Below are 44,329 nucleotides of genomic sequence, written 5' to 3'. Positions count from 1 at the left end.
CAGCAATCGTTGGTTACATCTTTGATTTCTCGCGGAGTAACTTGTGATGCTGATAATCTTGTTGACTATCAGTCTGACTCCACAAGCACCCACACGAATTGCTTGATTCAGTTGTTAAAGAGCGGTTGGTTAAGATCTTTCGTCTCAACCGAGGCGCGCATTCTACAGCAGCCTCTGTTGCTGTCAAGCGGTTATTTTCAGAAGTTTTCGAAGAATTCTTCAACAACTTCAACCACTTGCGCTTCCGATCTCTCGTTAGCGGGAGGCGAATTCTACAGCGTTACACGCTGCTGTCAACACCTCTTTTTCTCCGCTTTCGACCGAGATGATCGAACCGTCAATAAGGCGAAAACACACTGCCTTACCAACTCCTTCTGGCTTCGATGAACTGAAGCGTAACCGCTGCCGAAAACTGCGTAACTCTTTGTTTACCAAGGAGTTTTCCGTTTCGACTGCGCCGGAAGTGGGGCGAATTATAGACTTCCAGAATCTGCCGTCAACCCCTGATTTCAGCTTTATTCGGATTTGAGCGTAATACGCGCAAATGCCTTCTTCCCGGCCTGGCAAACATGGGTCGCGCCCAGTACGTATATAAAGGTGCGATCGACAACCTCACCATCTATACGCACACCACCAGAACCCAGAAGGTCGCGCGCCACGGCAGAGTTCTTCACCAGCCCCGCTTTATTAAGGACGGCAGCGATCGGCATGTCCTCGGCGGCGGTCAACTGGATCTCTGGCAGATCATCCGGCAGCTCACCGTCTTTCATACGGTTACCCGCCGCACGGTGAGCGTTGGCCGCAGCCTCTTCACCATGGAAGCGCGCAACGATCTCTTCGGCCAGCTTGATCTTGATGTCACGCGGATTCGCACCCGCCTCGACGTCAGCCCGGAAAGCATTGATCTCTTCCATGGAGCGAAAGCTGAGCAATTCGAAGTAACGCCACATCAGCACATCCGGAATAGAGACCAGCTTGCCGTACATGACACCCGGAGCCTCCTGGATACCGACGTAGTTGCCCAACGACTTGGACATCTTCTTCACGCCATCCAGACCTTCGAGCAATGGCATGGTCAGAATGCATTGAGCCTCCTGACCATAACTACGCTGCAGCTCGCGCCCCATCAGCAGATTGAACTTCTGATCGGTACCACCCAGCTCGACATCCGCGCGCAACGCGACCGAGTCATAACCCTGAACCAGCGGATAGAGGAACTCGTGAATGGCGATGGGTTGATTGGTCGTGTAGCGCTTGTCGAAATCGTCGCGCTCGAGCATGCGAGCCACGGTGTATTGCGAAGTCAGGCGAATGAAGTCGGCCGGCCCCATCTGATCCATCCAGGTGGAGTTAAACGCCACTTCGGTCTTGGCCGGATCAAGAATCTTGAAGACCTGGGTCTTGTAGGTCTCGGCATTCTCGAGAACCTGCTCACGAGTGAGCGGAGGACGTGTCGCGCTCTTGCCGCTTGGATCACCGATCATCCCGGTGAAGTCACCTATAAGGAAGATCACCTGGTGACCCAGCTCCTGGAACTGGCGCAGCTTATTAATAAGCACGGTGTGACCCAGGTGCAAATCCGGCGCGGTCGGATCGAAGCCTGCCTTAATACGCAGCGGCTGGCCACGCTTGAGTTTCCCGATCAGCTCGGACTCGACCAACAGTTCTTCTGCACCACGTTTGATCAGCGCTAGCTGCTCTTCAACCGACTTCATAACAGACCCGCAAGGCTCAGATTCAAAGGGGAACAACCATACAAGATCGCGCACCAAATACAAGTTTTGCCCGGCGCACGGACACCAATCCACGGACAGAGCGTTCGCAGACTTGCTTCAGAGATGATTTGGTTATATTTTATACAGTTATTTCGTCTTCATCATGTCATTCATCTTTTCCAATTCATCTTTTCAAAGTCAAAATTACCTATGACCACAGAACCGTCTAAAGCGCCACCGCTTTACCCGAAGACCCACCTGCTCGCAGCAAGTGGCATCGCCGCCCTTCTCAGCCTGGCGCTTCTGGTATTCCCTTCCAGTGATGTTGAAGCAAAAAAGACGACCCTGAGTCTTGAACTGGAAAGCCCTGCAGAACAACTGACACAAGATCAAGACGCCGCCGACGCTGTCCAAGCCACAAATGAGCCGGCAGCCTCCCCCTTCGCCCAGATCGAAAACAGCGCCGAAGACACCCAGGAAACCGCCCAGGTCGCCCCCGCGCCTGCTCCCGCGCCAGTCGTCGAAGAGAAGAAGGCGCCAGGCCATAAGGAAGTGATCGTTAGCAAAGGCGACACTCTCTCGACGCTGTTCGAGAAAGTCGGCCTTCCGGCGACTTCGGTGCATGAAGTACTGGCCAGCGACAAGCAGGCCAAGCAGTTCAGCCAACTCAAACATGGCCAGAAGCTTGAGTTCGAACTGAGCCCGGATGGCCAGCTGACCAATCTGCACAGCAAAGTCAGCGACACGGAAAGCATCAGCCTGACCAAGAACGACAAGGGTTATACGTTCAATCGCATCACCGCCAAGCCCACCGTTCGCTCCGCCTATGTGCATGGCGTGATCAACAGTTCACTGTCGCAATCTGCCGCCCGAGCCGGTTTGTCCCACAGCCTGACCATGGATATGGCCAGTGTGTTTGGCTATGACGTCGACTTCGCCCAGGATATTCGCCAGGGTGACGAGTTCGATGTGATCTATGAACAGAAGGTCGTCAACGGCAAAGCAATCGGCAACGGCCCGATCCTCTCCGCACGCTTCACCAACCGCGGCAAGACTTACACCGCGGTGCGCTACACCAACAAACAAGGCAACAGCAGCTACTACACGGCTGACGGCAACAGCATGCGCAAGGCGTTTATCCGTACCCCGGTAGACTTCGCCCGCATCAGTTCGAAATTCTCCATGGGCCGCAAGCACCCGATCCTGAACAAGATCCGCGCCCACAAGGGTGTCGATTACGCGGCACCACGCGGTACGCCGATCAAGGCTGCCGGTGACGGCAAAGTATTGTTGGCAGGTCGTCGCGGCGGTTACGGCAACACTGTGATCATCCAGCACGGTAATACCTACCGCACGCTGTACGGCCATATGCAGGGCTTCGCCAAAGGCATCAAGACTGGCGGCAGCGTCAAGCAAGGTCAGGTGATTGGTTACATCGGTACCACCGGTCTCTCCACCGGCCCACACTTGCACTACGAATTCCAGGTCAATGGCGTGCACGTCGATCCGCTGGGCCAGAAAGTAGCGATGGCCGATCCGATCTCCAAAGCTGAACGCTCACGCTTCCTCGCGCAAAGCCAACCGCTGATGGCGCGCATGGATCAAGAGAAAACCACCCAGCTGGCTTCGAGTAAACGCTAAGCCATGGCGCTCTATATAGGTGTGATGTCCGGGACCAGCCTTGATGGCCTGGACATTGCGTTGATCGAGCAAACCCCGGCGATCAAGCTGATCGCCACCCATTACATCCCTATGCCTGACTCCCTGCGCGCCGAGCTGCTTGGCTTGTGCGCCAGCGGCCCGGACGAGATTGCCCGCTCCGCCATTGCCCAGCAGAACTGGGTGAAGCTGGCCGCACAGGGCATTCACACCCTCCTCGACCAACAAAATCTGAAACCCGCCGACATTCGCGCGATTGGCAGCCACGGCCAGACCATTCGCCACGAACCGGCGCGCGGGTTCACGGTGCAAATCGGCAACCCTGCCTTGCTCACCGAGCTGACCGGCATCACCGTGGTCAGCGATTTCCGCAGCCGCGATGTAGCCGCTGGCGGACAAGGCGCGCCACTGGTTCCAGCCTTTCACGAAGCCCTGTTTGAAGAACGGCCTGGCAACCGCGCGGTATTGAACGTCGGTGGGTTCAGCAATCTCAGCCTGATCGAACCCGGCAAGCCTGTTGCCGGGTTTGACTGCGGCCCCGGGAATGTCCTGCTGGATGCCTGGATTCACCAGCAACGCGGCGACAACTTTGATCGTGACGGTCAATGGGCCGCCAGCGGCAAGGTTGAACCGGCTCTGTTGAACGAGCTGCTCAGTGATCCATTCTTTGTGACTCAGGGCCCGAAGAGCACCGGCCGCGAAGTATTCAATCTGCCATGGCTGATGCAGCATCTGTCGCAGCTACCGACCTTCGCTGCCGAAGACGTACAGGCCACGCTGCTTGAGCTGACCGCGCTGACCATTGTCGAGTCTTTGCAATGCGCCCAATCGGATACCCGGGAGCTGCTGGTTTGTGGCGGCGGCGCGCACAACGCCACGCTGATGAAGCGCTTGGCCAGTCTGTTGCCGAATGCGAAAGTCAGCAGCACTGCTGCTTACGGCGTAGACCCGGACTGGGTGGAAGCCATGGCCTTCGCCTGGCTGGCTCATTGCTGCATGGAAGGTATCGCGGCCAACCGCCCGAGTGTCACCGGTGCTCGCGGCCTACGCGTACTCGGCGCCATATACCCCGCCTGAGCCTGAACCCCAGACAGCAAAACGCCGCAGAGTCCTGAGATTCTACGGCGCATGGTAATGCGGTGAGGTGCGATCAGATCGAGAACGAAGAGCCGCAGCCACACGTGGTGGTAGCGTTCGGGTTCTTGATCACGAAACGCGAACCTTCCAGACCTTCCTGGTAATCCACTTCGGCACCTGCCAGGTACTGAAAGCTCATTGGATCGACCACCAGGCTGACGCCTTCGCGCTCGACGATGGTGTCGTCATCGGCCACTTCTTCATCGAAGGTGAAGCCGTATTGAAACCCTGAACAACCGCCGCCCGTAACGAATACGCGCAGCTTCAAGCGATCATTCCCCTCTTCATCGACCAGGCTCTTCACCTTGTGCGCGGCACCGTGGGTGAATTGCAAAGCCGTGGGGGTGAAGGATTCGACGCTCATGCTGACTATCTCCCGGCGTTACGCCGCCATAATGCGTGATGACGCGCATTATCCGCTTCTCCCAGAAAATCGGTCAACTATTGTTACGGTATATCAATCAACCCAATCGCCAGACCAAAATGCAAAAAGGCCCGTTCAACGGGCCTTTTTGCTGAGCGGGATAAAGCCTTACGGCAGCATGCCGGCATGGGACAGGCCCAGGCGCTCATCCAGGCCGAACAGGATATTCAGGTTCTGCACCGCCTGACCGGACGCGCCTTTGACCAGGTTGTCGATCACCGACAATACCACCACCAGATCACCATCCTGCGGACGGTGCACGGCAATACGGCAAACGTTGGCTCCGCGCACGCTGCGGGTTTCCGGATGGCTGCCGGCAGGCATCACATCGACGAACGGTTCGTTGGCATAGCGCTTTTCGAACAACGCTTGCAGATCCACCGAGCGATCCACGACAGTCGCGTAGAGCGTCGAGTGAATGCCGCGAATCATTGGCGTCAGGTGCGGAACGAAGGTCAGCCCCACGTCCTTGCCCGCGGCACGACGCAGGCCCTGGCGGATTTCCGGCAAATGACGGTGCCCTTTGACGGCGTAAGCCTTCATGCTTTCCGACGTCTCGGCGTACAGCGAGCCTACAGAAGCGCCACGACCGGCGCCGCTGACGCCGGATTTGCAGTCTGCGATCAAACGAGTGGTATCTGCCAGACCGGCTTCGAGCAATGGCAGGAAACCCAATTGCGTGGCAGTCGGGTAGCAACCCGGCACAGCAATCAGCCGCGCCTGCTTGATTTGCTCACGATTGACTTCCGGCAAGCCGTAGACCGCCTCCTCCAACAGTTCCGGCGCGCCGTGCGGCTGACCGTACCATTTGGCCCACTCATCGGCGTCTTGCAGACGGAAGTCTGCCGACAGGTCGATGACCTTGGTCCCGGCCGCCAGCAGTTCACCGGCCAGCGCATGCGCAACACCGTGCGGCGTGGCGAAGAACACCACGTCGCAAGCCCCGAGGGTCTTGATGTCCGGAACGCTGAAAGCCAGGCCGTCGTAATGGCCTCGCAGGTTCGGGTACATGTCGGCCACGGCCAGGCCGGCCTCGGATCGGGAAGTGATCACTACCACTTCAGCTTGCGGATGCTGTGCCAACAGACGCAGCAGTTCGACACCGGTGTAACCCGTGCCGCCGACGATACCGACCTTGACCATAAACCTGCCCTCAACGAACCCACTGGAAAGCCGTCGATAATAGGGGCCGCGCGGCCCTGCGACAACCGTCAAGGTGACGTGCGGCGGCTCAAGCCTCTACTATTCCCGCTACCGTGAACCTGGGAATAACTAAAAATGCTTTATCTGTGGCTCAAAGCGCTTCATATCGTCAGCATGGTCTGCTGGTTTGCCGGCCTGTTTTACCTGCCGCGCCTGTTCGTCTATCACGCCCAAAGCGAAGACACCGTCAGCAAGGAACGCTTCAGTATCATGGAGCGCAAGCTGTACCGGGGCATCATGGGCCCGGCGATGATCGCCACCCTGGTGTTCGGCATCTGGCTGATCAGCCTCAACCCAAGCGCCTACTTCACCCAAGGTGCATGGATGCATGCCAAATTGACCCTGGTGGTGATCCTGATCGGCTATCACCACATGTGCGGCGCACAGGTAAAACGTTTTGCCCGTGGCGAAAACACCCGCAGCCATGTCTTTTATCGCTGGTTCAATGAAGTGCCGGTTCTGATATTGCTGGCTATCGTAATTCTGGTCGTCGTTCGACCGTTTTAATCCAACAAGCATCATTCACCCGGGGTACTTCCAATGTCGCTGCCCGCTTTGCTCGAACAACGCTTGCGTCTGCCCGTGGTGGCGGCGCCGATGTTCCTGATCTCCAACCCTGAGCTGGTTCTCGCCTGCTGTCGTAATGGCGTAGTCGGCAGTTTTCCCGCGCTGAACCAGCGTGAGAGCAGCGGTTTCAAGGCTTGGGTGGAAGAAATCGAAGCAGGACTGGCAATACTGGAAAACCCCGCGCCTTACGCGGTGAACCTGATCGTCCACAACAGCAACCCGCGATTGCAGGCGGATCTGGCAATCTGCATCGAGCACAAAGTACCAATCGTGATCACTAGCCTCGGTGCCGTGAAAGAACTGGTCGACGCCGTGCACAGCTATGGAGGCCTGGTGTTTCATGACGTGACGACGCGTCGCCACGCGGAAAAAGCCGCCGAGGCCGGTGTGGACGGTTTGATCGCCGTGGCTGCGGGCGCCGGTGGTCACGCCGGGACCTGGAGCCCGTTTTCGCTGATCGCCGAGATTCGCCAGTTTTTCGACAAGACCCTGCTGCTGGCCGGCTGCCTGAACCATGGCCATGAAATTCTTGCCGCGCAGTTGCTCGGTGCGGATTTGGCCTACTTCGGTACGCGATTTATCGGTACCACTGAAAGTCATGCGCCTGACGCGTATAAGGAGATGCTCCTGACTTCCAGAGCTGCAGACATCGTCCATACTCCAGCGGTGTCGGGAGTACCGGCAAGCTTCATGCGTCGGAGCCTGGAGGCCGCCGGTTTCGACATGGCAGCCCTGCAAGGCAAGGGTGAAGTGAACTTCGGCTCCAAGCTCAAACCGTTGAGCGATGAAGCCAAAGCCTGGAAAACCGTGTGGTCCGCAGGCCAGGGCGTCGGAGAAATCGATGACCTGCCGAGTGTCGATCAACTGGTCGCACGTCTCGATGCCGAATACCGCAAGGCGCTGGAACTGGCGGCGGCGTTGCCCAAACGCTGGCCGCGCTGACAGAAAAACTTGGCCAGCCCAATCCGGCTGGCCCTACACTCCATAATTGCCACACTGTCTATTACGAACCCTCGCGACAAGGATGCCTCGGCCATGAGCGAAAACCGTTTCAAGATCGTCTTCGATGGCGCTCTGCAGCCAGGTGTTGACGCCACCACCGCGAAGCTCAATCTCGCCGATCTGTTCAAAAGCGATGTCGCGGCCATTGAGCGACTGTTCAGCGGCCGGGCGGTTGCACTCAAGCGCGACCTGTCACACGCCGATGCACAGACTTACCTTCAGGCACTGACGAAAACCGGCATCGATGCCCGAATCGAAACAGAACCCTCGATCGAGCTGAACCTGTCCGACGTTCACGAACACGCCCCTGCCAACAACCAACCTCGCACGGCAGATCCCGACTCTCCCTATGCGCCGCCCCGAGCCTCTGTCGGCGAAGCACTGCCGGAGTTTTCTGCACTCAAGGCATTCAGTTTCGTTGGCCGCATCGGTCGCTTGCGCTTTCTGGCCTGGACGATGGCTCTTACGCTGGTGACGCTTGGCGTTGGCTCCGTGCTGGCTATTTTCGGCTTCGCGCTCATCAGCACGGACTCGACTGTTGGCTTGATTCTCGCGGGTCTGCTGGCCTTTATCCTGGTCGTGGTGCTCGCCTTCATCAGCATCCAGTTCAGTGTGCAGCGCCTGCACGATATCGGCTGGTCTGGCTGGCTCTGGCTACTGAACCTTGTACCGGTCGTGGGCAGCGTTTTTCCGTTTGTAATAATGATCGTGCCGGGTAACAACACTGCCAACCGATATGGCGCACCACCACCGCCCAACAGCAACGCGGTCAGAGTGCTGGCTTCGCTGTGGCTGGTGTTTATCGCGATCATGTTCGTCGGCGGGCTGACTGGTGGCCTCACCGCGATCCAGGATGAGTACGAAAGCGCAACCGAGAGCACCTATCAAAGCAGCGCGGTGATCACCGACGAAGTTGAAGTGGAGCCGGCCGAAGAGGCCGAGCAAGCACCAAATTCATTCGATGATGCAGCCGAAGCAGCCGAGCCCCCTGTAGACTCTGCGAAAGAATGAACAGCGCTCCCCGCCCGTGACACCTGCGTCGCCGGCGCGGAGCTGTTGCGATGGAGAACTGCATGACCCGTTACGCTCTGATCACTGGCGCTTCCAGCGGCATCGGCCTGGCGATGGCCGAAGCGCTGGCCCGGCGCGGCCGCAGCCTGATTCTGGTGGCCCGACAGCGTGATCAGCTGGAAAGCATTGCGATCGAACTGACTCAACGTTTTGGTGTGGAGGTGCTGTTTCGCGCCTGTGATCTGGGTGAGCCGCTGAGGCTGTCCGGATTTTTGCTGGAGCTGGAGGAAGGCGATCGGCAAATCGATTTGCTGGTCAACTGTGCCGGCATCGGTACCTGCGGTCCGTTCCTGGCCCAGGACTGGATGACCGAGCAGGACTTGATCGAAGTGAACATCCTGGCCCTCACTCGCTTGTGCCATGCCATCGGCAACAGCATGGCCCTGCAGGGCGGCGGGCAGATTCTGAACGTCGCCTCGATGGCGGCGTTCCATCCCGGCCCCTGGATGAGCACTTACTACGCCAGCAAGGCTTACGTACTGCATTTTTCCGAAGGTTTACGCGTCGAACTGAAGAAATGTGCGGTCAAGGTATCGGTGCTCTGCCCCGGCCCGACCCGCACGGCGTTTTTCCGCACCGCGCAACTGGACACCGACAAACTGGTCGAGAGCAAACTGCTGATGAGTCCGGAAGAAGTCGCGCTCTATACCGTGCGCGCGCTGGCGAAAAATCGCGCCATTATTATTCCCGGCCGCCTGAATCGCTGGTTCGCGTTCCTGCCGCGACTCGGCTCACGCTGGCTGACCCGGACAATCGCGGGCATGGTCAACAAAGCCTATTGCCCGCGCTGATCAATCCTCAAGGCAAAAGACTGGGCTCTGACCTAACCCATGGTTACACTCAGGCCAGCCCAAACAACGGAGAAAACAGCTGTGGATACTCTGTTCACCAAGATCATCAACCGGGAAATCCCGGCGAAGATCATTTACGAGGACGACCAGGTACTGGCCTTCCACGACATCGCGCCACAGGCACCCGTGCATTTCCTGGTAGTCCCGAAGAAACCGGTGCGCACCCTTAACGACCTCACCGAGGACGACAAGGCTTTGGCCGGGCATATTCTGTTCACGGCCCAGCGTCTGGCTCTGGAATTGGGCTGTGAAGAAGGTTTCCGGGTGGTCATGAACTGCAATGAATTGGGCGGGCAGACCGTCTATCACATTCATATGCACGTGCTGGGTCAGCGCCAGATGCACTGGCCGCCGGGCTGATCCATCGCCCTTTCTCTGTAGCGAGGCTTGCCCGCGAAGCTTTTGGCGCACTTGAGGACGCCTTCGCGGGCAAGCCTCGCTCCTACAGATCGTTTTTACCCGGGTCAGATGAATCCATTACCAGCCATGACCCAACGCAAACCCTCCCCGGCCGATTGGGTTAAACTGGCCGCCGAGATTCTTCCCGGAGGTCAGCATGACTACCCAACGTCACTACTCGCCAATTGACCGTCTTCTGCTGCAAGCCGATGCCGCGATGCGTACTTTGCTGCCCTTCAGTGGTCAGCCCTACCGTCCGTCGCCGGCCATCGTGCAGCCGGATACGCAGATGAGCGACGAGGACACCCGACACGTCGCCGGTTTGATGCGCATCAACCATACCGGCGAAGTCTGCGCCCAGGCGCTGTATCAAGGTCAGGCCCTGACCGCCAAGCTGCCGAAAGTGCGCGCCGCCATGGAGCACGCCGCCGAAGAAGAAATCGACCATCTGGTCTGGTGCGAACAACGCATTCATCAGTTGGGTAGCCATACCAGCATCCTCAATCCGCTGTTCTACGGCATGTCGTTCGGGATTGGAGCGGTCGCCGGATTGATCAGCGATAAAGTCAGCCTGGGTTTCGTTGCTGCCACTGAGCATCAGGTCTGCAAACACCTGAACGAACACCTTGAGCAACTGCCTGCCGAGGACGAAAAATCCCGAGCGATCCTGGAGCAGATGCGTATCGATGAAGAGCATCATGCTGAAAGTGCGCTGGATGCGGGTGGATTTCGTTTTCCGGCGCCGGTGAAGTTCGGGATGAGTTTGTTGGCTAAGGTGATGACCAAGAGTACTTATCGGATCTGAGGATCAGGTTGTTACATAAGGCCTCTTCGCGGGCAAGCCACGCTCCCACAAGGGTTCTGTATTCCAACAAATAAAAAGGCGATTACCGCAAGGTAGTCGCCTTTTTTGTACTCTGAAATCTTAGTTTGGTATGTTGCGCGCGTAGTCGATTCAACCGAGCTCGATGATCTCGTAGTCGTGGGTAATCGCCACGCCGGCCGCGCCGAGCATGATCGAGGCCGAGCAATACTTCTCGGCCGACAGCTCGATGGCGCGCTTGACCTGGGCTTCTTTCAGCCCACGGCCCTTGACCACGAAGTGCATGTGGATCTTGGTGAAAACCTTCGGATCCTCGGTCGCACGCTCGGCTTCGAGAAAGGCTTCGCAGCTTTCGACGGCCTGACGGGACTTCTTGAGGATGCTGACCACATCGAAATTGCTGCAACCGCCAACACCCAGCAGGAGCATTTCCATCGGCCGGACACCGAGGTTACGACCGCCGGCTTCGGGCGGGCCGTCCATGACCACGACATGACCGCTGCCGGATTCACCGAGGAACATGGCTTCGCCAGCCCATTGGATGCGTGCCTTCATCGCCAAGACTCCACTGTCTAAAAAAGGGTCGCCAGCTTAGCACAGGGCCCTTGATTGGCAGCGCTTCGCCTTCCTAGGACATAACCATCTATGTCGTAGGCAAATTCTCGAATCTTGCAGGAATGTGTCTGTTAAGCTGGCGCCAAATCAATGGCGAATAGCCAGCTTTTCAGCGAATAAAAAGGATTGCAGGCTTCGCCAGCGCCTACAAAAAACAAACACACCGTGCAGTCTTTTCGGGATACAACCATGGTTGCTATTACCCCCACACCCAAAATCAAGAACCTCGACAAACTGTTGATGCACTGCCAGCGCCGTCGCTATGCCGCCAAGAGCAACATCATTTGTGCCGGTGACCGCTCGGACACGCTGTTTTTCATCATCAAAGGTTCGGTGACCATCCTGATTGAGGATGACGACGGCCGTGAAATGATCATTGCCTACCTCAACTCCGGCGACTTTTTCGGCGAGCTGGGTCTGTTTGAGCAAGCCGGCCTGGAACAGGAACGCAGCGCTTGGGTGCGCGCCAAGGTCGAATGCGAAGTCGCGGAAATCAGCTACGCAAAATTCCGCGAGCTGTCCCAACAAGATCCAGACATTCTTTACGTGCTCAGCGGACAAATCGCACAGCGCCTGCGCAATACCACGCGCAAGGTCGGCGACCTGGCGTTCTTCGACGTAACCGGTCGCGTTGCGCGCTGCCTGCTGGAGCTGTGCAAGCAACCAGACGCCATGACCCACCCGGACGGCATGCAGATCAAGGTGACCCGTCAGGAAATCGGCCGGATTGTCGGTTGTTCCCGTGAGATGGTCGGCCGCGTGCTCAAGGATCTGGAAGAGCGCAACCTGGTCGACGTCAAAGGCAAGACCATGGTGGTCTTCGGTACGCGCTAAGCTCGAAAACTTAAGCTCGATAACTTAAGTTCCTAAACTTAAGCCCCGAGCATTTCAACCAGCAACTGTCGGTACAGCGCATCGAGCCGTTCCAGTGCCTCAGGAGCGGCAAACTTTTCATGCAGCGCGATGTGGCTTTCAGCGCGAACCCGCTGTTCCAGATCGCAGGCTTCATTGAAGCGATTGACCGCCGCGACCATCGACTCTCGCTCGTCATCGATCAACATCGCCCCGTGCACCAGGCCGACCGGACGCAGACCACCCTTGCTCTGGCGCCAACGCTGGGCGGTGCCCACCATCTTTCGACCATCGAGGTTGACGTTGAAACGACCGTCGCAGAACGCGCCCTCGATTTCACCCAATGACGAAGTGCCGCCCAGCTCATCCAGTAACTGACAGATCGGATCGCACAGACGCCGGTAGCCGGTTTCGATGCGGTTCAGATCGCCTTCGCTGCGCGGAGGGGCATAAACCAGTGCGATGTTGATGGTCGATGCCGATTGCGGCACCGGCTCACCGCCGGTTTCACGCAGCAGCACCGGCCAGCCGGCCGCGGCAGAAACTTCACAGGCATGTTCAAACCCGGGCAGACGATTCAAGCGACGGGGCATGACCAACGCGCGATCAGTGGGTTGCCAGAACAGCAGACCGAATTCCGACTCACCGGTGCACACATGGGCCAACAGGTCCTGCTCGGCGAGCAGGCCGGCTTCGATGGCCAGAGGGGTTGGTGAGGTCATAAGATATTCCATAGGACGGTCAGTCTGTGGTGCATCTTCTGCCGCCTTCGCGAGCAAGCCCGCTCCCACAGTTGACCCGCGTTGTCTGGCTGAACGCGGGCTAATGTGGGAGCGGGCTTGCTCGCGAAGGGAGCGCCCCGATTTTCAATCAGTCGAGCGTCGAACCGCTCACTGGAATACCACGCTCGGGAAAGAACAGGCGCTGCAGTTCGCTACCCGGGCTTTCGGCGCGCATGAACGCTTCGCCGACCAGGAACGCGTACACGTCGCTGATTTCCATCAACTCGACATCGGCCCGGTTCAGAATGCCACTTTCAGTAATCACCAGACGATCGCGCGGAATACGCGGCAACAGGTCGAGGGTGGTTTCCAGATTGACGTCAAAGGTGTGCAGGTTGCGGTTGTTCACGCCCACCAGCGGCGTGTCGAGCGTTTTCAAGGCCCGCTCCAGCTCGTCGCCATCGTGGACTTCCACCAGCACATCAAGACCGACACTTTTGGCCACGGCCGCCAGCTCGGCCATTTTCACGTCGTCCAGTGCGGAGACGATCAACAGCACGCAGTCAGCGCCCAAAGCACGAGACTCGACGATCTGGTAAGGATCGATCATGAAGTCCTTGCGGATCACCGGCAGCTTGCACGCCGCCCGGGCCTGTTGCAGATACGCATCGGCACCCTGGAAGTAATCGATGTCGGTGAGCACCGACAGGCAAGTGGCCCCGCCCTTTTCGTAACTTCTGGCGATGTCGGCGGGAACGAAGTTCTCGCGAATCACGCCTTTGCTTGGCGAAGCCTTCTTGATTTCAGCAATGACCGCCGGCTGTTTTGTCTTGGCCTGATCGATCAATGCCTTGGCAAAACCACGGGGGGCATCGGCCGCCTTGGCCAGATTTTCCAGCTCCGCCAGACTCACACGAGCGCTACGCTCGGCGACTTCCTGAACTTTGCGGGCCAGAATATTTTCCAGAACCGTCGGTAAACTCATCCCTCATTCTCCACTTTGAATACCGCGGTAAATGCACCCAATTCCTCAAGTTTCTCCCGAGCGAGGCCTGTGTGCAGCGCATCGTGCGCCAGGGCAACGCCTTCTTTCAAACTGCTGGCATGGTCGGCGGCGTACAGCGCGGCACCGGCATTAAGCACAATCATCTCGGCTGCTTTCTGACCGTTCTCGGTCTTGCGCTTGCCCAAGGCATCGCGAATCAGCTCAAGGGAGGCCGCCGGGCTTTCCACCGCCAGACCGTGCAGGCTCTGGCTCTTCATCCCCAAGTCTTCGGGTTCGACCCAATACTCGGTGATCTGGTCATTCTTCAATTCCGCCACAAAGGTCGGTGCCGCCAGACTGAACTCGTCCAGGCCATCTTTAGAGTGCACCACCAGCACGTGTTTGCTGCCCAGACGCTGCAAAACTTCGGCCAATGGCCGGCACAACGCCTGACTGAACACACCCACCACCTGATGTTTCACACCGGCCGGATTCGTAAGCGGGCCGAGCATGTTGAACAGCGTGCGCAAGCCCAGCTCGCGGCGCGGGCCGGCGGCGTGCTTCATGGCGCTATGGTGGGTCTGGGCAAACATGAAACCGATGCCAACGTTGTCGATGCAGCGCGCCACCTGAACCGGCGTCAGGTTCAGGTAGATACCCGCGGCTTCCAGCAAGTCGGCGCTGCCGCTTTTGCCCGACACCGCACGGTTACCGTGCTTGGCCACGGTGCAACCGGCCGCGGCGACCACGAACGAGGAAGCGGTGGAGACGTTGAAAATGTTCGCACCGTCGCCGCCGGTACCGACCACATCGACCACGCCGTCGAGGGTGTTGAGTTCAACCTTGTCCGCCAACTCGCGCATCGCCGTCACGGCGCCGACGATCTCATCGATGCTTTCGCTCTTCATGCGCATGGCCATCATGAACGCGCCGATCTGCGCATCCGTGCATTGCCCGGTCATGATTTCGCGCATGACATCGCGCATCTCATCGGTACTGAGGTCGAGATGGCCGACGATACGGCTCAGGGCTGTCTTGATATCCATGGAAAGTCCTTAGCGCATGCCGCCGGTTTGTTTGAGGAAGTTGGCGAACAGCTCGTGGCCCTGTTCAGTGAGGATAGACTCAGGGTGAAATTGCACACCCTCGATGTTCAGCGTCTTGTGACGCAGCCCCATGATCTCGTCGACCGAGCCGTCTTCAAGCTGGGTCCAGGCGGTCAATTCCAGGCAATCGGGCAGGGTTTCGCGCTTGACGATCAGCGAGTGATAGCGGGTGACCGTCAGCGGGCGATTCAGGCCTTCGAATACGCCCTTGTCCTCGTGGAATACCGGGCTGGTTTTGCCGTGCATGACCTGACGGGCACGGACCACATCGCCACCAAAGGCTTGGCCAATGGACTGGTGACCCAGGCAAACACCGAGAATCGGCAGCTTGCCGGCGAAATGCTTGATCGCTTCGATGGAAATACCGGCTTCGGTCGGGGTGCAAGGACCGGGCGACACGACAATGCGCTCAGGCTTGAGAGCTTCGATTTCGGCAATGGTGAGTTCATCGTTGCGCACGACTTTGACCTCGGAGCCCAGCTCGCCAAGGTATTGCACAACGTTGTAAGTAAAAGAGTCGTAGTTATCGATCATCAGCAACATGGCGTTAAGAACCTCTTGAATTTACTGACTTTGAATACAGCCTTCGAATGATTTACCCGCAGCGCCCTGCACTTTGTCAGTCGCTGGAGTCGCGCTGTAAAGCGGTTTGTCTTGCGGGTAAAGAAGGCAAAGCGGTAAAGATCCGGCCGGGCCGGCAGAAGGATTCAGGCGCGCCAACGCCAACGGGCGTGTGCCTTGATGACTTGATCCAGAAGTTTGCTGACGATCAACACGGGGAAGGTCTCATTTATACGTCTTGGCACAGTAACTTAGCTGGGCAGAGCGTGCAATATGGGCCGATCGAAGCGCGTAAAACAATCGACGGGTTCGCGCCGAACGGCAACAGGCTCTATAGTTTTTGGCACTATCGTTTTGCTCATTACAACAATAACAAACGGACTTGCTCATGATCAGACAGACGTTGGCTGTACCGCTTGCCGGCTGCTTGCTCGCTATGGCCTGCACCCAGGCGATTGCGGCGCCCAACCCTTATTCGAATTTCATCGTCTTCGGCGATAGTCTCAACGATGCCGGGCAGTTTACCGACACGGGCGGCCCTCCCGGTTCGACCCTGCGCTTCACCAACCGGACAGGACCGGTTTACCAGAACGGCAGCGGCGAAGTCTATTCCGCCAACTCGACCCAACTGCTGGGTGAAAGGCTCGGGTTTTCGCCGGACCAGACGGCCGCTTCAACCTCGGCAGCGCGTGCGAACCAGGGCCTGCCGGATGGCAATAACTGGGCCGTTGGAGGTTACCGCACCGACCAGATCCTCACCTCGATCACCAGTGTATCCGCCACGGGTGAACGCACGCGTTCGGGCTATCTGCCGACAAACAACTTCAGCGCCGATCCGAATGCGCTGTATTACATTTCCGGGGGTGGTAACGATTTTCTTCAGGGACGTGTACAAAGTGGCGCTCAGGCGAATGCCGCTGCGGATCGCCTCGCCGACAGCGTCCAGGTTTTGCAGGCCGCCGGCGCCCGGTACATCGTGGTATGGCTGCTGCCCGACCTGGGTTTGACGCCCGCCATCAATGGCACGCCCCAGCAGACACCCACCTCACTACTGAGCTCCGCCTTCAACCGGCAACTGGTCACTCGACTGGCAGGGATCGATGCCGAAATCATCCCATTGAACATTCCGTTGCTGCTGCAGGAAACCTTCGCCGACCCGGCGCGATTCGGTTTTGCTACAGGCCAGAACCTGACGGCGACCTGTTTCAGCGGTAACAGCTGCACCGAAAACCCTACGTATGGCATTAACAGTGCCACGCCGGATCCCAGCAAGCTGATTTACAACGATGGAGTCCATCCGACTGAAGCCGGGCAAAAACTGATTTCCGACTACGCCTACTCCCTACTGGCTGCGCCGTGGGAACTGACACTGCTGCCGGAAATGGCCCACGCCACCTTACGCGCGCACCAGGACGAACTGCGTAGCCAGTGGCAATCGGATTGGGAGAGCTGGCAAGCCGTCGGCCAATGGCGCGCGATTGTTGCCGGCGGTGGTCAGCATCTGGATGTCGATAGCCAAAACAGCGGCGCCAGCGCCGACGGCAGCGGCTACAACCTGAATATCGGCGGCAGCTATCGCCTTAATGAAGCTTGGCGCGTCGGTGTGGCAGCAGGCTTCTATCGTCAGGACCTGGAAGCAGGTACTAACGATTCGGACTACAAACTCAATAGCTATCTGGCGACCGCCTTCGCCCAGTTCCAACAGAATCGCTGGTGGGCCGATGCCGCGCTGACCGGTGGCAAGCTGGATTACGACAATCTCGAACGCAAATTCGACTTGGGTGCCAGCGAAGGCGCGGAAAAGGGTGATACCGATGGCCATCTCTGGGCCTTCAGCACTCGCCTTGGCTATGACATTGCCCAACCGAGCAGCGAATGGCACCTGTCACCGTTCATCAGCGCCGATTACGCCAAAGTGGAAGTCGACGGCTACTCGGAAAACAGCAACCGCTCCACGGCACTGACTTTTGATGATCAGACCCGAGACTCGAAACGCCTGGGTGTCGGCTTGCAAGGCAAATACAACTTCACCCGTCAGACCCAGGTGTTTGGTGAATACGCCCACGAGCGTGAATACGAAGATGACGTTCAGAAGGTAAATATCGCCCTCAACAGCCTGCCAGCGAACGACTTTACGCTGGAAGGTTATACGCCGCAGAGTCACTTGAACCGAGTGAGCCTGGGGGTCAGCCACAAGCTGACCGCCGACCTGGCATTGCGTGGTGGTTACACGTTCCGCAAGGATGATGACTTTACCCAGCAGGGCATCAACGTTGGGGTGACGCTGGACTTCTGACCCTGCGCAGGTGGCCTTCGGCAGCTTCACACGAAAAGGGCAGGCACAAAAAACGCGGCGCCCTTAGAGGCGCCGCGTTTTTTTATGGTGAGCACTTATTGTGGCGAGGGGGCTTGTCGGAACGCCGCATCGCCCCGTTCGGCTGCGCAGCAGTCGCAAATCCAGGCGACTTGATCAGCCTGAAAGGAAAGAATGCAGGGGCCGCTTCGCGACCCAACGGGGGCAAGCCCCCTCGCCACAAAAGCCCGCTCCTACGGGTTTTGCGTACTTAGTTGTCCGGCGTCTGCTCGGCCAGGGCCACCGCGCGGAACATGGCGCGGCGCTTGTTCAGGGTTTCTTCCCATTCCAGTGCCGGCACCGAGTCGGCGACAATGCCACCACCCGCCTGTACGTGCAGTTCGCCGTTCTTGATCACGGCGGTGCGGATCGCAATCGCCGTGTCCATGTTGCCGTTCCAGGCGAAGTAACCGACCGCGCCGCCGTAGACGCCACGCTTGACCGGCTCCAGCTCGTCGATGATTTCCATCGCACGAATCTTCGGCGCGCCAGACAAGGTGCCGGCCGGCAGGATCGCCCGCAGTGCGTCCATCGCCGTCAGCCCGGCCTTCAACTGGCCAGTAACGTTGGACACGATGTGCATCACGTTGGAGTAACGCTCGATCACCATCTTCTCGGTGAGTTTCACCGAACCGATTTCCGAAACGCGACCGGTGTCATTGCGGCCCAGATCGATCAGCATCAAGTGCTCGGCGATTTCCTTGTCGTCCGACAGCAGGTCTTTTTCCAGCGCTACGTCAGCCTCTTCGTTGGCGCCTCGCGGACGAGTGCCGGCAATCGGGCGCACGGTGATCAGGTTGTCTTCGACCCGCACCAGTACTTCCGGCGAACTGCCGACGACGTGGAAGTCGCCGAAATTGAAGAAGTACATGTAAGGCGTCGGGTTGAAGCAGCGCAACGCCCGGTACAGATCGATTGGCGCAGCCTTGAAGTCGATCGACATGCGCTGGGACGGCACAACCTGCATGCAGTCACCAGCCAGGATGTATTCCTTGATGGTGTCGACGGCTTTTTCGTAATCGTTCTGGGTGAAGCTCGAACGGAACACTGGATCAGCCGATTGCTGTTTGCTGAAGTCCAGGCCACGGCGCGGAGTGATCGGCTGACGAAGTTGTTCCAGCAGTGCTTGCAGGCGCGCCTGACCTTGCTCGAAGGCATCTTCCTGCGCCGGATCGGCCAGGACGATCGCGTGCATTTTGCCCGCGAGGTTGTCGAACACCACCACTGCATCGGAGACCATCAGCAAAATGTCTGGCACGCCCAATGGATCCGGGTTCGGGCATTTGCCCAGACGCTTCTCCACATAGCGCACGCAGTCATAACCGAAGTAGCCCACCAGACCGCCATTGAAGCGCGGCAGACCGGTGATGGTCGGCACGTTGTAGCGCGCCTTGAAGGCTTCGACGAAGGCCAATGGGTCTTCAACGTCGTGGCTTTCGATCTCGACGCCGTCGTGGGTCACGCTGACGTGGTGATCATGAACCCGCAGCACGGTGCGGCACGGCAGGCCAATGATCGAATAACGGCCCCATTTCTCGCCGCCCTGCACCGACTCCAGCAGGTAGGAGTTCGGCTCGTCGGCCAGTTTCAGGTAGATCGACAATGGCGTGTCGAAGTCGGCCAGGGTTTCGCAGGCAAGCGGGATGCGGTTGTAGCCGGCAGCGGCCAAACGCAGGAATTCTTCGCGGATCATGAGGTGCCTCGTGGCTTGAGGGTCTAACGGTCAGGTGTGCAAACGCGCCGGTATGCCGGCCAGGAACAAGTCAGGCGCGCCAACGCCAGCGGGCCAGGGCCTTGATGACTTTCATCCAGAGTTTGCGAGTGACCACCACGATGGCGTTTCCAGGAGGGGATTGAACAGCGTTGGGCAACGTTATCTCAGCGGCCGGATCCAGGCAACCGGGAATTAGTTTGCGCAGATCATCGATCACCAGCGCCGGCAATTCTTCGGCAATCGGTCGACCATGGTTATAGCCGTAACTGAGGGCCACGCATTTGACCCCCGCCGCTTTCGCCGCCAGCACATCGCTGCGCGAGTCGCCGACGAACAACGATTGCGACGCCGGAATGTTGGCCATTTTCATCACGAAAAACAGCGCGGCCGGGTCAGGTTTCTTATTCGGCAGGGTATCGCCACCGATGATCCATTTGAAGTAACGGCCGATCTTCATCTGATCCAGCAGCGGCGCGACGAAGCGCTCCGGCTTGTTGGTGATCAGCGCCATTTCGATGCCTTGTTTATTCAGCCACTTGAGGGTGTCACGCACGCCGGGGTAAACCACCGTCAGATCGTGACCGTCCTCATAAAAGCCGTTGAACAATTCCAGGGCATGCTCGGCCTCGACCTCATCGACACCCTCGGCGTCGATGTGGTTGGCCAAGGCCCGGCGTACCAGCATGTGTACGCCGTTGCCAACCCACTCGCGCACCGGTTCGATACCGGCAGGTTGACGCCCGAGTTTGAGCAGCATGTTATCCACGGCCGCCGCGAGATCAGGGACCGAATCGACCAGCGTGCCATCCAGATCGAACATCACCAGCCGCGGCAGACGCCCGGGGAACAGCTGCTCAAAACCACTCATGGGCGAGCCAGCGCCAGTTCGGAGCGCATTTTTTCAATCACTTCCTGGTAGTTCGGCGCATTGAAGATTGCCGAGCCGGCCACGAAGGTGTCGGCGCCTGCAGCAGCGATTTCGCGAATATTGTTCACGTTGACCCCACCGTCGATTTCCAGACGAATATCACGACCGGAGGCATCGATCAGCGCCCGCGCTTCACGCAGCTTGTCGAGAGTGCCGGGAATGAACTTCTGCCCGCCGAAACCCGGGTTGACGCTCATCAGGAGGATCATGTCGACCTTGTCCATCACGTACTTGAGCACGTCCAGCGGGGTCGCCGGGTTGAACACCAGGCCCGCCTTGCAGCCGCCTTCGCGGATCAATTGCAGGGAACGGTCGACGTGCTGCGTGGCTTCCGGGTGGAAGGTAATGTAGGTCGCACCGGCTTCGATGAAGTCACCGACGATGCGGTCCACCGGGCTGACCATCAGGTGCGCATCAATCGGCGCGGTCACGCCGTACTTGCGCAGCGCGGCGCAGACCATCGGGCCGATGGTCAGGTTGGGTACGTAGTGATTGTCCATGACATCGAAGTGCACGAAGTCGGCGCCGGCGGCCAGGACGTTGTCCACTTCCTCGCCCAGGCGGGCGAAGTCGGCGGAGAGAATCGACGGAGCAATGACGAAGGGCTGCATGACGCACCTTTTTTGAGCAGAATCACGATGGCGCGCATTGTATACCTCATGCTTTGACGCGCGCACCGTGCTGCGATGATTGGGTACTAATAGGCCGCTCGGTAGATCTTCTCGATATCGACAGCACTCAACTTGCGCGGATTGTTGCGCATCAGGCGCTCGATGCCGGCGGCTTCCACGGCCATGGCCGGGATCGCGTCCTCGGGCACCCCGAAACTGCGCAGCCCCAGCGGGATTTCCACCGCTGCGCACAGCTCGGTCATCGCCTCCACGGCTTTGTCCGCCGCTTCGTTGGCGCTCAGATGAGCGGTCTTCACCCCCATGGCCTCGGCAATATCCTGCATGCGTTCCACGCAAGCCATCTTGTTCCAGGTCATGACATACGGCAGCAACAAGGCATTGCTGACGCCATGGGCAATGTTGAAACGCCCACCCAGCGGATACGCCAACGCATGCACCGCGCCGACCCCGGCATTGCCGAATGCCATGCCGGCCATCAGGCTGGCGGTGGCCATGTCTTCGCGGGCTTGCAGATGGGATGGATTGGCGTAGGCCTTGGGCAGCGCCTGGGTAATCAGCTTGATCGCGCCAATGGCCAGGGCATCAGTGATTGGCGAGGCATTGAGCGACAGGTACGACTCGATGGCATGCACCAGCGCATCGACGCCACTGGCAGCGGTGACACTGCGCGGGCAGGTCAGGGTCATTTGTGGGCTGACCAGTGCCACGTCCGGCAACAGGTAATCACTGATAATGCCCTTCTTCAGCTGCGCGACCTTGTCGGAGAGGATGGCCACGTTGGTCACTTCCGAACCGGTGCCGGCGGTGGTCGGGATGGCGATCAGCGGCGGGCCTTTGCGCGGCACCTGATCGACGCCGAACAAATCCTCCAGGGCGCCGTGGTAACCGGCATAGGCTGCAACACTCTTGGCGATGTCGATGGCACTGCCGCCACCGAGGCCGATCAACCCGTCATGCCCGCCTTCACGGTAAACCCGCATGCAATCTTCGACGATGGCGATTTCCGGGTCCGGCAACACCCGGTCGAAAATCTCGTAACTGCGCTCGCCCAGCTGCGCCAGCGCCAGCTCCACCGTGCCCGACTTGAGCAGTGCGGCGTCGGTAACGATCAGCGGGTTGTCGACATCCAGGCGTGTGAGCTCAGCCGCCAGTTGCTCGATGGCACCTGCGCCGGTGATCAGTTTGTGAGCGATTTTGAAAGAGGAAAGACTCATGTGCGCAGCCTCTTATAGATAGGGGAGCTGGGCACAATAGTAGCTGGGGATTGGGGTTTGTCTGCTATTGAATTGGTGAATGAATGTAAATCCCGAAAACCACACAAAACAACTGTAGGAGCTGCCGAAGGCTGCGATCTTTTGATCTTAAAAATCAAAGTCAAAAGATCGCAACCTTCGGCAGCTCCTGCAGGGGACCGCGTCAGACCTGGGCGGTGCGCAGTTTTTCGCTGCGCCCGCGCAGCCATTCCAGCGTCAGCAACAGGATCACCGAGAACGCAATCAACAGCGTCGCGGCAGCGGCGATCGTCGGGCTGAGGTTTTCGCGGATACCGCTGAACATCTGCCGAGGCAAGGTCGCTTGTTCGGGACCGGCGAGGAACAACGTCACCACCACTTCATCGAACGAAGTGGCAAAGGCAAACAGCGCACCGGAAATCACGCCCGGCGCAATCAACGGCAAGGTCACCCGACGAAACGCGGTCAGCGGCGAAGCCCCAAGGCTTGCAGCGGCCCGCACCAGGTTCTGGTTAAACCCCTGCAACGTCGCCGACACCGTAATGATCACAAACGGCACGCCCAACACCGCATGCACCACGATCAGTGAGAAAAAGCTGTTGCCCAACCCCAGCGGCGCAAAGAACAGATAGCTCGCCACACCAATGATCACCACCGGCACCACCATCGGCGAAATTACCAGCGCCATCACCAGCGCCTTGCCGGGAAAGTCACCCCGGGTCAGGCCGATTGCCGCCAGCGTGCCGAAGATCATCGCCAGTACCGTCGCTGCCGGGGCCACGATCATGCTGTTCTTCAACGAACGCATCCATTCCGCCGAAGCAAAGAAGTCCTGGTACCAGTGCAGCGAGAAGCCTTGCAGCGGATAGACCAGAAAACTCCCCGAGTTGAACGACAGCGGAATGATCACCAGCACCGGCAGGATCAGGAACAACAAAATCAAGCCACAGAGAATCCGCAAACCGTAGAACCACACCCGTTCGATGGGCGACATATAAGGACTCAGCATTTCATTCTCCCCTTAGCTCAGGCGCAGGCGACTGGCGCCCACCAGCCAGCTGTAAATCAGATAAAGCACCACGGTCGCCAGCAGCAACAGCCCACCGAGTGCGGTCGCCATGCCCCAGTTGATGCTGGTGTTGGTGTAGAAGGCGACGAAATAACTGACCATCTGATCGTTCGGGCTGCCCAGCAACGCCGGGGTGATGTAGTAGCCGATGGCGAGGATGAACACCAACAGGCAACCGGCACCGACACCGGCATAGGTCTGCGGGAAATACACCCGCCAGAAACTGGCGAACGGGTGGCAGCCGAGGGAAATCGCTGCACGCATGTACGTCGGTGAGATGCCTTTCATCACGCTGTAGATCGGCAAAATCATGAACGGCAGCAGGATGTGCACCATCGAGATGTAGACCCCGGTGCGATTGAACACCAGCTCCAACGGCTTATCGATAATGCCCATGGCCATCAGGCCGCTGTTGATCAAGCCGCCCGATTGCAGCAACACGATCCACGCAGCGACCCGCACCAGAATCGAGGTCCAGAACGGCAACAGCACCAGAATCATCAGCAGGTTGCTTTGCCGCGATGGCAAGTTCGCCAGCAGGTAGGCCAACGGATAGGCCAGCACCAGGCAGATCACGGTGATGATCAGGCCCATCCAGAAGGTCCGGGCAAAGATGTCGAGGTAGATCGCCTGGTCGGGGGTGGCCTGGGCCACTTCGCCGAGGTCGTCGATACGATGATCGACGGCGGCCAGCAAGTAATAAGGTGTCACATTACTGGTGTTGCGGCGCACAACCTGCCAATAGGCCGGATCGCCCCAGCGCTCGTCGAGGCCTTCCAATGCTTCCTTATAAGAAGCCGGCTCCGTGGCGAACGGCAAGGCGCGTGCGGTTTTGGTCAGCAGGCTGCGGTAGCCGGCCAACTCCATGTTCAAGCGCTTGGACAAGTCGCCCAAGGTCTGATTCTTGCGGGCTTCGGCGAGGTCTTCGCTGGCGGCCTTGTACACAGGCTCTGCCGGCAGGCCTCGGCCATCCCAACTGGCGATGGCGGCCACGGTGCGCGGCATGGCGCCGACCACCTCCGGGTTACCGACGCTTTTGTAGAGCAGCGCCACGATCGGCACCAGGAACACCAGCAACAGAAACAGCACCAACGGCGCGATCAAGGCTTGTGCTTTCCAGCGGTTGATCCGCTCGGCGTGCTTGAGCCGCTGCTTCAAGGTGGGGTCAGTGCCCGCGTTCAGGGGAATGGCGGTGGCCATGGCGTACTCCGGAAATCTTTGATCGTTACAGAGGGTGGCATTCCACATCCGGGATGCCACCTCTGTTCTTGTTAGCTACACATCACCCCTGTAGGAGCGAGGCTTGCCCGCGAAAGCTGCGTGTCAGTCAACATTGATGTTGAATGTGCTGACGTCTTCGCGGGCAAGCCTCGCTCCTACAAGAGTGGATAAGCCCACGGGGTGGTCTTATTTTGCAGCCCAGGAATTGAAGCGCTGCTCCAGTTGCTCGCCGTTGTCAGCCCAGAAACTGACGTCGATCTGCACCTGGTTGGCGATGTTTTCCGGGGTGGTCGGCATGTCTTTCAGGACATCCTTGGACAGCAAAGGCACGGCTTGGGTGTTGGCCGGACCGTAGGCGATGTTTTCCGAGTAGGTCTTCTGCTGCTGCGGAGCCACCGAGAACGCGATGAATTTCTTCGCCGCTTCAGCACGGGTTTTATCCAGGCCTTTTGGAATCGCCCATGCGTCGAAGTCGTAGATACCGCCGTTCCACACCACCTTCAGGTTGCTTTCTTTCTGTACCGCCGCGATCCGGCCGTTGTAGGCCGAGCTCATGACCACGTCACCGGAGGCGAGGTATTGCGGCGGTTGTGCACCGGCTTCCCACCACTGAATGCTTGGCTTGAGCTCATCAAGTTTCTTGAACGCACGGTCCTGACCATCCTTGCCAGCCAGTACTTTGTAGACGTCTTTCGGCGCAACGCCGTCAGCCATCAGTGCGAATTCCAGGGTGTACTTGGCGCCTTTACGCAAGCCGCGCTTGCCCGGGAATTTCTTGGTGTCCCAGAAATCCACCCAACTGGTCGGTGCGGAAGCCAGTTTGTCGGCGTTGTAAGCCAACACGGTCGACCACACGAAGAAGCCCACGCCGCACGGCTGGATAGCACCTTTGACGTAGTCTTCGGTCTTGCCGAACAACTTCGGATCAAGCTGCTCGAACATGTCCTCGTCGCAACCACGGGACAGTTCTGGCGATTCAACTTCCACCAGGTCCCAGGACACGCTCTTGGTGTCGACCATGGCTTTGACCTTGGCCATCTCACCGTTGTATTCGCCAGCGATGATTTTGCCGTTGCCCGCCGCTTCCCACGGTGCGTAGAAGGCCTTGACCTGCGCGGCCTTGTTCGCCCCGCCAAAGGACACCACGGTCAGATCAGGGCCGGCGGCCATTGCGTGTGCCGCACCCATCAGGCCCAGTGTCAGGGCTGTGAACTTCAGGGATCTCAACATTTATTGTTCTCCAACTGCAGGGTTAGTGTTGGTGAAGCAGGGGGGCGATCAATGCGCCTCTAAAAGTGGGTCGAGCGCGCGAACGTGTTCGACCTGCCAGCCAAGCGGTACCACATCGCCGACAGCGAGCGCGGGATCGAGCTCGGCAATCGGTTGTTTCACAAAGAAGTCGGTCTTGCCGCAGACTTCCAGGCGAACCCGGACGTGGTCGCCCAGATAGATGAATTCCGCCACCCTCCCTGAGAAGCGGTTGACGCAGGACTCGCTCGAACCATTGAGGCTCACGCGCTCCGGGCGAATCGACAACGTGACGGGCTCGCCGGTCTTGCCAACATTGACCGCCAGGGCTTCAACCTTTTCGCCGCGACCGAGCTCAACCACGCAGCGGTCGCCGGTGTGGCTGTGCAAGCGGCCATTGAGACGGTTGTTCTCGCCGATGAAGTTGGCGACGAAGGTGTTTTTCGGTTCTTCATAGAGGGAGCGCGGTGGCGCGATCTGCTGAATCTCGCCCTGGTGGAACACCGCTACACGGTCGGACATGGTCAGGGCTTCGCCCTGGTCGTGGGTCACGTAGACCACGGTCACACCGAGGCGCTGGTGCAGGTGTTTGATTTCCATCTGCATGTGTTCGCGCAGTTGTTTGTCCAGTGCGCCGAGAGGTTCGTCCATCAGCACCAGTTGCGGTTCGAACACCAGGGCGCGAGCCAGGGCCACACGCTGCTGCTGACCGCCGGACAGTTGCGCCGGATAACGCTGGGCGAAGGTGTCGAGCTGAACCATGCTCAAAACACGCTTGACCCGGTCACTGACGTCGCTTTTGTTCAAGCCGCGCACGGTCAGCGGGAACGCCAGGTTCTCGGCGACCGTCATGTGCGGGAACAACGCGTAGTTCTGGAACACCATGCCGATGTCGCGTTTATGTGGCGGCACGTTGTTGATGGAACGCCCGGCCAGTTGAATCTCCCCGGCGGTCGGTGTTTCGAAACCGGCGAGCATCATCAGACTGGTGGTCTTGCCGGAGCCGGACGGCCCGAGCAAGGTGAGGAATTCGCCTTTGCGAATATCCAGGTTGAGGTCTTTGACGATCAGGTTCTCGCCGTCGTAGCTCTTTTGCACTCCACGAAAGCTGACCAGAATATCGCTGGCCCCTGCGCTTGAATCAACCTGGCTCATACCCACACCTTTGTTATTGATGACTGCTGTGGACTAAGCCTAGTGGACGCTGGGAGCGGCGCAAATCGGGGCGCAGGAGAGAATCGCCTCAGCCGGATGGAAGATTGGGGGTAGGGATTGCCCTACAAGGATGGCGGGGATGGATATGTCGATTCGGGATCGCGACAGGCGGTGAGCTGCAAGCCGCAAAAACAGGCAAAAGCGGCTTTGTGTGCATGTCGCAAATGGACATGCCACCGCCTTCCTGTGGGAGCGGGCTTGCCCGCGATGACGGTGGAACATTCAGAATCTTATCGACGGACAAATCGCAATCGCGGGCAAGCCCGCTCCCACAGGGATTTGCAGTGAACCCGTGGAAGGGGCGTGTCAGAGGAGTTTGTGCTCCATCGCGTACTTCACCAGTTCGGCCAGGGAGGTGATATTGAGTTTCTGCATCAGCCGCGCCTTGTGGGTGCTGATGGTTTTGCTGCTCAGGGCCAGTTGCTGGGCGATGTCGTTGACGTTGGCGCCTTGGGCCAGGCGTTCAAATACCGAGAACTCACGCTCCGACAGCAACGAGTGCAACGGCCGTGAATCCGTCAGGCCGACTTCAAAGACCATGCGGTCGGCCAGGTCCGGGTCGATGTATCGCCCGCCCGCCGCCACTTTGCGGATTGCCGTCAGCAGCAATGCCGGATCGCTGTCCTTGGTCGCATAGCCTGCGGCGCCGACCTTTAACGCTCGTGCGGCCATTTGCGCTTCGTCGTGCATCGACAACACCAGAATCGCCGGGGGATTGTTCAGTGCGCGAATCCGTGGAATCGCTTCCAGGCCGTTGACCCCTGGCATGGAGATATCCAGCAACACCACTTCGCAGGGAACATGGCGCAAGGTCTCGAGCAACTGCTCGCCATTGCTCGCCTCCCCTACCACCAGCAAGTCCTTGGCCAGGCCGATCAATTGCTTGATGCCTTCGCGAACGATGGTGTGGTCTTCGGCTACCAGTACACGGATCACGTTCTTCTCCATTCTTGTTATGTCAGAGCCAAGATCTATCGCGGGCAAGCCCGCTCCCACATTTGGAATGCGTTCCCCCTGTGGGAGCGGGCTTGCCCGCGAAGGCGCCAGTCCAAGCAACTTAAAACCATCAGGCTTCATCCAGTGGCACTCGCACACTCAGGGTCGTGCCCTCCCCCGGTTCACTCTCAAGCGACAACTGCCCGCCCATGATCAACACCCGCTCACGCATGCCGACCACACCGAAGGATGTCGGCCTGCCAGTGGCGGCGACAAATCCTACGCCATCATCGCTGACAGTCAGACAGAGTTCATTGCCCTCAAGGGTCAGCGTCAGTTCAACAGTATGCGCCTGGGCGTGGCGCATGACATTGGTCAGCGCTTCCTGAAGGATGCGGAACAGCCCGATGGCCTTGGCGTCGCTGAGCACCGGCAAGTTATCCGGCACTTGCACCAGACACGGGATCTGCGTGCGCGCCTCGAACCGCCGCGCCTGCCACTCGATGGCCGAGGCGATCCCGGCATCGAGAATCGGCGGCCGTAGCGCCGTGGCCACATCCCGCACCAGTTGAAACAGTTGAGCGATCAAGCGCTTCATGCTGTTCAAGCGCTCGTGCAGGCCCGGGTCGAGCTGGGCGTAGGCCAGTTCGCACATGGATGTTTCCAGCTTTAGCACGGTCAACATCTGACCCAACTCGTCGTGAACTTCCCGGGCGATGCGCGCCTTTTCCTCTTCCCGGACGCTCTCCAGGTGGGCGGACAACTCGCGCAATTGCTCGCGGGAGCTGGCCAGTTCCAGTTCGATGCGCTTGCTCTCGGTGATGTCCCAGACGATTCCGTCCCAGACATAGGCGCCATCTTCGAGCCGGCGGGTGATGGCCTTGATCTCGGCCCAGCGCTGCTCGCCCTGACGGGTCAGAATCCGTCCCTGCCACGACCAGTCGCTGTCGGTGTCCAGCGCATGGTCCTGAGTCTGATGGTAACTGGCCTTGTCGTCCGGATGCACCAGACTGCGCAGGCCTTTGTCCCGATGGGCCAGAGTGGCCGGCGAGTACCCCACCAGACTCTCGCTGCCTTCACTGATGTAGGCAAAGTCGATCTGCCCGGTCACCGGCGCGCGTTCCAGACGAAAGACCAGGCCGGGCACGTTGGCGGCGATCCCTTGCAGCCTCGCCTCGCTCTCCTGCAATGCGGCCAGGGCGCGACGACGCTCGGTGACGTCATTGAGGTAAACCACCAGGTATTCGCCGTCGCGAAAGCGCAAGAAGCTCAACGAAACATCCGCCGGCAGAATACTGCCGTCCGCTCGCACGCAATTGGTTTCGAAACTTTGCGGCCCTTCTTCACTGGCCCGGGCGCGTTTCCACAGGCTCAGCCAGCGGTCCATGTGCAAACCGGGCTCGAAGTCGATCAATGGCCGATCAATGATCCCGCCCGCCGGGTAGCCGAGCATGGTTTCGGCCGCCCGGTTGGCGTAACGCACATGGCTGTCCCAGTTGACCCAGAGGATGCCGACAGTGCTCTGATCGATGGAAAACTGCGTGAGGCGCAAGGCCTCTTCGCTGGCCTCGCGCAGGGCAATGTCTTCGCGCGCCGCCAGCAAGCGTTGCTCCAGGCTGTGTTGCTGACGACGTTGCCAGAACACAATGGCCATGCTGCTCAGCAATAACATCACCAAGAGCAGGCTGAGGTTTTGCCAGAAACCCGGCGACTCGGACAGCCGCGGATACTTGGGTTGCAGCCATTGATTGTGCAGTTGCTCCAGGTCCTTGGCCGGGATCGCTCGCAGCGCGCTTTCGACGATGCCGGCCAACTCCGGCCAGTCCCGGCGCGTGGCCACGCGCAGCAGTTGCGGGAAACCGATATCGCCCACCACCGCCAGCCCGGAGAATTCAGGCTCGACAGACAGACGCCCGAACTGCGCTTCATCGACCACGGCGTAACCAGCCTGCTGACTCAACAACAGTTGCAGCGCCTGGCGCTCCAGAGGCACGCCTTGCAGGTTCAGATGGGGATAATTGCTGCGCAGATAATCGGCGGTGACGCTGGGCATGCGCACCGCGACGCGGGTCTGGCTGTCGAGTTTTTCCAGCTCTACCGCACCGGTGCTTTTCTGGGCGCTGACCACCAGTTGCGGCACCCGCATGTAAGGGTCGGAAAATTGCCAGAGTCGCAATGCCGCGGGGGTTTGCGTCAGCCCTGGCGCGATATCGATATCGCCTTCACGCGCTGCGGCTTCCAGTTGCGCAAGATCAGGATAATTACGCCAGCTCAGTTCGATCTTGAGTGCCTTGGCCAGCCACTTCATCAGCTCGATGTTAACCCCGGACAGGCGCTGCAAGCGGCGATCGTATTGGGCATAGGGCGTTTGCAACACCACTCCGACCCGCAACTCGCCATGCTGCGCCAGCCATTGCTGTTGCGCTGGCGACAGGTGCACGACGTGCGCCGGTGGCGCGGGCGCCGCCCAGCCCATCAAGGGAAACCATAAACAGCCGATAACCCACAGGCAGCGAAAATGCATCATCAAAGTCTCACACACTGACAAATACTGACCAACCCATTAGGCTGCCGGAATAACTTCTGGCCTGGAATATCCGATGCCCCCTGTCTACCGCCTGGCACTGCCAGCATTGTGCCTGTCGTTGATCCTGCCTTGCGCGTTTTCCGTTGAGGCGGCCGACCCGGCACCTGCCGCTGCGGAAAAACCCGCAGAAGAAAAACCGGTCGAACGACAGCCGCTGCTTGAGCGTAGTCAGGAAGAAGCGACTGCACTTGAGCGAAAAATCCCTGCGCAAGAACAGCAACAGCTGCAAGCCGGCACCGACAGCTTTCTCGCCTTGTGGAAACCGGCCAATACCGCCGAACCCAAAGGCGCGGTGATTATCATCCCCGGCGCCGGTGAAACCGTTGACTGGCCGCAAGCGATCAGCCCATTGCGGCGCAAGTTGCCGGACGCCGAGTGGAGCAGCCTGAGTATCACCTTGCCGGACCTGCAAAGCGAAGCCATTGCGCCACGTATTGTCGAAGTGGCGCCAGCGCCCAAAACGCCTGATGCCGGCAGCAAAGACGCCACGACTGCGGCGCCCATCGAACAGGTGGCCGGCGGCGAAGCGGATGTGGCCGACAAGGCCATCGTCGAAACCACCGAAGAACAGGCCAAAGCCGACGCGGAGCGAATCTTCGCGCGCATCGATGCCGCCATCGCCTACGCCGAACAGCAAAGCGCTCGCAGTATCGTCGTGTTGGGCCACGGGACCGGCGCTTACTGGGCCGCGCGTTATCTGAGCGAGAAGCAGCCATCGCAAGTCGAGAAGTTGGTGATGGTCGCCGCTCAGACGCCTGTTACAGCGACGCCGGGACTGGCTGAGCTCACACCCGCCTTGAAGCTGCCTACCGCAGATATCTTCTATATGGATAAGCCGGGGGATCGTAACGCGGCGCTGGAACGTTTACAGGCCAGCAAGCGCTTGAAAACGTCGGGGTTCAGTCAGGTTTCGCTCAAGGCGCTGCCGGGGAATGCCAAGGCCGAGCAAGAGCAATTGGTCCGTCGGGTGCGGGGTTGGTTGAATCCTCAACCAGCGGCGGACTGATAGACCGGGTTGGCCCATTCGCGGGCAAGCCTCGCTCCTACAGGATTTGTGTCGTGTCCAAATATGCGGCAATCATAAAACCTGTAGGAGCGAGGCTTGCCCGCGAAGACGGATTCACTGGCAACACAACTCATCCCTGCTAACGAAAATCCCGCCGCTCACGAATCAACGTGTAGGCAGTATGCAATTCACGAGTCTTGTCCGTAGCCTCGCGAACCTGCAATGCTGTCGCACCGCTGCCGGCAATCTTGTCCGGGTGATGACGACTGAGCAGGCGTCGATAGGCGCGTTTGATTTGCGCCGGCTCACTGGTCGCCGACACTCCCAATAGCTGCAACGCATCTTGATAAGTTACAGCGTTGCTGACCGATGGGCGTTTCTGCGGCTCATAGTCAGTCGCCAAGGCCTGCACCTGTTGCCGCGTCCACCCCAGCCATTTGCCCCACTGGGCAATCAGCTCGCGCTCACTGCTACCGGCGCGGCCATCGGCCCAGACCATCCGCCAACAGGCACGCAACACCCCTTCCGCCGCATAGGGTTGGGTACTCAGGCGGCGCAGATAACCGCGCAACCGGTCATGTCCCGACTTACCGCGATTGAACGCCGCAATCGCTCGACGTTGCGCCGATTCGGTCATTTCCAGCGAACGCATTTCCTGCCGCGCCTGCTGGATGTGGCCATCCACTACGCGCCCATCGCTCTTGGCCAATCGGCCCAGCAACACGAATAGCAGTTCATCGTTGCGCAGCACCGAGCGACCACCGAATTTTTCCCATAAATGCGCCCAGCTCTGCAGGTGCAAACGCCGGTCCAGCGCCTGTCCCAATAAAGCGCCGAGCATGGCCCCCGGAATGCTGGCTATGGCAAAGCCCGCTCCGGCTCCAATCAGAGTCCCTGGCCACAACATGTCAGCGTCTCGCTTCTATCAGAGTTTCTACTTCGGCCAGGCGCTCGTGGGTACCGACATCCACCCAATGCCCATTCAGGCGTTCGCCGGTCACTTGCCCGTCAGCCATGGCTTTGCGCAGCAGTGGCGCAAGTTTGAAGGCACCGGCCGAGCACCCGTCAAACAGCTGCGGGTGCAGCACGGCGATGCCGCTGTAGGTCAGGGTTGATGTATCCGGCCGACCGTCCTGCACATGGCCATCGACCAAAGTGAAATCTCCACTCGGGTGATGCGCCGGGTTGTCCGCCAATACCAGATGAGCGAGCCCGACGATGGGCTGATGCAACACGCTGAAGTCGTAGTCGGTCCAGATGTCACCGTTGACCACCACAAAGGCCTCGTCACCCAACAACGGCAACGCACGGAAAATGCCGCCACCGGTTTCCAGAGGTTCACCTTCCGCCGAGTACTGAATGCTCACGCCATACCGCGAACCATCGCCCAGATAATCCTCGATCTGCTGACCGAGCCAGGCATGGTTGATCACGATCTCGGTAAATCCTGCAGCCACCAACGCCCTCAGGTGATATTCGATCAGGGGCACTCCGCCGGCGCGAACCAGCGGTTTTGGCGTGGTCAGGGTCAGCGGACGCATGCGCTCGCCTTTACCCGCGGCCAGAATCATCGCCTTCATGCCGTCGCTCCAGCACGCAGACTGGCCAACAATTCACCCAACTCCGCCAGTTCAGGGCGACGGGCGATGACCGCGTCTATATAAGCAAAGAAGCGCGGCACATCGCCGAGGTAGCGCGGCTTGCCATCGCGATGGCAGATGCGGGCGAAAATGCCGATGACTTTAAGGTGCCGTTGCACGCCCATCAGGTCGCTGGCGCGCAGGAAATCCTCAAAGTCTGGCTGAACCGGGATGTCGAGCGCGCCGGCTTGCTGCCAGTAATCCTCCAGCCAGCCACGCACACGCTCTTCAGGCCAGCTGAGAAAGGCGTCCTTGAACAGGCACGTCACATCGTAGGTCACCGGGCCATAAACCGCGTCCTGGAAATCCAGCACGCCGGGATTCGGCTCGCTGAGCATCAGGTTGCGCGGCATGTAGTCGCGATGCACCAGGACTTTGGGCTGAGCCAGGGCGCTGTCGATCAGCAAGTCGCTGGCCTGCTGCCAAAGCGCTTGCTGCGCCGAGTCGAACTCGATGCCCAGTTCGCGCTTCACGTACCACTCGGGGAACAGTTCCAGCTCGCGACGCAGCAGCGCCACGTCATAACTCGGCAGCGGCGCCACCATCGGCAACTGCTGGAAAGCCAGCAGCGCTTGCAGGGCATCCTTGAACAAATCGTCGGCGTTTTCGCTGTCGATCACGTCCAGGTAAGTCTTGTTGCCCAGGTCATTGAGTAAAAGAAAACCACGCTCGAGGTCTTCGGCATAAATTTTCGGCACGTTTATTCCGGATTTCGCCAGCAGAAAAGCGATATCCACGAAGGGTTTGCAGTTTTCCTGGGGTGGCGGCGCGTCCATCACGACAAAACTTCTGCCTGCGCCTTCCCAGCGGAAATAGCGCCGAAAACTCGCGTCGCTACTGGCCGCAGTCAACGTGGCCGGGGGCACGGCACCCCAACCTTGTTCTGCAAAGAGGATAGCCAACTGTTCATCGAGCCAAACTTTCAGGTGTTGCAAGCGTACATCTTGGTCAGGCATTGCAAGGGTCTCCGACGGCGCTAGCCGTCAAGCGGGTCATGCTTTATTATCCAGCATCTTTTTCAGACCATCGAGAGGCGTGCGGCCCACACCGCGGGCAGATGGCACGCAGGAAGCCCGGACTAATAAGATGGCATTGAAATCCCCCGCGTTTCGTAAAAAATTTCCGTTGTTGGTTACCGGCAGTCTGCTGGCCCTGCAACCTCTAGCCACTTCGTTCGTGGTCGCCGCGGAACAGTATGACTGCTCAGTCTCTGCTTCGGGTGCCTGGGACTGTGCGCCTAAGGCACCGGCTGCTGCATTGCCGCCACGCCCCGTCCATGACGGCAGCGCAGTTTCCGCCACTGGCGAAGCTCCGGCCGACACCGCAGACACTGGCGCCAAACCCGTACTGGTTACCGAGTCCAAGGGCCGCGGCCTGAAGTCGCGTAGTGAAGACTACAGCCACCTCGACTGGGTTCCGCGCGAGAAGCTCACTGCAGCGCAATTGGCCGAAACCGGTCCTTACTGCGCTGGTTCCTATATCGAACCGATTCGTCCTGGCATGAATGACAAGACGAATAAAAGTGACGCTCCGACCTTTCTCGGTGCAAAAGCCTCTCGCTACAAGCAGGATGAGCAGGTCGCTACCCTGGCCGGTGACGTGGTCATGCGCCAGGGCAGCATGCAGGCCGAAGCCGACGAAGCGAACCTGTACCAGGCCGAAAGCCGTGGCGAACTGAGCGGCAACGTGCGCATTCGCGACAATGGCGCACTGATCGTGGGCGACCACGCCGACGTGCAACTCGACACCGGTGAAGCCAAGATCGACAACGCCGAATACGTGATGCACAAATCGCGTATCCGCGGTAACGCGCTGTACGCCAAACGTGCCGAGAACGCGATCATCCGCCTCAAGGATGGTACGTACACCACGTGCGAACCGGACAGCAACGCCTGGCAGCTCAAGGGCAACAACATCACCTTGAACCCGGCTACCGGTTTCGGTACCGCGACCAACGTGACGCTGCGGGTCAAGGACATTCCGGTTCTGTATACGCCGTACATCTACTTCCCGATCGACGACCGTCGCCAGTCCGGCTTCCTGCCGCCGACCGTCGGCACCGGCAGCGATACCGGCTTATTGCTGGTCACCCCGTATTACTTCAACCTGGCACCGAACTACGATGCCACGTTGTACCCGCGCTACATGGGCAAACGCGGCCTGTTGATGGAAGGCGAATTCCGCTACCTGACCAAGTCCAGCGAAGGTCAGTTTGGCGCCGCCTACCTCAACGACGAGGAAACCGAGCGCAGCAAGCAGACCGATTACGAAAAAACCCGCTACATGTACAACTGGCAGCACAAGGGTGGTCTGGACTCGCGCGTCTTTACGCAGGTCGATTACACCAAGATCAGCGATCCGTATTACTTCCAGGATCTGCAGAGTGATCAGATCGGTGTGAAAAGCTCCGATTACGTGAACCAGCAGGGTTCTGTCAGCTATCGTGGCGACAGTTATGTCGCTCGTTTGAATGCCCAGGCTTATCAGCTGGCGACCGTTTCGAACATCACGCCGTATGATCGTTTGCCGCAGATCACCTTTAATGGTCAGCTGCCGTATCATCCGGAAGGTCTGAACTTCGATTACGAAACAGAGGTTGTGCGGTTTGACCGAGACCTGAAAACGGGTCAGTTCACCGATGAGGAAGGCACCGCGTCGCCTCGTCTGGACACCAACGTATTCGGCCTTGCCCGCGCCAACGGCGACCGCCTGAACCTCAAGCCAGGGGTCAGTCTGCCGCTGAACTGGACGTATGGTTTCCTGAAGCCATCGCTCAAGTATCAATACACCCAGTACCAGTTGGATCTCGACGGTAAGGGTAAAGCCGACATCGCCAATCAAGGCGCTGAAGGCGACCGACTCAACGGCACCTTCAGCAGCAACCAGAACCGTGGTGTTCCGATTGCGAGCATCGACAGCGGCCTGTACTTCGATCGCGACACGCAATGGTTCGGCAAGAACTATCGCCAGACCCTGGAACCTCGCCTGTTCTACCTCTATGTACCTGAGGAAGACCAAGCGGATATTCCGGTATTCGACACCGGCGAATACACCTTCAACTACGCCTCGCTGTTCCGCGATAACCGCTTCTCCGGCTCCGACCGTGTCGGCGACGAGAACAAGTTGTCGCTGGGTGTGACCAACCGCTGGATCGAAGAAAACGGTTTCGAACGTCAACGCATCAGCGTCGGCCAGGCCTTGTACTTCAAGGACCGCGAAGTCCAGCTGCCAGGTATCGATGCGAAAACCCGCGACGATGCTCATGCCAATGTCTCGCCGTATGCACTGGAATACGAATACCGCTGGAACCGCGATTGGCGCACCACTGCCGACTACAACTGGGACCCGGACAGCCGCAGCCCTCGCTCGGGCAGCGCGATGTTCCACTACCAGCCTGAAGACAACCCGAACAAGGTCATCAACGCCGGTTATCGCTATCGCAATGACCAGATTCGTTATGACCAGAACACCGGTCAATGGCAAGTGGGCGGTGGTGACTACGGCACCCCGGGCCAACCTGGCTACGTGAAGGACTACTACAAGATCAAACAGCACGACTTCTCGGTGATCTGGCCGATCGTGCCGCAGTGGAACGCTATCAGCCGCTGGCAGTATGACTACAACCGCAACCGTACTCTGGAAGCTTTCGGTGGTTTCGAATACGACAACTGCTGCTGGAAATTGCGCCTGATCAACCGTTACTGGGTCAGCTATGACGAGTTCAGTCAGAACGCCCCGGAAAACGAAAAAGGCGACCACGGCATCTTCCTCCAAATTGTTCTGAAGGGACTCGGCGGCCTCACCGGCGCCAAGGTAGAGAGCTTCCTCGACAAAGGCATCCAAGGTTATCGTGAACGTGAAGACCAAGCTTTCTGATTGTCTGCGCCCGCTGATGCTGGGCGCGCTGTTCCTGGGTACCGCGGCCAACGCCGCGGTACAGTCCATCGATAAAGTGGTGGCCATCGTCGACAACGACGTGGTCATGCAGAGCCAACTGGACCAGCGTGTTCACGAAGTTCAGCAAACCATCGCCAAACGCGGTGCTGCCGTACCGCCCGCAGGCGTGCTGGATCAGCAGGTGCTCGAGCGTCTGATCGTCGAAAACCTGCAACTGCAGATCGGCGAGCGTTCCGGCATCCGCATTACCGATGAAGAACTGAACCAGGCTGTCGGCACCATTGCCCAGCGCAATAACATGTCGATTGAGCAATTCCGCTCCGCTTTGTCTCGTGACGGCCTGTCTTATGACGACGCTCGCGACCAGATCCGCCGCGAAATGATCATCAGCCGTGTACGTCAGCGCCGTGTAGCTGAACGCATCCAGGTGTCCGAGCAGGAAGTGAAGAACTTCCTCGCTTCCGACCTTGGCAAGATGCAGCTGTCCGAAGAGTTTCGTCTGGCCAACATCCTGATTCCTACGCCGGAAAGCGCCAATTCCGACGCAATTCAGAATGCCGCCAAACAAGCCGACGCGGTTTACCAGCAGCTCAAGCAAGGCGCTGACTTCGGTCAGTTGGCAATCGCCAAATCCGCCAGCGAAACCGCGCTGGAAGGCGGCGACATGGGCTGGCGTAAAGCCGCTCAACTGCCACCTCCGTTCGATCGCCTGCTGGGCACTATGGCAGTGGGTGACGTGACCCAGCCAATGCGTACACCGGGCGGCTTCATCATTTTGAAGATCCTCGACAAGCGTGGCGGCGAAGCCCAGGTGCGTGACGAAGTGCACGTGCGTCACATCCTGGTCAAGCCGAGCCCGATCCGCGACGAAGAAAAAACCAAAGCCCTGGCTCAATCGCTCTATTCCCGCATCGAAGCGGGCGAAGATTTCGGTGAGCTGGCGAAAAGCTTCTCGGAAGACCCGGGTTCCGCCCTCAACGGTGGCGACCTGAACTGGATCGACCCGAATGCACTGGTGCCTGAATTCCGCGAAGTAATGGCCAAGACCCCACAAGGTCAGCTGTCCAAGCCGTTCCAGACCCAATATGGCTGGCACGTTCTGGAAGTCCTTGGCCGCCGCGCCACCGACAGCACCAGCCAGGCCCGTGAGCAGCAAGCGATGACCGTACTGCGTAACCGCAAATACGATGAAGAGCTGCAAACCTGGCTGCGCCAGATCCGTGACGAAGCGTATGTAGAAATCAAGCTCCCTGGTGCAGACCAGGCAACGCAGTGAAACCCAAGCGTTTCGCGTTGACCCCCGGCGAACCGGCCGGCATAGGTCCTGACCTGTGCCTGCTGCTCGCCTCGCAAGCCCAGCCATACCCTCTGATTGCCATTACCAGCCGCGACCTGCTCATCGAGCGGGGCGCGCAGCTGGGCGTGGTTGTCGATCTGCTGCCGGTAACGCCAGACAACTGGCCAGATATTCCAGCCCCGGCCAACAGCCTGTATGTGTGGAATACGCCGCTTAACGCCAAGGTCATCGCCGGGCAACTGGACAAAGCCAATGCGGCTTTCGTTCTGGAAACCCTGACGCGTGCTGGCCAGGGCTGCCTGGACGGGCATTTCGCCGGCATGATCACCGCCCCTGTGCACAAGGGCGTGATCAATGAATCCGGAATCGCCTTTTCCGGGCACACGGAATTTCTCGCTGACCTGACTCATACCGCGCAAGTGGTGATGATGCTCGCCACCCGCGGCTTGCGCGTGGCATTGGTCACCACTCACCTGCCCCTTCGCGAGATTGCCGATGCAATCACACCGGAGCGCCTGGAGCGGGTCACGCGGATCCTGTACGCCGACCTGCAAGAAAAATTCGGCATCGCCCAGCCACGCATCCTGGTGTGCGGGCTTAACCCGCACGCCGGTGAAGGCGGTCACCTGGGCCATGAAGAAATCGACATCATCGAACCTACATTAGAGCGCCTGCGCGGCGAGGGCATGGACCTTCGCGGTCCCCTGCCCGCCGACACTCTGTTTACCCCCAAATATCTGGAGCACTGCGACGCGGTGCTGGCGATGTACCACGACCAGGGCCTGCCCGTGCTGAAATACAAAGGCTTCGGCGCGGCAGTCAACGTGACCCTCGGCTTGCCGATCATCCGCACATCGGTCGACCACGGCACTGCCCTGGATCTGGCCGGTAGCGGCAAAATCGATACCGGCAGCCTGCAAGTCGCCCTGGAAACCGCCTATCAGATGGCCGAGACCCGTTTATGACCGAGCATTACCAACACCGGGCGCGTAAGCGCTTCGGCCAGAACTTCCTGCATGATGCCGGCGTTATCGACCGCATCCTGCGTTCCATTCATGCCAAACCCGAAGACCGTCTGCTGGAAATCGGCCCGGGCCAGGGCGCACTGACCCAAGGCCTGCTCAACAGCGGCGCCCAACTGGACGTGGTGGAGCTGGACAAGGACCTGGTTCCGATCCTCAATCAGCAGTTCGCCGGCAGGAGCAATTTCAACCTGCACCAGGGTGATGCGCTGAAGTTCGACTTCACCAGTCTGAACGCAGCACCGGGCAGTCTTCGGGTAGTCGGCAACCTGCCGTACAACATCTCTACGCCGCTGATTTTCCACCTGCTGCATAACGCCAGCCTGATCCGCGACATGCACTTCATGCTGCAAAAGGAAGTGGTCGAACGTATGGCGGCCGGTCCTGGTGGCGGTGACTGGGGTCGCCTGTCGATCATGGTTCAGTATCACTGCCGGGTCGAACATCTGTTCAACGTTGGCCCTGGCGCATTCAATCCGCCGCCGAAGGTCGATTCGGCCATCGTGCGTCTGGTGCCTCACGCGGTACTCCCGCACCCAGCCAAAGATCACAAACTGCTGGAACGCGTCGTGCGCGAAGCCTTCAACCAGCGCCGTAAAACATTGCGCAACACACTCAAATTGCTGCTGAGCAACGCCGAAATCGAAGCCGCCGGCGTCGATGGCAGCTTGCGCCCCGAGCAGCTCGATCTGGCTGCCTTCGTGCGCCTGGCCGACAAGCTCAGCGAACAAGTCCTACAAAAGCCTGTCACCGACTGAAAGGCGATGAGCGCTATCGGGTAGGACGCCACTCTGGTTTACTACCCGATACTTGGCCTAGACTGAGTTCTATCAGCTATGCCCCGCGTCCCGCTTCGTTTCTAAGGCCTTTTGCATGTCCGATCCTCGTTATCAGGTCGACGTCAGCGTCGTCACCCGCTATCTGGCAGAACAATCGCAACCCGAGCAAAATCGCTTTGCCTTCGCCTACACCATCACCGTGCAGAACAATGGCCTGGTGCCCGCCAAACTGCTTTCACGGCACTGGGTGATCACCGACGGTGACGGGCATGTCGAGGAGGTTCGCGGCGCAGGCGTCGTCGGCCAGCAGCCGTTGATCGACGTGGGCAAGAGCCACACTTACAGCAGCGGCACTGTCATGACCTCCAAGGTCGGCACGATGCAAGGCACTTATGAAATGATCGCCGACGACGGTAAACACTTCGATGCTGTCATCGCTCCGTTTCGTCTGGCAGTACCCGGAGCCCTGCACTGATGGCGACGTATGCCGTCGGCGACTTGCAAGGTTGCCTTGAACCGCTGCAATGCCTGCTCAAGCAAGTCGCCTTCGACCCTGCCCGGGACCGTCTATGGCTGGTGGGCGACCTCATCAACCGTGGCCCACAGTCGCTGGAAACCTTGCGCTTCCTCTTTAGCATCCGCGAATCGCTGATCTGTGTACTCGGCAATCATGACCTGCACTTGCTGGCCGTCGGGCAAAACATCGAACGCCTGAAGAAGGCCGACACGCTGCGCGAAATTCTTGAGGCACCCGATTGCGGGGAGCTGCTGGAGTGGGTTCGGCAACAAAAGCTCATGCATTACGACGAACAACGCGATATCGCCCTGGTCCATGCCGGCATCCCGCCTCAATGGTCGCTGCGCAAAGCCTTGAAGTGCGCCGCCGAAGTCGAAGAAGCCCTGCACGACGACAACCGCTTCGCACCTTACCTTGACGGTATGTACGGCAACGAACCGGTGAAATGGGACAACGACCTCAAAGGCGCGGCGCGCTTGCGAGTCATCACCAATTATTTCACCCGGATGCGCTTTTGCACCAGTGACGGCAAGCTTGATCTCAAGGGCAAGGAAGGCATCGACACCGCACCGCCGGGTTATGCGCCGTGGTTCACCCACAAGGAGCGCAAGACCAAAGGCCTGAAGATCATCTTCGGCCACTGGGCGGCGCTCGAAGGCCAGTGCAACGAGCCGGGTCTGTTTGCGCTCGACACTGGTTGCGTCTGGGGTGGCGCCATGACCCTGATGAACGTCGACACCGGCGAGCGCCTGCAATGTAAATGCGACGCCCATGGCCACGCTCGGCCGGCTGTCGCCGCCTCTATTCCCGAACAAACGTCAGCCAGCGCCCCGCGCTAGACTGCGCTTTCAGCCGAGCCACAGGAGCCCGCCATGAGCGAATTCAAACGTATCCCCCCAGAACAGGCCCAGGCCCTGCGCGAACAAGGCGCGGTGGTGGTCGATGTCCGCGATCCGGCAACTTTTGCCGCGCTGCACATTGCCGGCTCCAAGCACCTGGACAATCATTCTCTGCATGCTTTCATTCAGGGCGCTGACCTGGACGCGCCGACGGTAGTGGTCTGCTATCACGGAAATTCCAGCCAGGGCGCGGCCGCTTACCTGATCAGTCAGGGCTTCTCCGACGTCTACAGCATGGATGGCGGTTTTGAGCTGTGGCGTACGACCTATCCTTCGGAAACGGCGCAAGGCACTTCCGAATAATTTTTTTCAAGGCGCGCAAGGCCCGGCCCCCGTGGGCTCGCGCGCTGGCTGACGAACGGTCTGCCACAACTAATTACTTATTGCGCCTTTACCTTCAAGATTCCGAACTATCCTTAAGCGCAGGCCATCCAAAACAGGGGAGAGCCGGTACACCGGCGCGCGGGTCATCGGGAGTAGCTTTCGGGGTTGATACCCTGAAGGTGTTCTGGGGGGTAAACAGCAACTGCATATTCAGTTGCTTGCCAGCATCGACTGACTGATCCGGCGTCGGCTCCACGTATCGAGCGAGGTGACGTCATGAGTATCTTTAGCCACTTCCAACAACGCTTCGAGTCCACACGCCAGGAAGAATTCTCCCTGCAGGAGTACCTGGAACTGTGCAAGAAGGAGCGTAGCGCCTACGCCTCCGCCGCCGAGCGTCTCTTGCTGGCCATCGGCGAACCGGAGCTGCTCGACACCTCGACCAACTCGAGGCTGTCGCGAATCTTTTCCAACAAGGTGATCCGCCGCTATCCGGCCTTTGAGGACTTCCACGGGATGGAAGAATGCATCGACCAGATCGTGTCGTATTTCCGCCATGCCGCTCAGGGCCTGGAAGAGAAGAAACAAATCCTCTATCTGCTGGGCCCTGTCGGTGGCGGTAAATCGTCCCTGGCCGAAAAGCTGAAACAGCTGATCGAGAAGGTGCCCTTCTACGCGATCAAGGGTTCGCCGGTTTTCGAGTCGCCTCTGGGTCTGTTCAACGCCACCGAAGATGGCGCGATCCTCGAAGAAGACTTCGGCATTCCCCGGCGCTATCTCAATACCATCATGTCGCCATGGGCCACCAAGCGCCTGGCCGAATTCGGCGGCGATATCAGCCAGTTCCGCGTGGTGAAACTCTACCCATCGATCCTCAACCAGATTGCGGTCGCGAAAACCGAGCCGGGAGATGAAAACAACCAGGACATCTCGGCACTGGTGGGCAAGGTCGATATCCGCAAACTGGAAGAGTTCCCGCAGAACGACGCCGATGCCTACAGCTACTCGGGGGCGCTGTGCCGGGCCAACCAGGGCCTGATGGAGTTCGTCGAAATGTTCAAGGCACCGATCAAGGTGCTGCACCCATTGCTGACGGCCACCCAGGAAGGCAACTACAACAGTACCGAAGGCCTGGGGGCGATTCCGTTTACCGGGATCCTGCTCGCCCACTCCAACGAATCGGAATGGCACACCTTCCGTAACAACAAGAACAACGAAGCGTTCATCGACCGGATCTATATCGTCAAAGTGCCGTACTGCCTGCGCGTCAGCGACGAGGTGAAGATCTACGACAAGCTTCTGTTCAACAGCTCGCTGGCCAAGGCCCATTGCGCGCCCGACACTCTGAAAATGCTCGCTCAGTTCACCGTGCTCTCGCGCCTCAAGGAACCGGAAAACTCCAACATCTACTCCAAGATGCGGGTGTATGACGGCGAAAACCTCAAGGACACCGATCCGAAGGCCAAGTCGATCCAGGAATACCGCGATGCAGCCGGTGTCGACGAAGGCATGAACGGTCTGTCGACCCGCTTCGCCTTCAAGATTCTGTCGAAGGTCTTCAACTTCGATCCGCACGAAATCGCCGCCAACCCGGTACATCTGCTCTACGTGCTGGAACAGCAGATCGAACAGGAACAGTTCCAGGCCGAGACCCGCGAACGCTATCTGCGCTTCCTGAAAGAGTACCTGGCGCCGCGTTATATCGAATTCATCGGCAAGGAGATCCAGACTGCCTACCTCGAGTCTTACAGCGAGTACGGCCAGAACATCTTCGATCGCTACGTGCTGTACGCCGACTTCTGGATTCAGGATCAGGAGTACCGCGATCCGGAAACCGGCGAGATCCTCAACCGCGTAGCCCTGAACGAAGAACTGGAGAAAATCGAAAAACCGGCCGGCATCAGCAATCCGAAGGATTTCCGCAACGAAATCGTCAACTTCGTACTGCGCGCCCGAGCCAACAACAACGGCAAGAACCCAACCTGGCTCAGCTACGAAAAACTGCGGGTGGTCATCGAGAAGAAAATGTTCTCCAACACCGAGGACTTGCTGCCGGTCATCAGCTTCAACGCCAAGGCCAGCAAAGAGGACCAGCAGAAGCACAACGACTTCGTCACACGG

The 44,329-nt window shown here is 59.0% G+C and carries 41 protein-coding genes (1 of these 41 cut by a window edge); 20 read left to right on the top strand and 21 right to left on the bottom strand.

The features are described from left to right. Nucleotides 1-515: 515 nt before the first annotated feature. Nucleotides 516-1,715: a tyrosine--tRNA ligase gene (gene tyrS, locus F6R97_RS17695; RefSeq protein WP_315866881.1), complete on the bottom strand. Its 1,200-nt coding sequence runs from the start codon at nucleotides 1,713-1,715 to the stop codon at nucleotides 516-518. Nucleotides 1,716-1,925: 210 nt separating this feature from the next. On the opposite strand from tyrS, the gene F6R97_RS17690 reads away from it, so the two are divergent. Together F6R97_RS17690 and F6R97_RS17685 are read left to right on the top strand one after the other, a co-directional pair. Beyond that, nucleotides 1,926-3,356 (top strand): peptidoglycan DD-metalloendopeptidase family protein, encoded by a 1,431-nt coding sequence (locus F6R97_RS17690; protein ID WP_038981292.1) that lies wholly within the window; start codon nucleotides 1,926-1,928, stop codon nucleotides 3,354-3,356. Nucleotides 3,357-3,359: 3 nt separating this feature from the next. Next, entirely contained in the window at nucleotides 3,360-4,451 is a 1,092-nt protein-coding gene (locus F6R97_RS17685; RefSeq protein ID WP_048397849.1) for an anhydro-N-acetylmuramic acid kinase, read from the top strand. Nucleotides 4,452-4,524: 73 nt separating this feature from the next. Here the strand turns inward: F6R97_RS17685 and erpA are convergent, their stop codons facing one another. Further along, nucleotides 4,525-4,875, bottom strand: a complete 351-nt coding sequence (erpA, locus tag F6R97_RS17680) for an iron-sulfur cluster insertion protein ErpA (RefSeq protein ID WP_007906865.1) — start codon at nucleotides 4,873-4,875, stop codon at nucleotides 4,525-4,527. A gap of 168 nt (nucleotides 4,876-5,043) precedes the next feature. After that, a complete protein-coding gene (gene argC, locus F6R97_RS17675) occupies nucleotides 5,044-6,078 on the bottom strand; it encodes an N-acetyl-gamma-glutamyl-phosphate reductase (protein ID WP_048397847.1) in 1,035 nt (344 codons plus the stop codon). 135 nt (nucleotides 6,079-6,213) lie between these two features. Here argC and hemJ point away from each other — a divergent pair, with 135 nt between their 5' ends. The 6 genes from hemJ (at nucleotide 6,214) to coq7 (ending at nucleotide 10,833) form a co-directional block, all read left to right on the top strand. Continuing rightward, on the top strand, nucleotides 6,214-6,645 hold the full coding sequence (gene hemJ / locus F6R97_RS17670; RefSeq protein ID WP_007906869.1) for a protoporphyrinogen oxidase HemJ: 432 nt from the start codon (nucleotides 6,214-6,216) through the stop codon (nucleotides 6,643-6,645). A gap of 33 nt (nucleotides 6,646-6,678) precedes the next feature. Further along, complete coding sequence (locus F6R97_RS17665; protein WP_038981289.1) at nucleotides 6,679-7,647, top strand: NAD(P)H-dependent flavin oxidoreductase; 969 nt, start codon at nucleotides 6,679-6,681, stop codon at nucleotides 7,645-7,647. 93 nt (nucleotides 7,648-7,740) lie between these two features. Further along, on the top strand, nucleotides 7,741-8,718 hold the full coding sequence (locus F6R97_RS17660) for a DUF805 domain-containing protein (RefSeq protein ID WP_038981288.1): 978 nt from the start codon (nucleotides 7,741-7,743) through the stop codon (nucleotides 8,716-8,718). Between the two features lie 62 nt (nucleotides 8,719-8,780). Beyond that, on the top strand, nucleotides 8,781-9,569 hold the full coding sequence (locus F6R97_RS17655; RefSeq protein ID WP_038981287.1) for an SDR family NAD(P)-dependent oxidoreductase: 789 nt from the start codon (nucleotides 8,781-8,783) through the stop codon (nucleotides 9,567-9,569). Nucleotides 9,570-9,650: 81 nt separating this feature from the next. Then, nucleotides 9,651-9,989, top strand: coding sequence for a histidine triad nucleotide-binding protein (locus F6R97_RS17650; protein ID WP_007906873.1), 339 nt, complete (start codon nucleotides 9,651-9,653; stop codon nucleotides 9,987-9,989). Nucleotides 9,990-10,185: 196 nt separating this feature from the next. After that, nucleotides 10,186-10,833: a 2-polyprenyl-3-methyl-6-methoxy-1,4-benzoquinone monooxygenase gene (gene coq7, locus F6R97_RS17645; RefSeq protein ID WP_038981286.1), complete on the top strand. Its 648-nt coding sequence runs from the start codon at nucleotides 10,186-10,188 to the stop codon at nucleotides 10,831-10,833. A gap of 150 nt (nucleotides 10,834-10,983) precedes the next feature. Here the strand turns inward: coq7 and F6R97_RS17640 are convergent, their stop codons facing one another. Next, nucleotides 10,984-11,406 carry an OsmC family protein gene (locus F6R97_RS17640; RefSeq protein ID WP_003176451.1) on the bottom strand — a complete coding sequence of 141 codons (423 nt, stop codon included), beginning with the start codon at nucleotides 11,404-11,406 and terminating at the stop codon, nucleotides 10,984-10,986. Nucleotides 11,407-11,655: 249 nt separating this feature from the next. Between F6R97_RS17640 and crp the strand changes: the two genes are divergently transcribed. Continuing rightward, nucleotides 11,656-12,300, top strand: coding sequence for a cAMP-activated global transcriptional regulator CRP (crp, locus tag F6R97_RS17635; RefSeq protein ID WP_007941656.1), 645 nt, complete (start codon nucleotides 11,656-11,658; stop codon nucleotides 12,298-12,300). 38 nt (nucleotides 12,301-12,338) lie between these two features. Here crp and F6R97_RS17630 read toward each other — a convergent pair whose 3' ends face one another. The 4 genes from F6R97_RS17630 to F6R97_RS17615 all read right to left on the bottom strand — a co-directional run bounded on the left by F6R97_RS17630 (nucleotide 12,339) and on the right by F6R97_RS17615 (nucleotide 15,674). After that, nucleotides 12,339-13,040: a lipoyl protein ligase domain-containing protein gene (locus F6R97_RS17630; protein WP_315866880.1), complete on the bottom strand. Its 702-nt coding sequence runs from the start codon at nucleotides 13,038-13,040 to the stop codon at nucleotides 12,339-12,341. A gap of 148 nt (nucleotides 13,041-13,188) precedes the next feature. Further along, nucleotides 13,189-14,025, bottom strand: coding sequence for an indole-3-glycerol phosphate synthase TrpC (trpC, locus tag F6R97_RS17625; RefSeq protein WP_038981281.1), 837 nt, complete (start codon nucleotides 14,023-14,025; stop codon nucleotides 13,189-13,191). Next, nucleotides 14,022-15,071 carry an anthranilate phosphoribosyltransferase gene (trpD, locus tag F6R97_RS17620; protein WP_007906883.1) on the bottom strand — a complete coding sequence of 350 codons (1,050 nt, stop codon included), beginning with the start codon at nucleotides 15,069-15,071 and terminating at the stop codon, nucleotides 14,022-14,024. Before trpD ends, trpC begins: the two co-directional genes overlap by 4 nt. Before the next feature lie 9 nt (nucleotides 15,072-15,080). Further along, nucleotides 15,081-15,674 (bottom strand): aminodeoxychorismate/anthranilate synthase component II, encoded by a 594-nt coding sequence (locus F6R97_RS17615; protein ID WP_038981279.1) that lies wholly within the window; start codon nucleotides 15,672-15,674, stop codon nucleotides 15,081-15,083. Between the two features lie 47 nt (nucleotides 15,675-15,721). Between F6R97_RS17615 and F6R97_RS17610 the strand changes: the two genes are divergently transcribed. Both F6R97_RS17610 and estP read left to right on the top strand, forming a co-directional pair. Further along, nucleotides 15,722-16,084 (top strand): hypothetical protein, encoded by a 363-nt coding sequence (locus F6R97_RS17610; protein WP_156320540.1) that lies wholly within the window; start codon nucleotides 15,722-15,724, stop codon nucleotides 16,082-16,084. Beyond that, complete coding sequence (estP, locus tag F6R97_RS17605; RefSeq protein WP_315866879.1) at nucleotides 16,081-17,988, top strand: esterase EstP; 1,908 nt, start codon at nucleotides 16,081-16,083, stop codon at nucleotides 17,986-17,988. Before F6R97_RS17610 ends, estP begins: the two co-directional genes overlap by 4 nt. Before the next feature lie 268 nt (nucleotides 17,989-18,256). Here the strand turns inward: estP and trpE are convergent, their stop codons facing one another. From trpE to F6R97_RS17555, 10 genes are all read right to left on the bottom strand, one after another. Then, a complete protein-coding gene (gene trpE / locus F6R97_RS17600) occupies nucleotides 18,257-19,738 on the bottom strand; it encodes an anthranilate synthase component I (RefSeq protein ID WP_050682133.1) in 1,482 nt (493 codons plus the stop codon). Nucleotides 19,739-19,808: 70 nt separating this feature from the next. Next, on the bottom strand, nucleotides 19,809-20,627 hold the full coding sequence (locus tag F6R97_RS17595; protein ID WP_315866878.1) for a phosphoglycolate phosphatase: 819 nt from the start codon (nucleotides 20,625-20,627) through the stop codon (nucleotides 19,809-19,811). Then, nucleotides 20,624-21,298, bottom strand: a complete 675-nt coding sequence (gene rpe, locus F6R97_RS17590) for a ribulose-phosphate 3-epimerase (protein ID WP_007906892.1) — start codon at nucleotides 21,296-21,298, stop codon at nucleotides 20,624-20,626. The genes F6R97_RS17595 and rpe overlap by 4 nt, the downstream gene beginning before the upstream one ends. An 86-nt stretch (nucleotides 21,299-21,384) precedes the next feature. After that, complete coding sequence (locus F6R97_RS17585) at nucleotides 21,385-22,533, bottom strand: iron-containing alcohol dehydrogenase (protein WP_038981272.1); 1,149 nt, start codon at nucleotides 22,531-22,533, stop codon at nucleotides 21,385-21,387. A 202-nt stretch (nucleotides 22,534-22,735) separates the two neighbouring features. Next, nucleotides 22,736-23,560, bottom strand: a complete 825-nt coding sequence (locus F6R97_RS17580; RefSeq protein ID WP_038981270.1) for an ABC transporter permease — start codon at nucleotides 23,558-23,560, stop codon at nucleotides 22,736-22,738. 12 nt (nucleotides 23,561-23,572) lie between these two features. After that, a complete protein-coding gene (locus F6R97_RS17575) occupies nucleotides 23,573-24,820 on the bottom strand; it encodes an ABC transporter permease (RefSeq protein ID WP_315866877.1) in 1,248 nt (415 codons plus the stop codon). A gap of 207 nt (nucleotides 24,821-25,027) precedes the next feature. Continuing rightward, nucleotides 25,028-26,071 carry an ABC transporter substrate-binding protein gene (locus F6R97_RS17570; RefSeq protein WP_038981267.1) on the bottom strand — a complete coding sequence of 348 codons (1,044 nt, stop codon included), beginning with the start codon at nucleotides 26,069-26,071 and terminating at the stop codon, nucleotides 25,028-25,030. A 48-nt stretch (nucleotides 26,072-26,119) separates the two neighbouring features. Continuing rightward, the gene (locus tag F6R97_RS17565; RefSeq protein WP_030130015.1) at nucleotides 26,120-27,244 is read right to left on the bottom strand and encodes an ABC transporter ATP-binding protein; all 1,125 of its coding nucleotides are present in this window, start codon (nucleotides 27,242-27,244) and stop codon (nucleotides 26,120-26,122) included. Nucleotides 27,245-27,610: 366 nt separating this feature from the next. Further along, nucleotides 27,611-28,252 carry a response regulator transcription factor gene (locus tag F6R97_RS17560; protein WP_174160275.1) on the bottom strand — a complete coding sequence of 214 codons (642 nt, stop codon included), beginning with the start codon at nucleotides 28,250-28,252 and terminating at the stop codon, nucleotides 27,611-27,613. Nucleotides 28,253-28,370: 118 nt separating this feature from the next. After that, complete coding sequence (locus F6R97_RS17555; RefSeq protein ID WP_038981265.1) at nucleotides 28,371-30,767, bottom strand: PAS domain S-box protein; 2,397 nt, start codon at nucleotides 30,765-30,767, stop codon at nucleotides 28,371-28,373. A gap of 73 nt (nucleotides 30,768-30,840) precedes the next feature. On the opposite strand from F6R97_RS17555, the gene F6R97_RS17550 reads away from it, so the two are divergent. Beyond that, on the top strand, nucleotides 30,841-31,833 hold the full coding sequence (locus F6R97_RS17550) for an alpha/beta hydrolase family protein (protein ID WP_038981263.1): 993 nt from the start codon (nucleotides 30,841-30,843) through the stop codon (nucleotides 31,831-31,833). 139 nt (nucleotides 31,834-31,972) lie between these two features. On the opposite strand, the gene F6R97_RS17545 is transcribed toward F6R97_RS17550, so the two are convergent. Genes F6R97_RS17545 through F6R97_RS17535 form a run of 3 tightly spaced genes read right to left on the bottom strand, consistent with a single transcriptional unit; the run spans nucleotide 31,973 to nucleotide 34,429 of the window. Beyond that, nucleotides 31,973-32,740, bottom strand: coding sequence for a TerB family tellurite resistance protein (locus F6R97_RS17545; RefSeq protein WP_048397826.1), 768 nt, complete (start codon nucleotides 32,738-32,740; stop codon nucleotides 31,973-31,975). Between the two features lies 1 nt (nucleotide 32,741). Next, nucleotides 32,742-33,413, bottom strand: coding sequence for an N-acetylmuramate alpha-1-phosphate uridylyltransferase MurU (gene murU / locus F6R97_RS17540; protein WP_038981260.1), 672 nt, complete (start codon nucleotides 33,411-33,413; stop codon nucleotides 32,742-32,744). Continuing rightward, on the bottom strand, nucleotides 33,410-34,429 hold the full coding sequence (locus F6R97_RS17535; RefSeq protein WP_048397824.1) for an aminoglycoside phosphotransferase family protein: 1,020 nt from the start codon (nucleotides 34,427-34,429) through the stop codon (nucleotides 33,410-33,412). Before F6R97_RS17535 ends, murU begins: the two co-directional genes overlap by 4 nt. 130 nt (nucleotides 34,430-34,559) lie before the next feature. Between F6R97_RS17535 and F6R97_RS17530 the strand changes: the two genes are divergently transcribed. The 8 genes from F6R97_RS17530 to F6R97_RS17495 form a co-directional block, all read left to right on the top strand. Beyond that, nucleotides 34,560-37,349, top strand: coding sequence for an LPS-assembly protein LptD (locus F6R97_RS17530; RefSeq protein WP_315866876.1), 2,790 nt, complete (start codon nucleotides 34,560-34,562; stop codon nucleotides 37,347-37,349). Further along, a complete protein-coding gene (gene surA, locus F6R97_RS17525) occupies nucleotides 37,330-38,646 on the top strand; it encodes a peptidylprolyl isomerase SurA (protein WP_038981255.1) in 1,317 nt (438 codons plus the stop codon). The genes F6R97_RS17530 and surA overlap by 20 nt, the downstream gene beginning before the upstream one ends. Next, the gene (gene pdxA, locus F6R97_RS17520) at nucleotides 38,643-39,632 is read left to right on the top strand and encodes a 4-hydroxythreonine-4-phosphate dehydrogenase PdxA (RefSeq protein WP_315866875.1); all 990 of its coding nucleotides are present in this window, start codon (nucleotides 38,643-38,645) and stop codon (nucleotides 39,630-39,632) included. The genes surA and pdxA overlap by 4 nt, the downstream gene beginning before the upstream one ends. Beyond that, complete coding sequence (gene rsmA / locus F6R97_RS17515; RefSeq protein WP_038981253.1) at nucleotides 39,629-40,447, top strand: 16S rRNA (adenine(1518)-N(6)/adenine(1519)-N(6))-dimethyltransferase RsmA; 819 nt, start codon at nucleotides 39,629-39,631, stop codon at nucleotides 40,445-40,447. Before pdxA ends, rsmA begins: the two co-directional genes overlap by 4 nt. Before the next feature lie 115 nt (nucleotides 40,448-40,562). Beyond that, nucleotides 40,563-40,943 (top strand): Co2+/Mg2+ efflux protein ApaG, encoded by a 381-nt coding sequence (gene apaG / locus F6R97_RS17510; protein ID WP_048397818.1) that lies wholly within the window; start codon nucleotides 40,563-40,565, stop codon nucleotides 40,941-40,943. Then, on the top strand, nucleotides 40,943-41,824 hold the full coding sequence (locus F6R97_RS17505; protein WP_038981250.1) for a symmetrical bis(5'-nucleosyl)-tetraphosphatase: 882 nt from the start codon (nucleotides 40,943-40,945) through the stop codon (nucleotides 41,822-41,824). Before apaG ends, F6R97_RS17505 begins: the two co-directional genes overlap by 1 nt. 33 nt (nucleotides 41,825-41,857) lie before the next feature. Next, nucleotides 41,858-42,187: a thiosulfate sulfurtransferase GlpE gene (glpE, locus tag F6R97_RS17500; protein WP_030130002.1), complete on the top strand. Its 330-nt coding sequence runs from the start codon at nucleotides 41,858-41,860 to the stop codon at nucleotides 42,185-42,187. 297 nt (nucleotides 42,188-42,484) lie between these two features. Beyond that, a protein-coding gene (locus F6R97_RS17495; RefSeq protein WP_038981248.1) for a PrkA family serine protein kinase crosses the window boundary here: on the top strand, nucleotides 42,485-44,329 show its 5' portion. Its footprint extends 78 nt past the window's final position; only the first 1,845 of its 1,923 coding nucleotides appear in the window; the start codon lies at nucleotides 42,485-42,487; the stop codon falls past the right edge of the window.

The sequence above is a fragment of the Pseudomonas sp. JV414 genome (assembly GCF_032424305.1).
GTDB classification, from domain to species: Bacteria; Pseudomonadota; Gammaproteobacteria; order Pseudomonadales; family Pseudomonadaceae; genus Aquipseudomonas; species Aquipseudomonas lini.
The sequence above is the reverse complement of the archived record's forward strand: the minus strand, read 5'-3'. Positions and strand labels throughout refer to the sequence as shown.

Bases quoted from the DNA above. Each gene is read 5' to 3' on its own strand.
- trpC (WP_038981281.1), bottom strand. From the start codon at position 14,025: ATGAGTTTACCGACGGTTCTGGAAAATATTCTGGCCCGCAAAGTTCAG.
- F6R97_RS17640 (WP_003176451.1), bottom strand. From the start codon at position 11,406: ATGAAGGCACGCATCCAATGGGCTGGCGAAGCCATGTTCCTCGGTGAA.
- crp (WP_007941656.1), top strand. From the start codon at position 11,656: ATGGTTGCTATTACCCCCACACCCAAAATCAAGAACCTCGACAAACTG.
- F6R97_RS17580 (WP_038981270.1), bottom strand. From the start codon at position 23,560: ATGCTGAGTCCTTATATGTCGCCCATCGAACGGGTGTGGTTCTACGGT.
- F6R97_RS17630 (WP_315866880.1), bottom strand. From the start codon at position 13,040: ATGACCTCACCAACCCCTCTGGCCATCGAAGCCGGCCTGCTCGCCGAG.
- F6R97_RS17660 (WP_038981288.1), top strand. From the start codon at position 7,741: ATGAGCGAAAACCGTTTCAAGATCGTCTTCGATGGCGCTCTGCAGCCA.
- erpA (WP_007906865.1), bottom strand. From the start codon at position 4,875: ATGAGCGTCGAATCCTTCACCCCCACGGCTTTGCAATTCACCCACGGT.
- F6R97_RS17560 (WP_174160275.1), bottom strand. From the start codon at position 28,252: ATGGAGAAGAACGTGATCCGTGTACTGGTAGCCGAAGACCACACCATC.
- F6R97_RS17655 (WP_038981287.1), top strand. From the start codon at position 8,781: ATGACCCGTTACGCTCTGATCACTGGCGCTTCCAGCGGCATCGGCCTG.
- murU (WP_038981260.1), bottom strand. From the start codon at position 33,413: ATGAAGGCGATGATTCTGGCCGCGGGTAAAGGCGAGCGCATGCGTCCG.
- estP (WP_315866879.1), top strand. From the start codon at position 16,081: ATGATCAGACAGACGTTGGCTGTACCGCTTGCCGGCTGCTTGCTCGCT.
- F6R97_RS17545 (WP_048397826.1), bottom strand. From the start codon at position 32,740: ATGTTGTGGCCAGGGACTCTGATTGGAGCCGGAGCGGGCTTTGCCATA.
- F6R97_RS17575 (WP_315866877.1), bottom strand. From the start codon at position 24,820: ATGGCCACCGCCATTCCCCTGAACGCGGGCACTGACCCCACCTTGAAG.
- F6R97_RS17615 (WP_038981279.1), bottom strand. From the start codon at position 15,674: ATGTTGCTGATGATCGATAACTACGACTCTTTTACTTACAACGTTGTG.
- F6R97_RS17690 (WP_038981292.1), top strand. From the start codon at position 1,926: ATGACCACAGAACCGTCTAAAGCGCCACCGCTTTACCCGAAGACCCAC.
- F6R97_RS17595 (WP_315866878.1), bottom strand. From the start codon at position 20,627: ATGAGTGGTTTTGAGCAGCTGTTCCCCGGGCGTCTGCCGCGGCTGGTG.
- glpE (WP_030130002.1), top strand. From the start codon at position 41,858: ATGAGCGAATTCAAACGTATCCCCCCAGAACAGGCCCAGGCCCTGCGC.
- F6R97_RS17505 (WP_038981250.1), top strand. From the start codon at position 40,943: ATGGCGACGTATGCCGTCGGCGACTTGCAAGGTTGCCTTGAACCGCTG.
- F6R97_RS17685 (WP_048397849.1), top strand. From the start codon at position 3,360: ATGGCGCTCTATATAGGTGTGATGTCCGGGACCAGCCTTGATGGCCTG.
- F6R97_RS17665 (WP_038981289.1), top strand. From the start codon at position 6,679: ATGTCGCTGCCCGCTTTGCTCGAACAACGCTTGCGTCTGCCCGTGGTG.
- rsmA (WP_038981253.1), top strand. From the start codon at position 39,629: ATGACCGAGCATTACCAACACCGGGCGCGTAAGCGCTTCGGCCAGAAC.
- F6R97_RS17585 (WP_038981272.1), bottom strand. From the start codon at position 22,533: ATGAGTCTTTCCTCTTTCAAAATCGCTCACAAACTGATCACCGGCGCA.
- apaG (WP_048397818.1), top strand. From the start codon at position 40,563: ATGTCCGATCCTCGTTATCAGGTCGACGTCAGCGTCGTCACCCGCTAT.
- F6R97_RS17610 (WP_156320540.1), top strand. From the start codon at position 15,722: ATGATTTACCCGCAGCGCCCTGCACTTTGTCAGTCGCTGGAGTCGCGC.
- F6R97_RS17530 (WP_315866876.1), top strand. From the start codon at position 34,560: ATGGCATTGAAATCCCCCGCGTTTCGTAAAAAATTTCCGTTGTTGGTT.
- trpD (WP_007906883.1), bottom strand. From the start codon at position 15,071: ATGGATATCAAGACAGCCCTGAGCCGTATCGTCGGCCATCTCGACCTC.
- hemJ (WP_007906869.1), top strand. From the start codon at position 6,214: ATGCTTTATCTGTGGCTCAAAGCGCTTCATATCGTCAGCATGGTCTGC.
- argC (WP_048397847.1), bottom strand. From the start codon at position 6,078: ATGGTCAAGGTCGGTATCGTCGGCGGCACGGGTTACACCGGTGTCGAA.
- F6R97_RS17550 (WP_038981263.1), top strand. From the start codon at position 30,841: ATGCCCCCTGTCTACCGCCTGGCACTGCCAGCATTGTGCCTGTCGTTG.
- coq7 (WP_038981286.1), top strand. From the start codon at position 10,186: ATGACTACCCAACGTCACTACTCGCCAATTGACCGTCTTCTGCTGCAA.
- F6R97_RS17555 (WP_038981265.1), bottom strand. From the start codon at position 30,767: ATGATGCATTTTCGCTGCCTGTGGGTTATCGGCTGTTTATGGTTTCCC.
- F6R97_RS17535 (WP_048397824.1), bottom strand. From the start codon at position 34,429: ATGCCTGACCAAGATGTACGCTTGCAACACCTGAAAGTTTGGCTCGAT.
- tyrS (WP_315866881.1), bottom strand. From the start codon at position 1,715: ATGAAGTCGGTTGAAGAGCAGCTAGCGCTGATCAAACGTGGTGCAGAA.
- rpe (WP_007906892.1), bottom strand. From the start codon at position 21,298: ATGCAGCCCTTCGTCATTGCTCCGTCGATTCTCTCCGCCGACTTCGCC.
- F6R97_RS17570 (WP_038981267.1), bottom strand. From the start codon at position 26,071: ATGTTGAGATCCCTGAAGTTCACAGCCCTGACACTGGGCCTGATGGGT.
- trpE (WP_050682133.1), bottom strand. From the start codon at position 19,738: ATGATCCGCGAAGAATTCCTGCGTTTGGCCGCTGCCGGCTACAACCGC.
- F6R97_RS17565 (WP_030130015.1), bottom strand. From the start codon at position 27,244: ATGAGCCAGGTTGATTCAAGCGCAGGGGCCAGCGATATTCTGGTCAGC.